43 protein-coding genes and 1 riboswitch (2 of these 44 only partly in view) are annotated in these 57,671 nt (G+C 53.3%); of the genes, 12 read left to right on the top strand and 31 right to left on the bottom strand.

All coding sequences use genetic code 11. The features are described 5' to 3' along the window. The 20 genes from EYC87_RS06280 to EYC87_RS06185 form a co-directional block, all read right to left on the bottom strand. A protein-coding gene (locus EYC87_RS06280) for a TonB-dependent receptor (protein WP_279252138.1) crosses the window boundary here: on the bottom strand, window positions 1–1,837 show its 5' portion. The gene continues 806 nt to the left of window position 1, outside the view; only the first 1,837 of its 2,643 coding nucleotides appear in the window; it begins with the start codon at window positions 1,835–1,837; its stop codon lies off the left edge, out of view. 237 nt (window positions 1,838–2,074) lie between these two features. Beyond that, window positions 2,075–4,105, bottom strand: coding sequence for an ASKHA domain-containing protein (locus tag EYC87_RS06275; RefSeq protein ID WP_279252137.1), 2,031 nt, complete (start codon window positions 4,103–4,105; stop codon window positions 2,075–2,077). A 36-nt stretch (window positions 4,106–4,141) separates the two neighbouring features. Next, on the bottom strand, window positions 4,142–5,047 hold the full coding sequence (locus tag EYC87_RS06270; protein ID WP_279252136.1) for a dihydropteroate synthase: 906 nt from the start codon (window positions 5,045–5,047) through the stop codon (window positions 4,142–4,144). Window positions 5,048–5,094: 47 nt separating this feature from the next. Beyond that, a complete protein-coding gene (locus EYC87_RS06265; RefSeq protein WP_279252135.1) occupies window positions 5,095–6,129 on the bottom strand; it encodes a methylenetetrahydrofolate reductase in 1,035 nt (344 codons plus the stop codon). 5 nt (window positions 6,130–6,134) lie between these two features. After that, window positions 6,135–6,596, bottom strand: a complete 462-nt coding sequence (locus tag EYC87_RS06260; RefSeq protein ID WP_279252134.1) for a methylenetetrahydrofolate reductase C-terminal domain-containing protein — start codon at window positions 6,594–6,596, stop codon at window positions 6,135–6,137. A gap of 2 nt (window positions 6,597–6,598) precedes the next feature. After that, window positions 6,599–6,901, bottom strand: coding sequence for a virulence factor (locus tag EYC87_RS06255; RefSeq protein ID WP_279252133.1), 303 nt, complete (start codon window positions 6,899–6,901; stop codon window positions 6,599–6,601). Between the two features lie 12 nt (window positions 6,902–6,913). Next, window positions 6,914–7,576 (bottom strand): DUF1638 domain-containing protein, encoded by a 663-nt coding sequence (locus tag EYC87_RS06250; RefSeq protein ID WP_279252132.1) that lies wholly within the window; start codon window positions 7,574–7,576, stop codon window positions 6,914–6,916. Continuing rightward, window positions 7,569–8,300 carry a corrinoid protein gene (locus EYC87_RS06245; RefSeq protein WP_279252131.1) on the bottom strand — a complete coding sequence of 244 codons (732 nt, stop codon included), beginning with the start codon at window positions 8,298–8,300 and terminating at the stop codon, window positions 7,569–7,571. Before EYC87_RS06245 ends, EYC87_RS06250 begins: the two co-directional genes overlap by 8 nt. Window positions 8,301–8,330: 30 nt before the next feature. After that, window positions 8,331–9,872 (bottom strand): trimethylamine methyltransferase family protein, encoded by a 1,542-nt coding sequence (locus EYC87_RS06240; RefSeq protein ID WP_279252130.1) that lies wholly within the window; start codon window positions 9,870–9,872, stop codon window positions 8,331–8,333. 217 nt (window positions 9,873–10,089) lie between these two features. Beyond that, window positions 10,090–11,286 carry a DUF1214 domain-containing protein gene (locus tag EYC87_RS06235; RefSeq protein ID WP_279252129.1) on the bottom strand — a complete coding sequence of 399 codons (1,197 nt, stop codon included), beginning with the start codon at window positions 11,284–11,286 and terminating at the stop codon, window positions 10,090–10,092. Next, window positions 11,283–12,692, bottom strand: a complete 1,410-nt coding sequence (locus EYC87_RS06230) for a sulfatase family protein (RefSeq protein WP_279252128.1) — start codon at window positions 12,690–12,692, stop codon at window positions 11,283–11,285. The genes EYC87_RS06235 and EYC87_RS06230 overlap by 4 nt, the downstream gene beginning before the upstream one ends. Before the next feature lie 5 nt (window positions 12,693–12,697). Continuing rightward, window positions 12,698–14,362 (bottom strand): sulfatase family protein, encoded by a 1,665-nt coding sequence (locus EYC87_RS06225; protein ID WP_279252127.1) that lies wholly within the window; start codon window positions 14,360–14,362, stop codon window positions 12,698–12,700. Next, window positions 14,359–16,461, bottom strand: coding sequence for a DUF3604 domain-containing protein (locus tag EYC87_RS06220; protein ID WP_279252126.1), 2,103 nt, complete (start codon window positions 16,459–16,461; stop codon window positions 14,359–14,361). Before EYC87_RS06220 ends, EYC87_RS06225 begins: the two co-directional genes overlap by 4 nt. 33 nt (window positions 16,462–16,494) lie before the next feature. Beyond that, window positions 16,495–18,045 (bottom strand): sulfatase family protein, encoded by a 1,551-nt coding sequence (locus tag EYC87_RS06215; protein ID WP_279252125.1) that lies wholly within the window; start codon window positions 18,043–18,045, stop codon window positions 16,495–16,497. A 177-nt stretch (window positions 18,046–18,222) separates the two neighbouring features. Then, the gene (locus EYC87_RS06210; RefSeq protein WP_279252124.1) at window positions 18,223–21,339 is read right to left on the bottom strand and encodes an efflux RND transporter permease subunit; all 3,117 of its coding nucleotides are present in this window, start codon (window positions 21,337–21,339) and stop codon (window positions 18,223–18,225) included. Then, a complete protein-coding gene (locus EYC87_RS06205) occupies window positions 21,332–22,651 on the bottom strand; it encodes an efflux RND transporter periplasmic adaptor subunit (protein ID WP_341474986.1) in 1,320 nt (439 codons plus the stop codon). Before EYC87_RS06205 ends, EYC87_RS06210 begins: the two co-directional genes overlap by 8 nt. Further along, entirely contained in the window at window positions 22,648–24,030 is a 1,383-nt protein-coding gene (locus tag EYC87_RS06200) for a TolC family protein (RefSeq protein WP_279252123.1), read from the bottom strand. Before EYC87_RS06200 ends, EYC87_RS06205 begins: the two co-directional genes overlap by 4 nt. Window positions 24,031–24,161: 131 nt before the next feature. Beyond that, entirely contained in the window at window positions 24,162–24,533 is a 372-nt protein-coding gene (locus EYC87_RS06195; RefSeq protein ID WP_279252122.1) for a hypothetical protein, read from the bottom strand. 162 nt (window positions 24,534–24,695) lie between these two features. Continuing rightward, window positions 24,696–26,540 (bottom strand): TonB-dependent receptor plug domain-containing protein, encoded by a 1,845-nt coding sequence (locus EYC87_RS06190; protein WP_279252121.1) that lies wholly within the window; start codon window positions 26,538–26,540, stop codon window positions 24,696–24,698. A gap of 97 nt (window positions 26,541–26,637) precedes the next feature. Beyond that, a riboswitch (cobalamin riboswitch) is annotated at window positions 26,638–26,800 on the bottom strand. A gap of 36 nt (window positions 26,801–26,836) precedes the next feature. Further along, complete coding sequence (locus EYC87_RS06185) at window positions 26,837–28,186, bottom strand: DUF1254 domain-containing protein (protein ID WP_279252120.1); 1,350 nt, start codon at window positions 28,184–28,186, stop codon at window positions 26,837–26,839. Window positions 28,187–28,341: 155 nt separating this feature from the next. Here EYC87_RS06185 and EYC87_RS06180 point away from each other — a divergent pair, with 155 nt between their 5' ends. Continuing rightward, window positions 28,342–29,814 (top strand): acyl-CoA carboxylase subunit beta, encoded by a 1,473-nt coding sequence (locus EYC87_RS06180; protein WP_279252119.1) that lies wholly within the window; start codon window positions 28,342–28,344, stop codon window positions 29,812–29,814. A 20-nt stretch (window positions 29,815–29,834) separates the two neighbouring features. Here the strand turns inward: EYC87_RS06180 and EYC87_RS06175 are convergent, their stop codons facing one another. Further along, window positions 29,835–30,707: an HpcH/HpaI aldolase/citrate lyase family protein gene (locus EYC87_RS06175; RefSeq protein ID WP_279252118.1), complete on the bottom strand. Its 873-nt coding sequence runs from the start codon at window positions 30,705–30,707 to the stop codon at window positions 29,835–29,837. A gap of 164 nt (window positions 30,708–30,871) precedes the next feature. Here EYC87_RS06175 and EYC87_RS06170 point away from each other — a divergent pair, with 164 nt between their 5' ends. Then, a complete protein-coding gene (locus EYC87_RS06170) occupies window positions 30,872–32,086 on the top strand; it encodes a CaiB/BaiF CoA transferase family protein (RefSeq protein ID WP_279252117.1) in 1,215 nt (404 codons plus the stop codon). A 2-nt stretch (window positions 32,087–32,088) separates the two neighbouring features. Here EYC87_RS06170 and EYC87_RS06165 read toward each other — a convergent pair whose 3' ends face one another. From EYC87_RS06165 to EYC87_RS06155, 3 genes are all read right to left on the bottom strand, one after another. Further along, on the bottom strand, window positions 32,089–34,128 hold the full coding sequence (locus tag EYC87_RS06165) for an AarF/UbiB family protein (RefSeq protein WP_279252116.1): 2,040 nt from the start codon (window positions 34,126–34,128) through the stop codon (window positions 32,089–32,091). Between the two features lie 136 nt (window positions 34,129–34,264). Beyond that, window positions 34,265–34,564 (bottom strand): YciI family protein, encoded by a 300-nt coding sequence (locus EYC87_RS06160; RefSeq protein ID WP_279252115.1) that lies wholly within the window; start codon window positions 34,562–34,564, stop codon window positions 34,265–34,267. Between the two features lie 56 nt (window positions 34,565–34,620). Next, a complete protein-coding gene (locus EYC87_RS06155) occupies window positions 34,621–35,532 on the bottom strand; it encodes a LysR family transcriptional regulator (protein WP_279252114.1) in 912 nt (303 codons plus the stop codon). A gap of 112 nt (window positions 35,533–35,644) precedes the next feature. Between EYC87_RS06155 and EYC87_RS06150 the strand changes: the two genes are divergently transcribed. The 4 genes from EYC87_RS06150 (at window position 35,645) to EYC87_RS06135 (ending at window position 41,530) form a co-directional block, all read left to right on the top strand. Then, window positions 35,645–36,868 (top strand): acyl-CoA dehydrogenase family protein, encoded by a 1,224-nt coding sequence (locus tag EYC87_RS06150; RefSeq protein WP_279252113.1) that lies wholly within the window; start codon window positions 35,645–35,647, stop codon window positions 36,866–36,868. A 7-nt stretch (window positions 36,869–36,875) separates the two neighbouring features. Further along, window positions 36,876–37,655: an SDR family NAD(P)-dependent oxidoreductase gene (locus tag EYC87_RS06145; protein ID WP_279252112.1), complete on the top strand. Its 780-nt coding sequence runs from the start codon at window positions 36,876–36,878 to the stop codon at window positions 37,653–37,655. 293 nt (window positions 37,656–37,948) lie between these two features. Next, window positions 37,949–38,926, top strand: a complete 978-nt coding sequence (locus tag EYC87_RS06140; RefSeq protein WP_279252111.1) for an FHA domain-containing protein — start codon at window positions 37,949–37,951, stop codon at window positions 38,924–38,926. A gap of 93 nt (window positions 38,927–39,019) precedes the next feature. Then, window positions 39,020–41,530, top strand: coding sequence for a fatty acid cis/trans isomerase (locus EYC87_RS06135; RefSeq protein WP_279252110.1), 2,511 nt, complete (start codon window positions 39,020–39,022; stop codon window positions 41,528–41,530). Here the strand turns inward: EYC87_RS06135 and sohB are convergent, their stop codons facing one another. After that, on the bottom strand, window positions 41,531–42,589 hold the full coding sequence (gene sohB / locus EYC87_RS06130) for a protease SohB (RefSeq protein ID WP_279252109.1): 1,059 nt from the start codon (window positions 42,587–42,589) through the stop codon (window positions 41,531–41,533). Between the two features lie 14 nt (window positions 42,590–42,603). Continuing rightward, window positions 42,604–43,416, bottom strand: a complete 813-nt coding sequence (gene nudC, locus EYC87_RS06125; RefSeq protein WP_279252108.1) for an NAD(+) diphosphatase — start codon at window positions 43,414–43,416, stop codon at window positions 42,604–42,606. 158 nt (window positions 43,417–43,574) lie between these two features. Between nudC and nhaB the strand changes: the two genes are divergently transcribed. Continuing rightward, entirely contained in the window at window positions 43,575–45,080 is a 1,506-nt protein-coding gene (gene nhaB / locus EYC87_RS06120) for a sodium/proton antiporter NhaB (protein WP_279252107.1), read from the top strand. Window positions 45,081–45,105: 25 nt separating this feature from the next. Here the strand turns inward: nhaB and dnaQ are convergent, their stop codons facing one another. The 3 genes from dnaQ to EYC87_RS06105 are packed head-to-tail and all read right to left on the bottom strand — an operon-like array spanning window position 45,106 to window position 47,109. Continuing rightward, entirely contained in the window at window positions 45,106–45,840 is a 735-nt protein-coding gene (dnaQ, locus tag EYC87_RS06115) for a DNA polymerase III subunit epsilon (protein ID WP_279252106.1), read from the bottom strand. A 22-nt stretch (window positions 45,841–45,862) separates the two neighbouring features. Continuing rightward, complete coding sequence (gene rnhA, locus EYC87_RS06110) at window positions 45,863–46,297, bottom strand: ribonuclease HI (RefSeq protein ID WP_007227792.1); 435 nt, start codon at window positions 46,295–46,297, stop codon at window positions 45,863–45,865. Further along, complete coding sequence (locus EYC87_RS06105) at window positions 46,294–47,109, bottom strand: class I SAM-dependent methyltransferase (RefSeq protein ID WP_279252105.1); 816 nt, start codon at window positions 47,107–47,109, stop codon at window positions 46,294–46,296. The genes rnhA and EYC87_RS06105 overlap by 4 nt, the downstream gene beginning before the upstream one ends. 72 nt (window positions 47,110–47,181) lie before the next feature. On the opposite strand from EYC87_RS06105, the gene gloB reads away from it, so the two are divergent. The 5 genes from gloB to EYC87_RS06080 all read left to right on the top strand — a co-directional run bounded on the left by gloB (window position 47,182) and on the right by EYC87_RS06080 (window position 52,316). Continuing rightward, on the top strand, window positions 47,182–47,955 hold the full coding sequence (gene gloB / locus EYC87_RS06100; RefSeq protein ID WP_279252104.1) for a hydroxyacylglutathione hydrolase: 774 nt from the start codon (window positions 47,182–47,184) through the stop codon (window positions 47,953–47,955). A gap of 192 nt (window positions 47,956–48,147) precedes the next feature. Next, the gene (locus tag EYC87_RS06095) at window positions 48,148–49,404 is read left to right on the top strand and encodes a LysM peptidoglycan-binding domain-containing protein (protein ID WP_279252103.1); all 1,257 of its coding nucleotides are present in this window, start codon (window positions 48,148–48,150) and stop codon (window positions 49,402–49,404) included. A 6-nt stretch (window positions 49,405–49,410) separates the two neighbouring features. Beyond that, window positions 49,411–50,526: a methyltransferase gene (locus EYC87_RS06090; protein ID WP_279252102.1), complete on the top strand. Its 1,116-nt coding sequence runs from the start codon at window positions 49,411–49,413 to the stop codon at window positions 50,524–50,526. Between the two features lie 102 nt (window positions 50,527–50,628). After that, window positions 50,629–51,222, top strand: coding sequence for a hypothetical protein (locus EYC87_RS06085; RefSeq protein ID WP_279252101.1), 594 nt, complete (start codon window positions 50,629–50,631; stop codon window positions 51,220–51,222). Between the two features lie 227 nt (window positions 51,223–51,449). Beyond that, window positions 51,450–52,316 carry a TIGR03619 family F420-dependent LLM class oxidoreductase gene (locus EYC87_RS06080; protein ID WP_279252100.1) on the top strand — a complete coding sequence of 289 codons (867 nt, stop codon included), beginning with the start codon at window positions 51,450–51,452 and terminating at the stop codon, window positions 52,314–52,316. Here the strand turns inward: EYC87_RS06080 and EYC87_RS06075 are convergent. Continuing rightward, window positions 52,313–55,660 carry a UvrD-helicase domain-containing protein gene (locus EYC87_RS06075; protein ID WP_279252099.1) on the bottom strand — a complete coding sequence of 1,116 codons (3,348 nt, stop codon included), beginning with the start codon at window positions 55,658–55,660 and terminating at the stop codon, window positions 52,313–52,315. The two genes, EYC87_RS06080 and EYC87_RS06075, sit on opposite strands and share 4 nt — an antisense overlap. Continuing rightward, on the bottom strand, window positions 55,657–57,671 hold the 3' portion of the coding sequence (locus EYC87_RS06070) for a PD-(D/E)XK nuclease family protein (RefSeq protein ID WP_279252098.1). It continues 679 nt past the right edge of the window; the window shows 2,015 of its 2,694 coding nt (coding positions 680–2,694); its start codon lies off the right edge, out of view; it ends in the stop codon at window positions 55,657–55,659. Before EYC87_RS06070 ends, EYC87_RS06075 begins: the two co-directional genes overlap by 4 nt.

The following is a 57,671-nucleotide window of genomic DNA, read 5'->3' as shown; positions in this document are numbered from 1 at the left end:
CGTTTATTGAGTTGACGATGCGATCGTAATTAGGATCGTCCGCAGCGGGTAAATTGTCGTTACTGTAAACGGGTTTGTCCCCGTGAAGAGTACTGCAAGCGCCTGGGTTACCTATCCAGGTAAATTGGCCGTCTCCATCATAAAGGTCGTTGATATCAGTACCGAAAGAATTGGAATCGGTGCCACTCATGCCGCAGAAAGAGGAGTTGGCGCTGCCTTCAAAATCAACCTCATAATCGTACCAACGCAAACCACCGGTAATCGCAAAATGGTCGCCCAAGTCCATCGTCAACTCACCAAAAACACCCAGCTGTTCGTCAGTACGCCGGATATCGTTGCGGAAAATGACGCCCTGCGGGAACGGTCCGGTATCTGATCGGTAGCCCGGAGAAGGAAATGTCTTATTGTCCACAAAGCCAAAGCCATCTCCGCTTCCTGCTCCCCAAGCGTCGACATACTCTGAATTATAATAAGTGAAGTCGTTGCGCTCGGTGAACTCCATGTCACTGTAGAAAACGCCGCCTGTTGCACGCAAGGGACCATCGCCATTGGTGGTAAAGCGTATCTCATGAGTCATTATCTCGCTGGTCGAGACAGAACCGACTGCGAGTGAAGGTGCATAACACGTGCCCGTCGGGACATTCCCGGGGGAGTAGGTGGTATAAGATACGTAATAGTCACAGACGTAATAGGGAATATACTGGCCGATATACAGGTAATCCGTGTAATCGATATTCTGCTCGCTTTCACGGTCGGTATAAGCACCGGTATAAATCAGGTCCAGGGCACCCATTCGCCCTTCTAAGGTCCAGTTAACGTTGTAGAAATCGTCTTTGATTTCTTCAGGTTGGAACCGCTGGATTTCAAAATCGCCCAGCTCCGGGTCTACATAAAAGGTACCGTCGCTCTCAATGGATTGATCCATATAACCAACACGCAAGCTCCAGTCTTCAGAAATATCCCAAAGACCGCTTAGACGGAATCCGGCGTAGGTAGTATCGTTGAAATCTTCCTCCACCAGCGTGCCATTATCCAGGGTGTTAAATTTGACGTTGCTCAGGTCGGCACCTGCCTGGAAGCCGCCACGGAAATCGGCAACCGGCACTCCATTACTGCGCACTGTGCCAGCTGGCCGGAACCGAGCGCTTTGCTCTGTAGAACGCGTACCATAAACGTTATCGATATAGCCGCCCATGTTATCCACATAGACCGTGCCACGAATAGCGAAGGAGTCACCCACTGGAAGGTTCAAAGTGGCATTGACGTTATTGCTCATCTCGCCGTCTTTGGTGTAAGAAACACCGGCCTTAACATTACCGGAAACACCGTCCATATTAGGTTTGTTAGTGATTAATCGTACGGTACCCGCCTGCGAACTGGCGCCAAACAGTGTTCCCTGGGGACCGGCGAGTACTTCAACCCGATTAATATCAGCCACGTACACATCGAGGTTCCTGCCTGGTTGCGACATGGGTTGCTCGTCGAGGTACATTGCCACGTTAGGCACCAAGCCCGCGACACCTGCAGTAGTCAGGTTGGGCGTGGTCGAGGCGACACCTCGAATGTAAATGGTGTTCTGGCCTGGGCCGGCACCACCTGCTGTCACTCCGGGCAACTGAGTAAGGTAATTAGCGAAGTTTGCTATGCCAAAATCATCCAATGAGTCTTCAGTGATTGCAGAAACAGCAACCGCGATGTCCTGTGTGCTCTCGGTGCGCTTGGTTGCGGTGACGATCACTTCTTCTAGTTGCGCCATGGCCAGACTCGACTGACCGGCAACCACCCCTGCTGTAACCACTGAAAATACAGCCCTGCTCAAGGTCTTCTTATGGAACATATGTCTTACCTCAGGTTTCTTTGAATTATTTATTGATAAAACCGTGGCTCACTGTTTTTGCAGTGACCTGATAGCAACAGCAACGCTGCTATCCTTAAACTCTTCTCTACTTTACCAGACTTCAATTAAAAGCCAATTAAAAGGACAAATGTATTAATATCTTTTATTTATCAATTAATGGCATTGATAATCTGCCAGCTCACTTCATTTTAACCGTAACATTCGCAGCCAGCCGGGTTAATCGGCCCCTGAACCGGCCTGGGAACGTCGGCGCCGGCGTCGGCTAGACCCGGCGTTTGGCTGTGCTTGTTTTTGTGCTGGTGGCGCCACTTCGGCATACAAATTAGGAAACGGATCGCTTTTGTGAGGAAAAGCCATAGCCTCAATAAAATACTGCTGAAATTTAGCCTCTACGGCGGTTTCAATCTTCTCGATATCGCCCACCACAGCCTCAATGACCCCCCTGGACTCTCTGTTGAGTAGCGCGATCCGCGCTCCTGTTCCGGCTGCATTGCCCGCCGACGAGACCTGATTCAATGCACAATCTGGAATAAGCCCTAGTACCATGGCATGTTTGACATCGATCTGGCTGCCAAAAGCACCCGCTAGCCGGATACGCTGTATAGATTGTGTTTCGATTTTGTCCATTAATAGCTTAATACCAGCGTAGAGGGCCGCCTTGGCCAATTGAATCTGCCGGATATCATTCTGGCTCACGCTGATTTCCGACTCTCCCTGATGCAATACGTAGGACCAGGTACGATCATTCTCTATGATGCGCGTGCTTCGGTTGCGCAAACTGCCGTCAACCACCCCGTCAGCACTAATGATTCCGGCAAGGAACATCTCCGCCACCACCTCGATGATGCCCGAGCCACAAATGCCGGTGATACCAATTTGCCCTGATTGCTCGGCAAATTCAGGGTCGTCGGACCAGAGTTCGCAGCCAATGACCTTGAACCTGGGTTCCAGCGTCTGTGCGTCAATTCGAACACGTTCAATGGCACCGGCAGCGGCGCGCTGTCCACAGCTGATCTGAGCACCTTCGAAAGCCGGCCCGGTAGGACTGGAACAGGCTAACAGCCGGTTACTGTTGCCCAATACGATCTCTGCATTAGTACCCACATCGACTAGCAAGGTCATCTCGTCTTGCAGTTGAGGTTCTTCCGAGAGGATGACCCCTGCGGTGTCTGCCCCCACGTGCCCGGCAATACAGGGCAACATGTACACCCGGCCACCAGGGTGCATGACCAGATCGAGATCACGAGCAAGGAGGTTCAGCGCAGCATCAGTGGCCAGCGCAAAAGGCGCCCCACCTAATTCGACTGGACTAATCCCTAACAAAAGATGGTGCATGATCGGATTTGCCACGATGGCAATTTCCAGCACGTCATCTGTACTGGCTGCGATATCTGAGCTGACCTGGGCAATGAGTTGATTGAGTGCCTGGCGAATGACCTGGGTCATCTCCTGCTCTTTGCCCGGATGCATCATCACATAGGAAACCCGACTCATCAGATCTTCACCGAATCGAATCTGCGGGTTCATCAGGCTGCCGCTGGCGAGAACCTCACCACTCACCAGGTCACATAAATGAGCAGCAACTGTCGTCGACCCCACATCGATTGCCACACCATAGGCCTGGTCATGAAAGCCCGGCCATAAGGCCATGATCTGCTCACCGCGATACACAGCTACAGTCACCGACCAGTTGCCCTTGCGCAGCAATGGCTGCAAGGTGGGCAGCAGTAGGGGGTCGCAACCCAGTCCGGTCAGTTGCCATTCCCGCTCAAGAGCTTCCAATAAACGTTCGAAATCGCCCCGGGGGTCGTGCATGTCCGCTTCCTCGACCTGCACATGATACATATGAATAGTGGGGTCCAGGCGAATATCCCGGTGCTCGGCATCCTTGCGGACAACCTGGCGGTGAACCTGGCTCTCGGGTGGCACGTCAATGACAACGTCCCCGAGCAGGCGAGTATGGCAACTCAGTCGCCTGGAATCCTGCAGTGGTTTTTTGCGTTCACCGTAGCGTTTCTCGACTTGGGTAAATGCCGACAAATGTTCTGCCTGGGAAACAATTTCGTGCTTTGGGAAAGAACCTTCAGTACAGGTCACCTGGCAGCGACCGCAGAGCCCGCGCCCGCCGCACACGGAGTCAATATCTACGCCGAGTAAGCGCGCCGCCTCCAAAAGTGGGGTGCCTACATCAAAGCTACCGCGACGACCCGATGGCGTAAATACCACCTTCACCTGTTCTGCTGTCAAAGGAACACCTTTGCTTTCGCTTTCATACCGGACGACTCAAGCCCTGCGTCGTCGGCGACCGCGACCACCACGCGCGCCCTGGTCCGCACCGTCTGCAGCAGGCTCGCGATAAGCCCGAATCCAGTTAGTACAATCCGGGTCATGCCCCATCATCACATCGGCACCACGCACAGCCTGCATGACTTCCGCATGCAAGGGGCTGGTAATCGCTGAGGTCATCCCTGCGGCAATGGCCATATTGAGGAAAGAGCTATTAATACCATTACGATTCGGCAAGCCAAAGCTCACATTAGACGCGCCGCAGGTCGTGTTCACCTTCAGCTCTTCTCTCAATCGCCGCAACAGATGCATCACCTGCTTGCCCGAGCCATTGATTGCCCCGATAGGCATTACCAGCGGATCCACCACAACATCACTGTAATGAATGCCATAGTCCGCAGCCCGTTCAATAATTTTTTTCGCCACTTCGAAACGCTCGTTGGGGTCTTCAGAGATACCCGTCTCATCGTTGGAAATGGCCACTACGGCGGCGCCGTATTTGGCCACCAGAGGCAGCACACGTTCAAGCACTTCGTCTTCGCCAGTAACAGAGTTGACCAGCGCCTTGCCCTGGTAAACTGCCAGTCCTGCCTCCAACGCCTCGACAATGGACGAGTCGATAGAAATGGGAGTGTCAGTGATCGACTGGACCAGCTGTATGGCCTCGGCCAAAATTGCGGGCTCATCCGCCAACGGTATTCCCGCGTTCACATCCAGCATATGGGCGCCCGCTTCGACCTGAGCCAGGGCATCGGCCTCTACTCGACTGTAATCCCCGACTTTCATCTCCTCGGCAAGAATTTTTCGTCCGGTAGGGTTGATACGTTCACCAATAATGACAAACGGCTCATCGAAACCGATTTTGACTTCCTTACTGGCTGAACTGATCACGGTTGTTGTCATACGTCTCTCCACTGCGTTGCCGGTGCCGAATCCGGATGCGACTTTGGTTATTTTTTTGAGTCTGCTATCTGCCCAACCTGGCCGAATGTATCCCGATAAATCCCGGGTTCCCAGGGGCGTCTGTCGCCAAGCACACCGGTTTTTTCGACGATTTCAGAGACCCGGTGTTCTTGCCGGTAGGCCATGATGTGCACGCCGGCAACACCCTCGATTTCACGTACCTGGTTAATCATGTCAATACACACATTAGTCCCTTCCTGAGCCTGATTCTCGGCGCCTTTCAAACGCTTGATCACAGCATCGGGGATATGAACCCCGGCTACATTGGAGCGAATCCACTCAGCAGATTTCGCCGAAGCCAATGGCCCAACACCGGGCAGGATGAACACTTTTTCATGGAGCCCCATATCCCTCACCCGGGACATATATTCTTTGAACATCTCAATATCGAAACAGTACTGGCCCTGAACAAACTGGGCACCAGCGGCCACCTTTTTAGCCAGTCGCAGCGGTCTGAAATCATAGGGCGGTGCAAAAGGGTTTATTGCGGCACCCAGAAATACCTGAGGAGGATAAGTCAGCTTTCTGCCGCTGAGGAACTGGGACTCATCGCGCATCCCGCGAAGCATTTCCAAAGAGGTCATACAATCCATATCAAAGACAGGCTTTGCCTCCGGATGATCGCCGGATTGCACCCCGTCGCCAGTCAAGCAAAGAATATTAGATACCCCCATAGCCGAGCCACCCAAAACATCGCCCTGTATTGCGATTCGGTTTTTGTCACGGCAGGAGACCTGCATCACGGTTGAGTAGCCACGGCGCGTCAACAATGCGCACATGCTGACGCTGGACATATGACAATGTGCGCCGGAGCCATCGGTAGCGTTGATTGCATCAACGTAACCATCAAACGCACTGGCCCGATCATAAACTTCCAATGGATCGGCGGAGTCAGGAGGAGCAATTTCAGTCGTAACGGCAAAAACGCCTGCGCGCAGCACGCGCTCCAATCGTCCCGGAGAAACGTGCCCGGGGAGAATCGGCAGGTTTTCTCCCGCCGCAGGCTCATCTTCAAATCGCATTATGCTTATCCAGCTCGCTGATCAATTGTTTGGCGCGCCTCGCGCAACCACGCTGAGCTACCCTGCAAACTTGCATCGACCGGGCCCTGAATAATTTGGATAGCCTGCTCTCCATCTGCCATGCGCTGACTGCCCTCCCACGCAGTTACCCAAATACAGGTCATATCGGGCTTTATTTCACAGCTACCATCCTCGCGAACACCGCCACAGGGACCATTGCGCAGTGTCTTGGGGCAGTTCATGGGACAGGTCATACCGGTAGAGCCCAACGTACACTGACCGCAAGACTTTGAATCAAACAGAAAGCCCTTCACGGGCTTTTCAATCACTGAAATCCAGCGCTCGGCGCGCGTATACCCTACTTTTACAAACACAGGATGCAGGGCAACTAAAGCTTTCTCCATTGCTGAATAAAGGGTATGAAGCAGACTGGAATGACGGGCCGACCACAGGCGCACACGGTACATCGTTATCTCACCCTGTAACCCACGTCAGCGATCATTTTCGACAGCACGTCATCGCTATAATCCGACTCTATGCTGTCAGCGACATTTTTGGCTATGTCTTCGAGACTACCCACACCGGCGTGCGGGGTGGATCGCCTGCACCAGTCCTCCATGTAAGCGTCGCTGTCGGCTTTGCCAGCGCGCATGGCAGCCTTGTCTATTGCCTTTTGAAAGCGCTCACTGAGCTCTACTGTCGCACGCTTACGGCGGTGCTTGATGATGACCTGGGCGGGCACATCGCGCCAACAAACAATCACTTTTTCCATCGTTAAATCCACTCACGCATATGCAATCACCTGGGACCGAAGGCCTTTTTCAAGGTCTCCGTAGCCACAGTGGCGGTGCTGGAACTCCAGACCCAGGCGTTCTGCCGCATCTCGCGCCGCCGCTAATATCAGCTCATCGCGGCGCTGGGAGAGGTAAACAACACGCTCGTAGTTGCCGAAATAGTCCTGGTGCAGCTCAGGGTATAAATCCAGCTTAAGGCCCCGAATAACCAGTCGCTCAAAGTGCTGTGCGAGAAAATCGGTGAGATAAAATGTGCCAGCGCACTCATCGGCCATCTGGTTAAACTGAGCCTCACCCGCATAAAAGGAGTAACAATGCGCGCCAGCGAGACGCTCTATGCCCTCTTCCTCCAACACCGCATCAATAGCACCACCGGTGCCGCAATCGGCATAAGCGACAAAGATGTTGTCGTATTGCGGCCTGTAGCGTTGAATCTGTTCGCGCAACTCTCCCGGTATCTGTCGCGGCCTGTTATGAAGACCCGCGTCCAGACACTGTATCTTGATGTGGCTCCAACCATTCATCGCTTTTAGCTGCTGAATTTCATGGGACAAGGCCCCACAGGCAATGACAAGAATCGGAGCTGGTGCATCCGTTGAGTCCACGGCTCTATCGGGTTGGGCCCGTTGATCTGTGGGGACTGTATCAGCCACCGGCAGCGGCCCTTCGCTCGGCGATCAGCCGCACTGCAGTAGTGGCCGCTTCCGCCGCATCTCGACAATAAGCATCAGCACCTACAGCCTTACCAAATTCCTCGTTGAGCGGCGCGCCCCCTACCAGGACAATGTACTTGTCACGCAGCCCCTGCTCTACCATGGCATCAATGACCACTTTCATATACGGCATGGTCGTGGTCAGTAACGCGGACATACCCAGAATATCGGGCTTGTGCCGCTCAAGCGCACTGAAGTACTCCTCGACCGAGTTGTTAATTCCTATATCGAATACGTCCAAACCAGCGCCTTCCATCATCATGGCAACCAGGTTCTTGCCGATGTCATGGATATCACCTTTCACCGTGCCGATGACCATCGTGCCGGCTGACTCAGCACCTGTTTCCGCCAACAGCGGTCGCAGTATCGCCATGCCACCCTTCATCGCATTAGCTGCGAGCAGTACTTCGGGAACAAACAAAATGCCGTCGCGGAAATCGATACCAACAATGGCCATACCCGCGACCAGTGCCTCTGACAACACTTTGTCCGCAGGCCAGCCGCGTGCAAGCAGTATTTCTGTGCCCTCTATGATTTCTTCTTTAAGACCGTCGTAGAGATCATCGTGCATCTGCTCAACAAGTTCATCATCGGCAAGCTCCGACAGGACAACATCTTCCTCGTCATCATCCCATTCATTCTGATCATTCACATCATCAGTCATCAACCCTACACCTCTGCCTAAGCCAGTTAACTAGTAGTCTTTATCGGGGAAAGCCGCTTTACGACGTGTCATGAAGTCCAGGAGTGCCTCATCAATCGCGGGATCGAGCTCCGGCGCCTGATAGTCATTAAGCGCTTTCTTCCACAGCACATTGGCACGTTGAGCACAGTCCAGCTCGCCTTCTGCCGACCATTGTTCAAAGCTGTTATTGTCGGCGACCGTTGAGCGGTAAAATGCATCCTCGAAGTTAGCCTGAGTGTGCGCTGAACCCAGGAAATGTGCGCCGGGTCCGACTTCGCGCAGAGCATCCATAGCCTGACCGTTTTCTGACATGTCCATGCCTTTGAGCAACACCTCGATCATACTGGCCTGATCGCAATCCATGACAAATTTCTCGTAGCCCATGGATAGGCCACCCTCCAGCCAACCGGCGGTATGCAGCATGAAATTGACACCGGCCAGCGCGGCCGTTTGCAGCGTATTGGCAGACTCATAGGCCGCCTGGGCATCAGCAGTCTTTGACGCGCACAGACCGCCGCCGCTGCGAAAAGGCACGCCCAATCGGCGTGCCAGGGCCGCCGCGGCATACAAAATGAGACTGGGTTCCGGCGTACCAAAGGTAGGCGCCCCGTTTTGCATGGAAACAGCGCTTGCAAAGGTACCGAAAATCACCGGCGCCCCGGGCTTCACCAGTTGGACAAAGGCCATGCCCGCCATTGCCTCGGCCAGTATTTGAGTGGCGGTGCCTGCGGTTGTAACCGGGGACATTGCGCCTGCAAGGATGAACGGCGATATCACAGTGGCCTGATTGTTACGAGCATAGACTTTGGCTGCACCCAACATCGTGGCGTCAAACGTGAGAGGAGAATTGGCGTTAATCAAGCTGGTGCAAACCGTGTTCTGCTGGATGAACTCCTCACCAAATACCACCTTTGCCATGTCCACAGTGTCCTGGGCGCGGTCGGGGTGGGTTACCGACCCCATAAAGGGCTTATCGCTGTATTTGATGTGACTGTAGACCATATCGAGATGGCGCTTGTTCACCGGAACATCTACCGGCTCACAGACCGTACCGCCGGAGTGATGCATACTGGGCGCCATATAGGCGAGCTTCACAAAATTCTGGAAGTCTTTGAGCGTGGCGTAACGCCGCCCTTCGTCCAAATCGCGCACGAAGGGTGAACCATAAGCAGGCACTAAAACCGTGCGCTTGCCGCCAATAATGACGTTACGAGCAGGGTTACGAGCATGCTGAACGAACTCGGAGGGAGCCGAAGCCTGAATGATTGAACGGCACATTCCACGAGGAAATCGAACTCGCTCGCCGTCTACATCCGCACCGGCATCCTTCAAAATCGAAAGCGCTTCCGGGTCATCGCGAAACTCGATACCAATTTCTTCCAGCACCGTATCAGCGTTATATTCGATGAGCTCAAGGCTTTCCTCGTTGAGCACATCAAAGTACGGGATATTTCGGTCGATGAATGCGGTAGTCTGCACCTGCGCCTGCTGTCGGGCAGCGCGTTTGGCGTCCCTACCTCGGGACTTTCTTCGTCCGGCTCGCTCGCTCATTGATTCGCTTCCATTTCGGGCGCCGGAGTGCCCGATCAATTACTGGTATCTGCGGGATATTGGAACAAATTACATAGCCGCGCATTCTAAGCTACGACACGGTAATGTTTATTTACGACAAGCCAAAAAACCTTCGATGTAGTGCGTGTTCGGTATCGAGCTTGCACGATACGCGATCCTAAGGCTTTCCCCGGTAGCGGCTTTTTTAGCTCCAATGTCAGCGAGCGTTCACCAGGTCGGCGAATTTTAGCAGCCTCAACTCCGGCTTCGAGCTCCCCTGCGACAACTGATAGCGAATCGCCAGCAAGCCCTCTCGATTGCCGGCAGCATCTAGCCAGTTGCCTGAGGATGGCTTTTGATGGGAAACAACCACTCTATAGCGGCCATTTTCTGTCGTGATTTGGTGATTATTCAAACCCACCTGCCTGTGCCTGTCATCAAAGGACTGCATCCAGCGATTTTGTAAGGAAACACTCCAGTAATCGACATCGGGCACCTCACCCTCTATTACCAACGCCTCGTCATCCTCAAGGTAAAACCAGCTGCCAAAATATTCGTTATCGAAGGTGGGATAGAACACGCCGCCAAACTCGGGACTGTACGACTTGGGTGGATCAATCCTGTTGGGTGCCGCCGACAGCATCTCACCCAGCGCAATTGCACCACTGAGTGTATCGTTGAAAAACGAGGTAGCCTTGCGCAAAGACATGGCGAGTTGCACGTCATTGGCTGGCCTGTATTGGGGCGCATCAAGATTGCGAATATTGAACGTGGCCTGCAACTTACCCTCCCTGTGGTGATAGTACTGACGCACCATTATCATGTGCGCATCGTCGTCCAGTTTAAGCCAGTTCTCGCCTGCATTCTCTGGCGGATTACTGGCGAGCAGAATAGTAAAATCCCCCTCTGCATCAAAAGACATAGCTTCGTTGGAGATATTGGCTGCTGCCCGGTTCCAGCCATTGAGCTGGCTGCCATAAATCATGAAACCCAGGTATTGGGCCTCGCCCCTATTGCCTGAAATTTCGTAACGATAGTCTGGAGACAGTTCTGCGGTGTGATAGATGGCATCCGGACTGTCACCTAAAAACTTGCGATAGCCATCCATCCAATCAGTAAATTCAGGCTGGGCAGCGCTGCCTTTGGCCAATTTCATCTCTAGTGAGGCTGATGCTAACTGTGCCAGATATTGCAAGCCATCTAATCTTTCTGCCTCGTCGGGGGCGGCTGCAAACACGCTCTCTCCGGCCGCCTCCAGGCTCGCAGTAAACTCTCGCCAGGCCTGGGCCGAGTCACTGTCTCCCGCCCACTGCGCTGGCGGTATGCTAATAACCTTTCGTGACTGAACACTACCTAGTAGATAGGCTCCTACCACGAGCACCAGCAGGATAAATCCAAACATTACATTCTTCACTGACGGAAGTACCTCCACGACAAACGGATCATTATAAGAACAAGCAGTAGCCCAATCACAGCGGCGCCCAGCAGTTGATAAAAATACGGCGGAAACCAACGCCAATTCGAGCTGAGCTCTCCGGGCATTGATTGCAGGCGAGCATGCAGCGCTTGATACGCGCCTGCGCCCCCCTCCCCCAAACGATCCAGATCCAGTGGATATTTTTCATGGGGATCAGACTGCATATCGAAAAAGTCGCCCTTATCATAAAGCTTCCAACGGCGATCAAAGGCGTAGCGTGCGGGCGCGGCTGTCGGCCAGAAGGGTTCGTAATGGATGAAGATGCTGTCTCGCTGCCGCACCTTTTGCCCAGTGAGTGTCGGGACCAGGCTCACGCCATCACCGGGATAATCAACAGGGAGGCCTGCCCTGGCCAGTTCAGCGAGCGTAGGCAGGACGTCATTCAAGTTAACCAGGCTATCGCTCTTCAGGCCAGCGACGAGTCTGCCAGGGCCCCAAGCGACAAAGGGTACCCGTGATCCGGTATCGATAGTTTTCCCTTTTGCACCACGCACGTTGACACCATGCTGACGGCTGACAATGTCACGTCCTGTGCCATTGTCGCCAATAAAGAGAATCACGGTTCGATTTGCCAGGCCCTCTGCTTCGACTCTGCTGCGCACCTTGCCCACCAACTTGTCCATGTAAGTCATCATCGCGGCAAACTTTTCCTGATCACTGGCCGCTTCATTGCGCATATCAGGTGTCGTTACCCAGGGGTCGTGTGCCAGCACCATGGGGTAGTAAATAAAGAAAGGCTCAGCTTTGTGCTGGCTAATGTAATTCAACACGTAGTCATTAAATACGTCAGGACCAAAGGTTGAGGAATCGTGCTGTATTACTAGCCCGTTGTGACTGAGCTCGGGTGCCCAGAATCGCGAGCCAGCTTCCTCATTAACCATCTGCCACAGGAGAAACTCATCAAAGCCTGCCGCCACCGGCAAGGAACCCTGAATATTTTCAAATCGATTGTTGTAAAGCTGCCATTTGCCTGCGACCACAGTGTTGTAACCAGCATCTTTGAGGAGGTGCGCAAACGTGATTTCCCCGGGATCCAGGTAACCGAAGTGCTTGTAGTTACGAAAGTTGTATTGCCCCGTCATGATTTTAACCCGCGAAGGCGTGCACAGCGGCTGTGCATGGGCGTACTCGAATCGCACGCCGTCTCGCGCAAGTTTATCAATATGCGGTGTTAAATATGATTCACCACCATAGGCGCTGATTGTTTCGGCACCCACATCGTCAGCGAGTATAAGAATAATATTAGGCCGAACTGCGTCACTGGCCCCTGCTAAAGTCGCGGTGAGCAGCCAGAGCAAGACTGCTGTTGCTGCGAAAAATCGACGCTGCGCGGGAATGTTCATGGTTATTATTTCACCCTGGTTTCCGAACTTGCCTGCCAGCCATAACGCACGGCTTTGACTCGCACCTTGGCACCGGCAGGTATCACCACAGGCTGGTGGTATAGCAGCCAATTATCGCCGTCATTCAGGCTATAACCAATTGAGCTCCCCGAGGTTGTCGTTTCGACGGTCATAATATTATTGTTGATAGCGATAGACGGTGCACTTGTGACAGGCCGCTTTCCGGCTGGCTGGAACTGCTCTACCAAGCGGATTTCAGCTTGTCCTTCTCGGTCCCCTATTTGTGCAAGTTGATCGACGAGAATTTTACGTAGGCGTTGTAATTCATCCGCGTAAGCCGGGTCGCCCACCAGATTGGTGAGCTCGTGGGGGTCAGTCTTGATGTCAAACAGTCGTTCCTCCCCTACCGACTCAAACCAGCGCGCCTGGTCTGCGTTCAGTCGCCCCGCGTTATAGAGCTGACGCATTTCGCGCACCATAGCAATGTTATCTCTGAATTTGAGCGAGTGGCCCATAGCCAACTCGGGGTTCCAGCTGCGAATGTATCTGAAACTTTCATCCCGCACGCTGCGCTGACGATCGGGAATTTCGTCAATGCGGTCCCGGGATGACAGAACGTGGGTCCTCGCATTTACTGTACGGTCGAGAAAATTCTGCCCATGCAAGTAGTCAGGTGCCTCGACACCGGCAAGGCTGAGTATAGTGGGTGCAAGATCGACGAAGCTGAGCAGACGTTCATCCAGCTCGCCCTGGCGCAGATGACCCGGACGCCATCTATCGGGCCAGCGAATAATCATTGGCACGCGGGTACCCGCGTCATGCAGTTCGCGTTTTGCTCTGGGCAAACCATCGCCATGGTCAGTGGTCCATATAACGATCGTATTATCAGCGACCCCATCGGCCTCTAATTGCGTCAGTATTTTTCCTACCCTGCGATCCATCAGCGCAATGTTGTTGTAGTGCCTGCTCATGTCCTCACGGACCGCCGGGGTGTCAGGGTAATATGGCGGAACCTTCACCTGTTCCGGTGAGACAACTTCAGGCATTTCTCCATCCATTCGCCACCAGCGCATACCCTGCATAACGAGATGAATAAAACTGTTGGGCATGTTCCCCAGCGGCGTGAACACTCCACTCTCATGGGTTTCCATAAAATTGATCAACCCAAAGAACGGTTGACCTGCGGCACGATCTCTCCAGTCCATCGCTTCGCTGGCCTCAGCATCCCAGATCGTAAATGGACCGCTATAGGCATTCGCGTGGCTGAATTGGTAGTCAAGTTTGAAGTCGGTATAAGTGTAGTAACCAGCAGCGCGCAGTAGCTCTGGATAAGCTTTTACGCCGTCTGGCGGCACCGCATAATAGCCACCTTCAGGGCGACTGCTGGTGCGCATATGTTGCGTACCGGTTGCCACCTGGTGCATCCCCAGTATGTGCGCCGCCCTGCTGGGTGCGCATACGCCGGCGGTGGTAAACATGTTGGGGTAGCGCACGCCCTGGGCTGCCAATGCGTCAAGATTGGGAGTCACCGCTATGGCATCGCCAAAGGCACCGACCCGTGCACTCATGTCCTCGGCCATCAGCAACAGAATGTTCGGACGTAATTGCACGGCAGCCGAAACGCTGTTGGTGCAAACAAGAATGAGCAGTCCTTGCAGCAAGAATTTCACTGCGGGTACTCCACAAATATCGGTGATGTCCACGCTCGTGGCTCAGCGGGAGCAGTGCAGTTATTGTCCCTCGTAGCCCTAACGCCGATGCAATAGTTGCGTTTCACGCATTGTCCCGATTCAGTGTACTCGCAGGCAAAGGGATCGCCGCCTATTAAAGGCTCGGCTGCCTGGATAACCCTGGCATAATAAATAGCAGCGCGGCCCTGCTCAGCGTAAAGATTGTCTTCAAACTCGGCGACGCAGGCCGCTCCGCTAGAGGGGCAGTCGAACGTTCTCCACGGGTCTTCTACTAGCGGGGCAATTTTTTCGTCTGGCCTTACCTGCGGACGAATTTTCACGACTTCAATGCGGCTCAAGGTCTTACGCTTTTCGCCTCCAGGGCGATAACACTCACCACCGCACAAAGACTGCACACGGTCCTTACCCAAAGCTGCTATTGCATAATCCGGGCAACCAGAAACTTGCTCGAATGCGCCCAGGGCTTTGACTCGGAATCGCGGACTTACTGGCATCGTTACTTCGCTACCCATCGGAACTTCTCCCGCAGGACCGTTGATCAAGTCAAACCATACCAGCATCCGATCTCCGGAGGTGGCGTAGACATTACGCGTATCCAGTGCTTGCCAGATAGCGTCGCGGTCTCTGCCATCAGTGTGAGCTGCTATCAACCCACCCGTATAATAAAACGCACCGCTTTCCCTATCGGCCCTGAACCTGAAGTCCGCTTCTCGGCCAACGCTCTTGCTGTCGGTATACAACACCCGGTTCGTTTCTTTGTAACTACTGCCTGGGCGACCCTGATGGCCATCGCTAGAACCAATCATGCCCATTCTCGCCCGCTTAGGCTCACCCTGTGCGTCAAAGCCCAGAGCCAAGCTGTATTGAGCAGACATTCTGGGCACATAAGCGGCGCTGGGCTGAAAGCTGTTCTGTAGTTGTCCGCAGCCCTCCCAGTCGTCGAGGACGGTATCTTTGATCGTTTTGCGTCCTGCCAGCGGGCCTTTTTTCAAATACGCTTTCATCATACTTTCGACGGAGTCATCACACATAGCAGACTCTGGCTCGCTACACCGACTGCGAGTGATTTTTTCGGCCTGTCTGCAGCATGGCGTAAAGTCCGCGGTTGCAAGCGGGCAGGAAACGCCGCCATCGCTTGCAATGGAAATTCGGTCGAAGTCGACAAACAACTCGGAATTACCATGACCAGAAAAGACTTCCACCAATTTTTGGTAGCGCTCTTCGTATTCGTCCAATTGACTCCTGAAATCTGCCGTTAGCGGGTTAACGTTACCCCAGGCCAAACCATGAGGAATGACAATACTATCGAAGCCCCACTCATCGAGTTTGCGGTAAAGGCTGGTCGGTGTCAGAGCGATGTCTCGACAGGAATCCGGTAATTGATGCGCCGGCACACCGTCAGGGCAAACAGGCACCGAGCTGCCCTCGTTGGAGTACCAGCCAAAATCAGAGGCTACATCCAGGTCTTCGAGAAGGCTCATCAAACCGATGACAACGCTTGGGGCCTTGCTGATGTCGTATATAGCCTTGGAAGCGATGGGGCGCGTAGGAGTCTGGCCCTCTTCCCAGGTTCGGATTACCACATTTTTATGACCATAGTGACTGGGAACGTCGTCGCTATTGCCATTAGACCACTCCCAGCCGACAAAGGACACCATATCCGGGTTCGCAGGGTCACCAGCATTATCATTACAAGCCTGAATAGTTTTTACCGTATCGGCCCATACCCTTGGAGTGAGGCTCTCAGCGTGATCATTGATGCTCCAAAAATCCAGCGCCGAGCAGTAGCGAGCAAAATCGCAAGCGTCTGCGGGAGTCACTCGTCCTGTGCCCTTCAGCAGTTTTGTATTGAATATATAGGCGTCCAGCGAATAATTGCTGTGGTTATGCAGATCACCAAACAAAATCCGTGGCTCTGCCTTCTCTCGGGTAATCAACGGTTCTGAAATTACCCTGGGACCTGCATTGGGAACCTCGGATTGCCATGGCCCTCCAAACCAACCACTGCCGATCGCGTGAAACCAAAGCAGCGCGATTGCCAGAGCTAGTACAATGGCCAATAAAAGCCTCTTGATCATACCCATGTCTCTTACGTATTGATGTTGTTATTGTTATTGCAGCAACATCTCCGCAGCCCTGATCAAATACGAGTGATACCAGGGTGCTTCAGGTTCTTCAGCCGGCACCGCATAATCCTTGCGCAATTTTTTCAATCGCTTTTTCAATTCCTCGGTCAGTACCGCGTATTGCGGTTCACCGTAAAGATTGACCAGGTCGGACGGATCGTTTTCAAGGTCAAACAATTCCCACTCACTATCCTGATAGTAATGAATCAGTTTGTAACGCCCGGTATTAATACCATAGTGACGAGCGACTCCGTGAAAGCCGGGGTTTTCATAAAAGTGATAGTAAAGATCCCGCTCCCAGGTTAAGTCGGGGACTTCTAAAAGTGGGCGTAGACTGATGCCATGCATCGGCGAGTGAGCAGAAACTCCTGCCATCTCAAGTATTGTTGGTGCGAAGTCAATGTTTTGCACCATGGCCTCGCTGGTGATTCCAGGGTTTATGACGCCAGGCCATTGCATTAAAAGAGGAGTTCTGGAGGAAACTTCATCCATCCAGCGCTTATCGAACCAACCGTTTTCTCCCAGGAAAAAACCCTGATCAGAGGTGTAGATAACGATGGTATTGTCGCTTAGCCCCAATTTTTCCAGGTGGTCGAGTAAGCGACCAATTTCCCTGTCCATGCTCTTAACCGAGGCCAGGTAGGTCTTGATGTAGCGTTGGTATTTCCAACGGACAACATCCTCGGGGCTCAGGTCGCTGGTTTCAAAAACAGCATTGCCCTGCGCAAAAGCATCCAGCCACAGGCGTTCCTGATCAGCAGTCATGTTGCGCGCCTTACTGAGCTTGACATCCTTCTCTGTCATGTTCTCGGCAATACTCATACGTGCCTGCTGACGAGCCTGCACCTCACCGTTCATGGAACGAAAAAGTGTTGCCGGCTCTGCGACCTTTTCGTTGTCATCCCAGGAAGCCAATTCCGGGGGAGCTGGCATCCAATCTCTGTGAGGTGTTTTGTGGCTATAAAAAAGAAAAAATGGAGCGTCATCCAGCACTGCATCGTCCAGCCATTTGATCGCGCGATCTGTGACCAGCTCCGATACATAACCAACCGACTCCTGTTTACCGGAGGCGCTACGAAAAACAGGGTTGTAGTAGGAACCCTGCTCAAAGTTATTGTGGATCACCTCCCAGTGGTCAAAGCCCACGGGATCACTGTAAAGGTGCCATTTTCCAATCACCGCGGTCTGGTAGCCCGCCCCTTGCAATAAACGAGGAAAGGTCTGCTGGTTACCGTCGAACGCACCAGACCATTCATTGCTATAAAAACCATTGCCGTGACTGTGCTTGCCTGTAAGCATTGTGGCTCTGCTGGGCCCGCAGATTGCGTTGCCCACATAAGCTCGATCAAAACGAATGCCGTTGTCAGCTATGCGGTCAATGTTGGGCGTTTGCATGAGGCTGTCATCGTAAGCGCTGACTGCCTTCGTCGCGTGATCATCAGACATAATAAACAGGATGTTAGGTCGCTCTGACGCGAGCCCGATCATAGGCAGAGCCAGAAGCCAGGCGGCAACACCGCAACGACATCTAGGCATGCTTGCCATGCTCACTAAGCCCTCTGGTCTCGCAGATCAACGCCGCCCTTTCATCTCGATCATTCCACCAACGCATGACGATAGCCTTCTGGATGAAATCCATTGTGATGACTAATCATACCTGTTGCGTCACTTTCGTCAGCCTTTTTTTGACAAAATCAGGACCGGAGTACGGTGCTAGCTTTCCGGCAACTTGCCGCGACCACGCCAAAGAAAGAAAAATACGGGCAGCACAAGCAGCGTCAGTACAACGGCACTCACCATTCCACCGACCATAGGCGCAGCAATGCGGCTCATGACTTCAGAGCCAGTTCCAGCGCCATAAAGAATGGGCAATAATCCTACTATCGTTGCAGCAGCCGTCATCATGACCGGGCGTACGCGAAGGCCTGCACCATCAATGACCGCATTGGCAAGTTCGGACCGGTTGGGTTCTGGTGACTCGATGAGCAACTTATCGTAAGCCTGATTGAGATAGACCATCATGATCACACTGGTCTCAATCGCAACACCTGCCAAAGCAATAAAACCAACTCCTACAGCAATCGAAAAATTAAAGCCTTCCCAGTAAATCAGCCAGACACTGCCAACCAGCGCGAATGGCAATGTGCCCATCAAAATGGCGACCTCTGCGACAATACGGAAATTGATGTACAGCAACAGTGCGATGATGGCCAGAATAACGGGCACCAGATAAAACAACTTCTCCTTCGCTCGCTCCATGTACTCGTACTGACCTGACCAGACGATGGAGTAGCCTGTGGGGAGGTCCAGTTGCTCTTTTACCGTTTTACGGGCTTCGCTCACATAGGTCCCAATGTCAACGTCATCGATATCGACAAAAACCCAGCCGTTAATGCGTGCATTTTCGCTTTTGATGCCCGGTGGTCCATCCTCAATTTTAATTTGTGCCACATCGCCCAGTGAAATTCGCTGTCCAGCGGCGGTGATGACAGGTAATTGGCTCAGTTGTTCGGGTGAATCCCGGTAAGATTGCGGATATCTGATGTTGATTGGGTAGCGCTCAAGTCCCTCGACTGTCTGTGATACGTTCATCCCACCTACGGCGGTAGCCACGACTTGTTGCACATCGGCGATGTTAAGGCCAAACCTTGCAGCTCGCTCTCGATCTATGTCGACTTTTATGTAGCGACCACCAGCGACTCGCTCTGAGTAGACCGAGGCAGTGCCCGGTACATCCTTAAGTAGTATCTCTAATTGCTGACCAATTTCCTGAATAACACGCAGCTCGGGGCCTGCAATCTTCATACCTACAGGCGTTTTAATGCCGGTAGCGAGCATATCGATTCGGGTTTTTATAGGCATAACCCACGCATTAGTCACCCCTGGCAATTGAATTAGCGCATCTAACTCATGCTTCAGGCCTTCCGTACTCATGCCCTCACGCCATTGCTCCCGCGGCTTTAACTGGATGAAGGTTTCGATCATGGTGAGCGGAGCTGGATCGGTCGCGGTATCTGCTCGGCCAATTTTTCCAAACACGCTCTCAACCTCTGGCACAGTGGCTATCAACTTATCGGTATGTTGCAGAATTCGACGAGCCTCACCGATTGAGATACCCGGATAGGTAGTGGGCATATACATGAGGTCACCTTCGTCTAACGGGGGGATGAACTCACTCCCAATATTGACTAGCGGCCAAGCTGTAGTGGCCAATACCGTTGCGGCTAAAAACAGAACGGCTCTAGGGAAACGCAGTGTTTTTTTAAGCACAGGTATATAGCCGGCTATAAGCGCACGGTTTAAGGGATTCTTATCCTCTGGTAGCACATTGCCGCGAATAAAATATCCCATCAATACCGGTATCAAGGTAATAGATAGCGCCGCCGCTGCCGCCATTGCATAGGTCTTGGTATAGGCCAGGGGCGTGAACATTCTCCCCTCTTGCGCCTCGAGAGCGAATACGGGCACAAAACTCACGGTGATGATGAGCAGACTGAAAAACAGTGCCGGGCCCACTTCCGATGCTGACGCTGCGACGACATGCCAACGATTCTCATCAGTCAGCGGGGTCTTTTCCATTTGCTTGTGCATATTTTCTATCATCACAATTGCACCGTCGATCATCGCCCCTATCGCTATGGCAACACCGCCCAGAGACATTATATTGGCATTAACACCCTGCAGGTGCATGATGATGAAGGCCGTAAGAATGCCTATTGGCAGACTGATAATGGCTACCAGCGATGACCTCACATGAAACAGAAAAATCATACACACCAGTGCCACTACTACGAATTCCTCAAGCAGCTTCTGCCAGAGATTCTTCACTGCTCTCTCAATCAAACCAGAGCGATCGTAGACTGTAACGATCTCCACACCGTCAGGCAGACTTTGCTTTAACTCCTCCATCTTTGCCTTAACGTTATTGATGGTGTTTTGAGCGTTTTCGCCATACCGCATTACCACGATACCGCCAACAGCCTCACCCTCTCCATTAAGCTCGGCAATACCCCGGCGCATCTGCGGACCGATACCAATCTCAGCAACGTCTTTCAAGCGCAGGGGCGTGCCATTCTGGTTAACGCCCAGTGGAATATTCCCCAGATCCTGTTGGTTTTGAATGTAACCGGTAGCGCGTACCATGTATTCCGCTTCTGCCATTTCGATGACAGATGCTCCAATCTCCTGATTGCCTCGCTTAATGGCCGTTTGGATATGACTCAAGGGGATATCGAAAGCGCGCAGTTTTTCTGGATTAACCCTGACCTGGTATTGTTTGACCATGCCGCCCACCACCGACACTTCAGACACACCAGGGACGGTCTGAAGTTCGTACTTGAGGAACCAGTCCTGCAAGCTGCGCAATTCGCTGATGTCGTGCTGCCCGGTCCTGTCAACTAGCGCATAAAGATAAACCCAGCCTACGCCAGTCGCGTCGGGTCCAAGTTGTGGACGAGCAGCAGCTGGCAACGAGGGGGCAACCTGACTCAAGTATTCAAGCACGCGGGACCTGGCCCAATAGAGATCAGTATCTTCGTCAAAAATCACATACACATAAGAGTCACCAAAAAACGAATAGCCCCTTACTGTTACGGCACCTGGCACTGACAGCATGGCGGTGGTCAATGGATACGTGACCTGATCTTCCACGACCTGAGGCGCCTGCCCAGGAAAGTTGGTTTTGATGATGACCTGAACGTCCGACAAATCCGGAATTGCATCTACAGGTGTATTACGAAGCGAGAACAACCCTGCGATGACTAAAACAAAAGCTGCGAGCAGCACGAAAAGTCGATTGAGTACAGACCAGCGAATAATGGCTTTAATCATGGTGCTTCGCTCCAGAGCCTGCCCCTTCGATCGTGGGTCTCAGACGCTTATGCATGTCGTGCATACTATGGTCAACGGCATCTGCTGCCTCCATTCTGAGAAAGTCAGACGTTTTGCTTGATTCCGAGTCCAGCAAAAATTGCGCGGAAGTGACGACGCGTTCACCGTTCCTCAGTCCTTCTATAATCTCGGCATTGTTCTCATCCACACGCCCAGTCTTGACGCTTACTGATTTGAATCGGCCCTTGCCCAACGCCAGGACGACGCGATTCTGATCGCCAGTGCGAATCAATGCCTCCCTGGGAACGACCAGCGCGTCAGCCTTGCTGTCAGCCTGAAAGACCACTTGGGCAAACATGTTAGGCAGTAACACCCCATCTGCATTATCAAAGCGCAGTCTGACCCTTAGTGTTCTGGTCTTTTCGTCCAGCGATGGATAAATGTAGTCAACCTCGCCATGCCATTCCCTGCCCGGCAGATACTCCAACGACATATGAACAGGCATGCCAATGCTCACCAAAGCAGCTTGCCGCTCGAAGACCTCTGCCTCAACCCACACCTGATCCAGCGCGCCTATGGACATCAAAGTGGTCCCTGGCTGAACATAAAAACCCTCTCTGATGTTAAGGTTATCGACGACACCTGCCTGTGGCGCATAAAAGGTTATGGTTTGCTGAACCTGGCGTGACGTTTTGAGTTCACTCACCAGCTCCGTGGAAATCTGCAGCGATTCAAGCCTGTCTTCTGCGGCACGGAGAAGACGTTCATTATTACGATTCAGCACCAGCAGGTACTCCTCCTGAGCGTTCACCAGCTCAGGCGAATAAAGCTCATACAAGGGCTGTCCCCGGGTTACTGGGTCGCCAGAAGCTTTCACATGTAGTTTTTCGATCCAGCCCTCCACCCGTGGGTGAATGTGGATCAGCCGTTCCTCATCGTACTGGACATACCCAACCGTTCTAATGCGGGTTTGCAGGGGTTTCATTACCGCGCTTGCAGTCCGAACCCCAAGATTATTGATAATTTCAGGGGCTACTCGAATCGTCCCAGCACCCGCCTCCGAAGCGTCGCTGTTAGCCGGGTAAACCGGAACAAGGTCCATGCCCATAGGAGATTTTCCCGGCTTGTCGCGCCTGAAATTGGCATCCATGGGAGCCACCCAATACAGCGGCTTTTTCTCTGTTGAAGCTACCTTGTCGATGCTTTCAGACACAGCGTCATTTATCGACAAGCTTGTCAGGTAATGGCTTAGTACGCCGGCCAACAGCATGCCCAACACAAATACGGATAAGGGGATTTTGAACTTATTCATGTGCGCTCTCCAGCAGGCTTGAATCGTGCCTCTGCAAAAAAGTAATTGAGCTGTGCGATTGTTTTCAAACGATCGACATCGATATTGAATGCATCGATACGGGCATTGAGTTCGGCAATATGTGACCTTACAACTTCTGCGAAGTCACCTTCCTCATTGGTGTAAGCCGTTAGCGAGGCGTCTGCCTGATCTTGTATCTCCTTGAGCAGTCGAGTCTGGTATAGCGCTCGCCTATCCTCAAGTCGCAATAACCGTGAGCGTTGAGTCTCGAAAGACGAGACCATGGATCTAAGTAGAAGCGCTCGCTCTGTTCTAATCGCTTCTGTCATCGCTGCTGCAGACTGTACCTGCTGGTCTTGTCGATTGGAGGTAAAGAGCGGCACGTCGAAAGAGAACCCAACCGAAAAGAAATCCGACCTGGCAACGCCGTAAGGATCATCGTCGCGGTAACCATAGCTGGCGTTAAGCTTCCATTGTGGCTTGTACTTTTGCTCAGCGATTTTGATACCGGTAGCACTGGCATCAATTTTCAGGTCAAGGCTCACAATCGCTGGATGAGAAATGAGATTAGATGCGATCTCGCGGAGATCAGGCTTGTGGTGCGTGTTAAGCAAGGCTGGCCTGCCCAACGTGATCTCAGGTAGCTGTTCAGGTATTACAAAGTTTTCCGTCGCCAAATTGTGCCATTCACCCGATGCCGCGGTGGGCGCCGCCATCAACCACTCACCTAATTTAGCCAATGACATCTCCAGGCGCTCATGCAATACACTCAAGCGATCCTCGATACGGGTGAGCTCTAACTGAGCCCGCACGAGGTCGGTCTGTCGGGTCTTGCCCACGGCGGTGGCATAGCTCGATTCAGCCACATCGACCAACTGTTCGAATAAAGCCCGATCGTCCTCGATCAAATCGATAGTGTGTTTAGCTTGATAGGCATCCAGCCAAAGATGGCTAACACTCACAGCGACTCGTGCTTTTCGGTTCTGCCGCTGCAACGGTTGTTGCGTGCCCATAACCGCCAACTGGCGTTGTTTTAGGCCCAGCGTCTCGCCGCGGGATAAGGTTTGAGTCACTCCAACCTTAAACTGGGTCATCGCCTCCTGGTCAAAGTCGAAGCTGTCAGTGGGTAAATTGGCGAACCCAAGGTTGACCATCGGATCTGGCATAGCACCCGCAGCAGTGCTTTGAGCATGTAATGCCTGTTCTCGATGCACGCTGCCTTGCAACCAGGGATCATTGTCCTGTGCAAGCTGTATGGCGTCGTTAATGGACATGCCGCCATGTGAAGCCAGTGGCAACAGCATGAGCCCCAGACCGCAAATAATTCTCGCTACGGCTGTTAACCGAATTCCCGGATACTGATTTATTATCCACTCCATCGAACTCTCTCCTGGGTGGTAAAACGATTTTCACGCACAGCGCACAGCGACTGCTGTTCGACTGGCAAGTACTTTACGTTTTGAGGAATGCAGGTGACGTCAGGCTAAAAAAAAGACGTACCTGTCCTGTGTTAGCTCGTTATGGGGGGCTTAAACAGGGTAGAGGGAGAGAAATGAGGAATGGGCGGCTTCAATGCTGCTTTGTTCGGTGCATTAGGTACCAACCCTGCAACGACAAAAGCAGGTGGCAATGCGACGACAGAGAGACAATCGAGCATGGAGCACATGCCATCGCCACAACAAATGGATGCGGCTTCCACATCAGCTGGGCTCATGTTGTGTCCAGTGTGGTCGTGATGCTCCATCTCCACGGCGGGCATGCTGTGGGTAGATGTCTCCATCATAGCGCAGTCGTTACTCGCAGCGGTCACTGACTGCAGTAGTAAAGCTCCCACCAAAAAAGACAGGGCAAGACTATTTGCATTTTTTAGTCGCTTGATCATTATTGTGCTGACTTTAGCATCTCGAGTCTTCGCCAACGCGGCCGATGATTATTTAACCTTCTCTGAGTATATTTGACTTTTGACGTGTCAGCTAGTGAAAAAATACAGGCTAAAAGGTGACATTTGCCACCTCCGCCTGACTCGAAATTTAAGGCAACAGGGCTAAAATTTGTAGCGCAGACCGACATAACCGGCCGCCCCGCTAGTGTTGAAGCCGCCCACCTCTTCATATTTTTCGTCAGTCAAGTTCTCCACCCGACCGTACAAATGCAGAGCATTGACTACCCGCCAATCAGCGCTGAAATCAAGCGTTTCGTAATCATCCAGAGCTGCGCCGCTAGTACTAACCGCGTCGTAAGCGCCGCGTAGATTAACGCCCAACATCAAACGGTCAGAGGCCGTCTGCCACGTCACACCCAGATTAAACATTTGCTCAGGACGACGGGCGCGTTGCTCACCCTCAGAATTATTAGTTTCGTTGTAGGTGTAATTGCTATTGAGGCTGAAACCAGCTCCCAGAGGAGCAATGGCTACCAGTTCAACACCCTTGGAATCCGATGTACCGTTTTCTTGCAAGTAGCCCGAGAAAAACTCAAGATCATAAAAAATCTCATTGTCGATTTCCTGGTCGAAATAGGTCGCCTCCAGGTAGAGGCCATTGTCCAACGCCCAGGTCAGGCCAATATCGTAGCCACCACTTTCCTCCTCCTCAAGATCAACCAGGCTGGCCGGCGGATAACCGCTATCATTGGATGCAATTTCAAACAGACTGGGAGGGCGAAAGCCGGTGCCGTAGGCTGCTTTCAGTTTCATCTCGCCAGCGCCGACCGTAAACAGGTAGGCTCCACTCAAGCGATACGTGGTGTGCGTACCGAAGTCTTCATTGTCATCGTAGCGCACGCCAGCGGTGACAAAGACATTCTCCAGGTGGTTGCCCTGATATTCAAAATAATAGCCGTCCTGGTCGCGCTCATGAGCGTTGTAGCCATCATCGAAGGAATCCGTGCGCAGATCTACACCGTAGACCAGTCTCACTGATTCAGAGGCGCCCCAGGAGCCTAAATAGCTGGTGCGCTCCACCTCACCCTCGCCTCCAAACGCGGGCAAGCCCTCGGTGTAGAACTGACTGTCAGTTTCCGACTTGGTATATGCCAGGTTATGCGTCAGGCTACCTTGTTGGAAATCAGCGCTTGCCCGCCAGGCCTGTTGCTCGTAATCGTTACTACAATCATTAGAGAGCAGGAAATCGGCGTCATAACAATCATCGTACTCGCCCTCCCCATCTACGTCTCGAGCAACGATCTCAAACCGTAAGTCCTCGGTCGCATTCCAGCCTAGTCGCCCGTGAAAGGTAGTATTGTCATAGCCATCATTATCTCTGCTGATATCTCCGGTTGTCGCATTAAATCCTTCCGTAGTGTAATCGGCAGCATTGGCAGAAAAATCTACCGTGCCATTGCCGCCAGCGACATTGGCGGAGAACCGCTGGGTGTCGAAACGACCGCCCTCTGCTTCTATCGATCCAGCAAGCCCCTCTCTGGTAGAGTCGGTCTGAATATTGATAACGCCGCCAGCATCGGCACCATACATCAGGCCCTGGGGACCGCGCAGAATTTCAACGCGACTGATGCCGGCACTCATCAAGTGCTCGAACTTGGGGCTTATCTGAATACCCGAGGGATCCGAGATATCAATACCGTCAATATACGCACGGGTACGATAGCCTTCTTCGCCGCGAATGCGCACAGTTGAAGGCGCACCCATACCACCAGTATTGGTCACAGTGACCCCCGGTTGGGTGCGCAGTACGTCGTATAGAGAGGCGTAACCGCGAAACTGAATTTCACTGGCAGCCAGGACCGAAACGGACGTTCCTATTTCACGCAGCGGCATGGGAACCCGCGACGAGACGACAATAATCTCTTCCAGTTTGTTGTTAGTTTGGGCAGCAACGCTGCCAGTAGCAAATGCCAACGCAAGTGCGAGTGAAGGGGTAAGCTTGTTCAATTTAAGTTCCTCAATTGCCTGTATTTGGGCGACTGAGGGAGGGAATCCAGGAGACACAGCAAAAGTGCTGGGCAACCATGTATGAAGCCCTCCGCTCCATCGTTGCTCAGTTCTGGCTGGTTTCGGGCTCTCAGCTAAAGCTGTTGACCGTTGCGGGGGCAGCGGAGGAGTATGCCTGGCATCACCTCACTTCCCATTTAACCTGTTTTACTTAAGCAATGCGCAAAAGCGTCACAGGCACCTGAACCGGGGACGGACTTTATGGAAGTTCCCTAGTACTGTCAATCTCATAGGTGTTAATTGACTCTTTCCACGGGAGGCAAGCGCCAGTTTCCCTGAAGAAAGCTCTGGTCGGGCAGATAAATTCTCATCGTCAGCGTAAATGGCCCCGAGGGAACAGGCAGCCAATTCGCTCCGGCACCTTCAGGAGCATTGTGCTGGATCGCAATATCCAAAGATCCATCCGGATTGTAGGCCAGCTGATCCCTATCCCCCAACGCATATCGATCAATGGAGTTTTCTACCAGAAACCCCTGCTCGTCATAAACGGTAATTGACCAGAACGCCTGAGACGGAGGGGTTCCCCCCGCCGGAAAATGCAAATTATACGCTTGCGAGCCTGTCAGCGCCTGTCCACTCTCATCGACGTTAGTATTGGGATATACCGCCTCCTCGGGAGGCAGGGCGCCCAGGCCCACCATGGCCACACCCGTTCGCACGCCATAGTGCGTGCCGTAAACTCCTATAAGATTGCGCCTAACCGACCAACCGTTCTCAGTTGCGGGCTGCTTCTCGAGCTGACGAATAACGCCCTGATGAGTGAAGTGCTTCGCCTTGTCGAGCAACCAGCCAGACCACGGACCCACGCTAAATGGCTCTCCTGGAACCAGGCCGATATCAGCAATGGTAGCCAGCATCTCACTATCTGCAGGCGCCGGTGACTGAGTGGTCAACAATGTTGCAAACAGCGAAAAGAACTCCACGCCGGTCATGTCTGCAATTTCCTGATAAGGATCCTTGCCGGCATCGGAAGCAGCAATGTCCTGAATTTTGTGAGGTATAGACACACCACTTCCCCACTGCTGCAATTGTGTTAGTGCGAATTGCTCCTGTAAACGCGCGACATTTTGAACGTCACTGGGACCGTTGGTTTGAATTCGGCCAATCAACCACACCATTTTCGTGGGCGACTTGATTGTAATCAGCCCTCGCGGCACCTCACCCTCCCAATTCGGACCGGTGATTAAATAACTGCCCGCCGCTGTGCCATAGCTGCGCTTGCCCACAGTGGCGAACACATTGGTCCATGCATCCATTAACGGCATAACATAGTAACGTCCCTGGGTGTCGGGCACAGTCAAGACCACAGCGTCTTCGCTCAAGTCCAGCCAGGCAATGCTATACAGTGTGTCGTTATTGGGACGCACGACGTGACGGAATGTGTGGTCGGGAAATCTACGCCCATGGGTGAACCCATTGTGATGGCTATCGGCGACAAGCGCTTTTCGCGTGAGCTCCATAACAACCAGCGGATAACCGTAAATATAAGCCTGTGCCGCTGCTTTGGCCTGTTGCAATGCGTCGTAAGCCGCAACCAAAGCCAGAACGATGCCAACGACGACAGCTGCTTTGGTCCTGCCCTTCATAGCACTCGCGCCTTACGCGCTCCAAGCATGAGTGACATTAAAGATATTTGCTCTGGAGTAGACATAATTGGCCTTGGGCATGTTAATAATGTTGCTTCAGTGTCCTACATGCCTGCAATTGAATAAAGTGGACACCGACGTTGCGGAGAAGAAAGATGACTGACAGTCGAAAACTTTGGGAAAACTTACTGGACGAGTTGCAACACCGGCAGACGAGCGCCGAGGCAATGGGCGGTGCCGAAAAACTCGAAAAGCAGCGCGCGAGGGGTCGCTTGTCCGCGCGAGAACGAATCCATCGCTTGTTTGACCCCGGCACCTTCATGGAAATTGGCGCGTTGGCTGGCAGCAATCATCCCGGTGGCCATCCTGCCTTGGCCGGTGACGGAATTGTCGGCGGCACCGGGCTCGTTCACGGCCACAGCGTGGTAACACTGGCAGAAGATTTTACCGTGAAAGGTGGGTCAATAGGTCACGCCAACGCCGCAAAGCGCACCCGCCTCGTACGATTGGCACTGGAACAACGCCTGCCGTTAGTGATCATTCTCGATGGCGCTGGTGAGCGCGCGGGCAATACCGAAGAACGCTACCCCAATACCCCTAATGATCTGCAGCTGGTTGCCGATCTTAAGGGTCAGGTTCCGGTAGTCAGCATGGTGATGGGGTCATCAGCCGGCCATGGCGCGCTGACCGGTATGTTCGCAGACTTTATTGTAATGCTTGAAAATGCAGCCCTATTTACTGCTGGCCCACCCCTGGTAAAGGCATCACTGGGACTTACCGCTACACCTGAGGAACTGGGAGGTGCTCAAATGCATGCCACCCAAAGTGGCGTAGTCCATAACCTGGCGGCCTCTGAAGATGAGGCTTTTTCGCAGGTGCGCTACTACCTGTCACTCATGCCACAACGCAGGGGCGAGCAAGCCCGACGCAACACTGAATCAATCGCCGCCCAACCCGAGGTTAGGGAAGATATGTTGGATTTGCTGCCGCCCTATGGCAACCAGACCTACGACATGCGCAAGGTAGTGAAATCGCTGGCAGACGCCACGTCCGTTTTTGAACTGCAAGCTGGCTTTGGCGGCTCGATACTTTGTGCGTTGGCTAGAATCGGTGGCGTCCCAGTGATGATTGTAGCCAATCAGCCAATGTTGCTGGCGGGTGCTATTAATCGACAAGCTGCAGAGAAAGCAACCCATTTCATCGATGTGGCTAACGATTTCGACTTGCCTTTAATCATGCTTTTGGATAATCCAGGCGTCATGCCGGGGCCACAGTCAGAGAGCGAGGGTATACTCAAAGCTGCCGGCCAGATGTTTGCCGCCCAGCGTCGCTACAGTGGGCAAAAAGTGGTGGCGACCTTGCGCAAAGCCTTCGGCTTCGGGTCTTCGGTTATGGGTATGAACCCCTGGGATAAACAAGCAATCAGCCTCGCGCTGCCTTGTGTTTCGCTCGGTGGCGTTCCCGCCATTGGCGGAGCTGCCGCCGCAAAAGCCAGCGCTGAGGAGGCAGGCCAGTTACAGGAGCTACAGTCTGCCGCCTGGGTTCCTGCAGACGCCATGGCTTTTGACAAGGTGGTAGACCCGCGACTCCTGCGCAATGAAATCATCAATGTCCTGCATCGAGATTGAGCAACCCCGGTTGCGAGACGCTAAGACTGGGAGCGAATAGCAGCTGCCAGCGCCAGGCAACGTTTAGCCTCTTCTACGTGCAGGGCTTCAACGAGCTTGCCGTTAATCACAACAACACCTTTGCCTTCTTTTTCTGCCAGCTCGAAACCTGAAATTATTTCGGTTGCGGCGGCCTGCTCTTCCGCACTGGGTGCAAAAACTTCATTGGCAATTGCCAATTGCCGGGGGTGAATAAGGCTCTTACCGTCGAACCCAAGGTCCCTGCCCTGTAGGCAGGAAAACCGCAACGCCTGCTCATCTTCAAGGTCCAGCTGCACGCCATCAATCACCTCAAGGCCATTCGCCCTTGCGGCATAAACACACAAGTTTAAAGCCGCAATAAAACCAAGCCGATCCGGGGTGTGTCGCACCCGCGTCTCTTTTGCGAGATCTGAGGTGCCCAGCACCAACCCCCGCAGCCGGGGATGGGCTGAAGCAATTTCTGCGATGCTGAGAATGCAGCGTGGCGTTTCCGCCATCAACCAGATTCCAATATCCCGGTGACAACCCGCAGCATCTATCTGGACGATGGCATCGCAAACTTCAGTAGCGCTGGAAATTTTAGGTATAAGGATGCCGTCAGGTGCGGTACCAGATTTGGCGAGGCTAAGAAAATCGTCTATCGCCCAGGGTGAATCCAGCGAGTTTGTGCGCACGATAATCTCTCTGTAGCCATAGCCACCCGCTTCCAATGAATCCACGACCTGGCTTCTAGCCTGTTGTTTAGACTCTGGCGAAACTGAGTCCTCCAGGTCCAGAATCAGGCAATCGGCAGCCAGGGTGCGGGCTTTATCCAGCGCCCGTCCATTGGAACCGGGCATGTAGAGCATGGAACGTCGAGGTCGAACTGGCATATCTATTTCCACTATTTTTTGTCAGCGCATACCATATCAGGCAAACGTCGAGACTCAAGGGCTGAGCTTGTATGATCACTATTGCAGGCGGATTTGGCAGATTGCGCCCTGTGGCTGATGAGTCAGCTTAATTAGAATCAACAAAAATGACCCGGGACTTCGCTATGGATATAAATCTGGATACCGCAACAAGTGGCCCCCTGAAGGGGATACGCGTTCTCGATATCACATCAATGATTACCGGACCGCTTTGTAGTCAGATGCTGGGCGACCTTGGCGCAGACGTTATCAAAATCGAACCCACACACGGCGAGGTATCGCGTTGGATGATGCCCCCGGAAAAAGGTGGCCTGACTGGCTTTTACTGCCAAATGAATCGCAACAAACGCAGTCTCGCGCTGAATTTACAGTCAGAGGAAGGCGTCGAGATCCTCACCCGACTGGCCAAGGACGCTGACGTTGTGGTGGAAAATTTCCGCGCCGGGGTTGCCGACCGGCTTGGGATTGGTTATGAAGCTCTCAGGTCGATTAATAACAGACTGATATACGCCGCAATTTCAGGGTTTGGTCCGTCGGGCCCTTACTCCGATCGCCCCGCTTATGACCCGATCGCCCAGGGTCTGGTGGGAATGATGCATATTCAGGGAAAACCCTTCGGCGGAAAACCACAGCTCATCCAGTCAGCGATCGTCGACAAAACAACAGCAACTACCGCCTCAGGCGTGGTTCTCGCTGCGCTGTACGCGAGGGACAGCATCAACGGAACAGGTAAAGGCCAGCGAGTCGATATTCCAATGATAGATGCCTATGCCGCCAACTCGCTGCCTGACATGCTGCCGGTAGACAGCTTTCAACCCACAGACATGCCCGACGCAGAGCCCCTGGCGGTACTGCGCACATTCGCCACCCATGATGGTCATATAGTCGGGATGGCATTACAGGACAATCATTTCAAGGGTCTCTGCGAGGCGCTTGAGTGTCCAGACTTGTTGCAGCGAGAGGGCATGCGGAATGTGGGCGAACGTATTGCCGAATTTGGCCCCTGGTTGGATGCCATCGAAATAGAGATTGCCAAATGGCGCACCGATGAGCTGCTCGCGCGCTTCGATGCTAAGGGAGTGCCCTTCGGCAAGGTAAAAACTATTCGCGAATTTGCCGAGGACCCTCAAGCCCAGCACAACCGCACGATATTTGATGCCGAGCACCCGGAGCTTGGAACCCTGCGTTATGTGCGTTATCCCGGGCATTTATCAGAGACTCCCGCCAGCCTTACCCGACATCCACCAAGGCTAGGTGAGCATAGCGCAGAAATATTAGCTGAGGCCGGTTACGGCGAAACGGAAATACGTAGCTTACGGGACGCCGGGGTAATCGCTTGAGATCAACCGGGCAGTGGCGCAAGCACATCGCCACCGGGTGCCCTTCTGCGCAGACCCGCGGGTAAATCCCTGGCCACCTGACGCAGCAGTCGCTTGCGATAACCAGTGGCCTGGCGATAGGCCTCCAGTGAGGGCCAGCGGCACGTTACGAGGAAAGCATCCTGGGCTAGCACCAGTCGTGATACGTCCTTGTAAATACCGAGATAAGACCCCAACATTGCAGCCATTGAACGACTCAGGTGCATGTATTCGCTATTGATCACTATCCCCTGGCGATTCATGATCGCTCCCAAGCCCATTGCCAGTTCTAACCGTCGCTTAAGGCCTTCGCCACCCTCTTGGTAAAGCACTGCAAGAAAATCCATGCCAAGAGGTTTCAATGTTGAATCGGCCAGCGCACCTTCGATCAGTACAAATATTTCTTTACGTTGACTCTGTAGCTTTTCCGGTTCGGTTCCCAGTGCGATCATGGCGTCGGCTATTGCCATCGCGTCAGCGGCAAATATCGCCTGTAAGTAACGCAGCGCCGGGCGCCAAATGTCACTGACGTCGACGCTGTTCCCCCAATCGATAAAATGCAGCTGTTGATTTTCCCCCACCATGAGATTGCCCGGGTGAAGGTCACCGTGAAACTCCTGATATACGAACAAATGTGACAACACGGTGTGCAGGAATGCGCGACCTACTTTACGCCTGGCTTTCAGTGCTTTGCGCTTACCCATTCCCCGAAATGCTGTTGTCAAACTGCTTGCTGGGTCGACATACTCCATTTCAATTATGCGCCGCGTGGTCTGGTAGACTTCTGGCACGTGCCAGCCGCCGGTGTAACTTGCCCTTGCAGCAAAGCGCGCCTGCACCCTGGCTTCTGCCTCAAAGTCCAGTTCCGCGCGAAACCCTTCTACAAACACATCGACCTGATCCAGCCAAGACGAAAGAAAAGGTGATAGTTTGGAGTGCGGAGCCCAGTACTGACTGCTGAGTATCGCCAGTTTGATCACAGTCTTCCCAATCAGAAACTCGCGTTCAAGATTATGCCGGCCTACTTTAACGACGACTGTCTTGAGTTCCTCGCGACCACGACGATTCCGCACCGGTTTCTCGGCCACGTAAACTGTCGCAATGGAGCCCGATTTAAGGGGTTTTGATGCATCAAAATCGTAATATCGTTTGCCCGGCAGCACCCCAAAACTTTCAACAAATGCCTGCTCTACCTCCGCTGGTGTCATTGGTTCTACGTCTTCCTGAAAGACCTCAAGGGCCTGGCTGATTTCGTCGGGCAGAAAATCAGAACCAGAGGCGGCTACCTGCGCCATTTTGATAAAAAACGGACCAAATTCGCGCACCATTTGGGCCACTATCGATGCCTGGGTCTTAAAATCTTCAGGGTCGGTGTCAAAGAACTCGCGAATGTAAGCCAGCGCACCAATCTGACGGCGGAAGATATCCAGGTCAGATTTGAGAATATCGGTCTGGCTAACAATGTCCTGCAGGTGTGCACTATTAGCGTCGCGAAGGTGTTTGAGCTGATTGATCACTTCGACCAGCAGTGGTTCATACGCACTGACCACGATGCGAGCTACGTCCAGGCTGATTTCACCCAGACCTTTAAGCTCCGGCTCACTCATCAACTCATTGAAGAAAGACCAGAAGTCTTCAGTTAATTGCTCGGGAATGGGTATCACCGCGCGCGCCGTTAACTGATCCATAAGAAAGCGCAACAGGCTCTCCGTGCTCTCCTCGTTAGGCAGGATATTATCCTCGCGCAGGCGGCGGGTAAGGTCAGTGAGTTGGGCTGTGAGCGGATGATCTTGCAGGGCGAAAAACAGTGCGTCCAGCGCTGCCCGAAGCTCTTCTTCGGTGACGTCTGCCCTGCGATTAATCAGACTGGCCAGAGGCCGAATAGCGACATAGATTTTGGCCATTCCGGAAGCATATTTCCCTGTAGAGCGAAGCACTTTAGTGGTCTGTTCCCGCAGCACTGGAAGCCATTCCTCCAGATCAATGCTGGTTTGTTCGTCCCTCGCGGGGTCGGATATCGGCAAAACGGGGTCCCTGCCGGGTTAGACGGCAATCGTGAATGTCAGGGGAAAGGTTCGTAAAGCTGGACTACAACGCTATTTGCGAACGCAAGTGCATTGTCTATTATCAGTAGCCCCTGAACAAGGGGCTAGCTGAAGTTCAGGGCAGGACTTTCTTGAAAGGTTTTACCTTGATTTTTTCGGTGACTCCACCAACGGTATAAGGATCCTCCTCAGCCCAGGCTTGTGCACTCTCTAATGAATCAAAGTCGGCCACGATCAGACTACCGGTGAAACCCGCCGTCCCCGGGTCATCGGCATCTACGGCAGGATGGGGTCCCGCAACAAGCAAACGTCCCTGATCCGCCAGTGCTTGCAGGCGCTCGAGATGGGCGGAGCGATTGGCTTTTCGCCCGGCGAGGCTATCAGCGACGTCCTGGGTAATGATGGCATACCACATAACTTTGTATCCTTAGGCTGTGACTTTAAGGTAAATGATCGCGGCTATTATGCGCTCTAGCCCTGGCCTTTTGACAGCCCCTCAGCGAACTGCTGCGCCAGCATCTTGCGCATCCAACCATTTGCCGGGTCTTCCGCGGCGCTGCGATGCCAATAGAGGTTGAGAACCAGGGACTCCACCTGAAATGGAGTTTCTACGACATGCAGCTCAGGATGATCGATGACCGAGCCTGGGGCCGTCCATAACAAGTCACTTTGCGCGGTAATCGCGGCTGCGACCGCATACTGCTGCACACGAACAACGACCTTGCGCCGATGGCCAATAGCGTGGAGCGCCAGATCAACCTGCCCCCTGCCCCGTGGCCTTGCAGAGACATGCACGTGTTTTGCCGCCAGATATTGATCGAGGTCCAGATCAACTTGAGCAAGCGGGTGCGCCTTGGCCATAGCAACACGGTATAAAAGACTACCCAGGTGCAGTTGCCCCAACTCCCGGGCATTGACCTGGGGTGCATCCAGTAAAAGGTCCAGATCTCCCGATTTCAGCTGCGCCACTGCGGAGACTCGATCAAGGTAATAAGCTTCTATGGTGACGCCCGGTGCCAGCTGTGCCAGGGCATTATGTAGCCCCGGCAACACCATGTTCTGGGCCACGTCACTCATACCCAAGCGAAATGTCATTTCCGCTGATCCCGGGTCGAAGCGCTGGCCGCTCAGTGTTGTCTTTTGCAACAGCCCCAGCGCTTTTTGAACGTCGACGCTTATCGCTTCGGCAACCGGTGTCGGCTGCATACCTCTAGGGCTGCGGACAAAAAGCTGATCATCGAAGCTTTGTCTCAGCCGGCTGAGCGCATTCGATACTGCTGGCTGGGTCAGGTGCAGCGCTTGCGCTACTCGGGTAACACTGCGTTCACGATAGAGTGCGTCGAATACAACGAACAGGTTCAGATCAACCTTATCAAGCCTCATGGCGCTCCTTATTATTGATTTTGTGAATAATTATTCATCATATAAATAAATAACAGTGATTTACATCAAAGACTTATGATGGGCCATCAAGCTTTTTTAAAAGGAGACCGAAATGTACCAATTCAGCGAGCACTCGCAAGAGTTCCAGGCCCGTCTGCAAACTTTTATGGACGAGCATATCTTTCCCAATGAGGACCAATATGCCCAGCACCTGCATCACACTGATAACCGCTGGGCTCCGATCCCCTTGATGGATGAGCTGAAAACCAAAGCCCGAGAGGCCGGACTGTGGAACCTCTTCGTTCCCCCGGGGCTCGCCCAGTTCGCCGACCATGACGGCATGTCCAATCTTGATTACGCTCCGCTGGCTGAAATGATGGGACGGGTTTTGTGGTCTCCCGAGGTATTTAATTGCAACGCTCCTGATACCGGCAACATGGAAGTGCTAATGAAGTATGGGACCGAGGCGCAGCAAGAGCAGTGGCTGACCCCGCTGCTAGCGGGAGAACTGCGCTCGTCCTATGCGATGACAGAGCCCCAGGTAGCTTCATCGGATGCCACCAATGTTGAACTTCGCATAGAACGCGACGGTGACGAATGGGTGCTCAATGGTCGCAAGTGGTTCATCACCAATGCCATGTATGAGCGCACCAAAATATTCATCGTAATGGGTAAGTCAGACCCTGAGAACGAAAACCGGCACAAACAACAAAGCCAGGTATTGGTGCCCAAGAGCACCCCCGGGCTGGAATTGATCAGGCCGCTGACGACACTGGGTTACGACGATGCCCCCCTGGGTCATGCAGAGCTGCTGTTCACTGACGTCAGGGTGCCACTTGAAAACATACTTTTGGGTGAAGGCCGTGGATTTGAAATCGCCCAGGGGCGACTGGGACCGGGCCGCATCCACCACTGTATGCGCCTGATTGGCATTGCCCAGCGCTCATTGGAACTCGCTTGTGTCCGCGCTGAGGCTCGAACAACCTTTGGCCGTGCCCTGTCGCAACATCAATCGGTTCGAGAGGAGATCTCGCGATGCTTTTCCGAAATTGAAATGGCCAGGCTTCTGGTCCTCAAAACTTGTGCGCGCATGGATGAGCTTGGCGCCAAAGGTGCAATGGACTTGATCGCTGCATCCAAGACCAGTGTCCCAATCATGATGCAGCAGGTGATTGACCGTTGCATGCAAATACACGGCGCAGGTGGCCTAACCGAAGACTACTGCATGGCGGAGGGATTCAATTATGCCCGTTGGTGCAGGCAAGCGGACGGTCCCGACCAGGTGCATCAAATGGCGCTGGGTAAAATGATCATCAAACGCTATAGCAATGGGTGATGGGCTGATGTCAAAGACACTTGAGCAACGTTTCGGCCTGCAAGGGAAAACAGCGTTAGTGACCGGCGCCTCTAGCGGCCTGGGCGCCCATTTTGCAAGGGTGCTGGCTTTAGCCGGAGCATCTGTAGCAGTTGCTGCCCGACGCAACGATAAGCTTGTAAACCTGGTTCAGGAAATCGAGGACGCCGGTGGTCGCGCCTTTGCAGTGACTCTGGACGTCACGGCTGGCCACAGCGTCACCGCTGCCATAGCAAGTATTGAGGACACGCTGGGGCCGATAGACATTCTGGTAAACAACGCTGGCGTATCCGGATCCCGCCACAGTCTCAAGGAAGACGAGACGAACTGGGATTTTGTCATGGACACCAACCTCAAAGGCGCATGGCGCGTCGCGCAAGCCGTCGCCAAACGCAGCGTCGAACTATCACAACCCTGTAGCATCATTAACATCGCATCGATTCTGGGGCTGCGTGTAGGGATTGGGCTCAGCACCTACTCAGTATCTAAAGCCGCAGTAGTGCAACTAACCAAAGCGCTTGCATCAGAGCTTGCCCGCAAGTACGTTCGGGTAAATGCGATTTGCCCCGGCTATTTTGCCACCGAGATGAATTCAGACTACCTGCTGTCCAGCAGCGGACAGGAATACCTGGCCAGCACCACCGCCGGACGAATGGGGGAGCTGGATGAATTAACGGGGCCGCTGTTGCTACTGGCATCGGAGGCAGGAAGCTTTATGAACGGCACAGCGATTCCGGTTGATGGCGGCCACTTAGTGGGTTCACTGTAGTTTTTCGCCATTGCCCAACCGCAGCGATTTGCAGGGTAAGGATGCAGTGGCAGTGCAGTAGACAAAAAAAGAGCGGCCATCCCTGGCCGCTAATTCCGCGTGATGTGCACTCTCATGCACGACATCAGTATTGCTCCGGCGGGCCCCATTCGCCATTACAAACAATTACGGACACTGGTTGCGCATCTTAGGGATTTCCTTTATTTTCCTAGCTAAGTGATTGAAGACGTGACCTTTTTATTCAATTAGTCACCATGACGGCGACTTTTTTCCACGGATGTTTGAACATTAGCATGGCGCAGATACGCGACACTGAAAATCAGACCATCATTCCCTTACGTTCACACCACACCTTCGGCCGCTCCGGCGATCGGACAGACACCTTAGTCAGTAGTCCCATAACCTCCCGAATTCACCTTGCTCTTGAATGGGACGGTCAGCGCTGGAACGCTCGAGATCTCAGTAAAAACGGTACCTGGCTGGGAACGACAAGACTGTTAGCCAATGAAAACACCCCGCTTCAGGCCGGCGACATGCTTCACCTCGGGTCTCCGGACATGCCGCCGTTAAAACTCATAGATGACTCCGCGCCGTTTTCTGCTCTTCTTGGCGCTGGTCATGCGCCGTCCTTAACTCTGCAGTCTTTTGTCTTTTTACCGGACCAACAGACGCCTGAAGCGGTGGTGAGCTATTCTTACCAGCAACGCTCCTGGGTCGTTCGCTCCATGGACCAAGACACTTCTGCACAATCATCTGACATCCTTCATCACGGGGACCGGCTTTCATACGGTGATATGGAATGGCAAGTATTTCTCGCGGAAACACAGCAAAGCACTGAAATCAGCCAAACGCCCGAAAACAGCATTGAAGACATTGAATTTGTTTTCGATTTAAGCCAGGACGAAGAAAATACCGCCCTGCATCTGAAATTAACGAATCGCGAGCTGAGCCTTGGAGAGCGTTCACATCACTATCTGCTGCTACATCTAGCACGCCAGCGAGCGATGGAGGCGGCCAACGGCTTTGATGGAAAGTCGCAGGGATGGATAGACAACGACCAGGTTAAAAAAGACCTGGGTATGGATATGCCTCACATCAACATCATGATTTTTCGAGCTCGCAAGCAGATCGCAGAAAGCATGGATGATAGTTTTGATTCTGAGCTACTGGTAGAACGCGGTAAAGGGCGTATGCGTTTCGGTGGATCCCAGTTCCAAATATTCAAGGGTGAAAAGCTTGCATTCGCCCTGCCCCCGCCTGATGCACCTTAGGTCATGAATGTGACCGAAACTTGACCACATTAACACTACGTCATTTGAGCACAGGCTTTGCTAACATCAGAAAAAACCTAAATCGAGCTCCGCATGAACGCTAAAGTTTTTTTTCGAACGGGACTGTTCCTGTTTGCAGTTTTGTTAATCACTACTCTTGTCAACGTCACCTTCGACGACACCGACCCTTGTGCTAATCCGAACGCAGACATCACCGCTGCCATTCTTGCCGATGCTGACGGTGACCAGGACGCTCTCGCCAACAGGGCCATTCTCATGCGTGGCAAGTGCCCGCAAGAAGAACTTATCGAAGTAGAGGAGGAGGAAGAAGAGGAACAAGTTCAACCACCATCAATGCAGCCGGTGCTGGCTTCCGCGCAAGTGATAACAGAAGTCACCACACCACCTGTAACCGTATCTACGAACACGGCAAAAGAGATCATCGACCATCGATGTATTGTCTGTCACGGCTGCTATGACGCCCCCTGCCAGCTCAAGCTCGAAGCCCACGCAGGCCTTGCGCGAGGCGCCAGCAAAGACGTCGTTTATGATGGCGGCCGGCTGCGCGCGGGCAACCTCACCCGCTTATTCGATGATGCACTCAGCGAGCAACGCTGGCGTGACAAGGGTTTCTATTCGGTACTGGATAAAGAGCAGCCTGAGCGTGGTGTGATGTATCAACTACTGCAACTGAAACAGGACCACCCGCTGCCTGCACAAGGTTCTGTTCCCGAAACATTCGACTTCTCTCTTTACCGGGACCAACAATGCCCGAAGCAAGAGGAGTTTGATGCCTATGCAAAGAAGAATCCGCTGTGGGGGATGCCCTATGGACTGCCTGGACTCAATAAAGACCAGCACGCCACCCTCAGTCACTGGTTGAAGCAAGGTGCTCCACAACCCGATGCTTCAGGCTTGTCCAGCAACAGCCAGACACTGCTGCAACGGTGGGAAACACTGCTCAATGGCAATAGTCTGCGAGAACAATTAGTCGGCCGCTATTTGTACGAACACCTGTTTCTGGCCAGCCTCTACTTCGAACAAGACAACCCACGAAGCTGGTTCCGTATCGTTCGCTCGCACACGGGCCCGGGCAAGCCACTAGCCCTGATTGCAACCCGACGACCTTTTGATGACCCGGAGGTGGACAGGGTTTATTACCGCATTCAGCGCATGCCCGACACCAAACTGGCTAAGACCCATATGCCCTACAGGATGGACCAGCAGAGAATGGACTGGGTACGAGACCTGTTCGTCAAACCAGACTATGAGGTCAAGCAGCTGCCGAGCTATGCTCCAGCAGTGGCTTCAAACCCGTTCAAGTCATTTCAGGCACTGCCAGTAGACTCCCGCTACCGTTTCCTGCTGGAAGAGTCCCGCTTTACCATCATGAACTTTATCAAGGGCCCGGTCTGCCGAGGCCAAATTGCCTTAAACGTGATCGACGATCACTTTTGGGTCATGTTCGCCAACCCCAATCATCAGGATGTCGATCTCGATGCCCAGTTCCTGGCGCAGGAAACCGATAACTTGCGTCTGCCAACACCCGCCACTGGGACCATCATGGATATCGTACGCTGGCGCAGTTATGCCAGATCCAATGCGCGATACCAGCAAGCACGATCCAAACTCATTGGCGAACTACTCGCTGAGGGCCAGAACCTGACGCTTGATTCTCTTTGGGACGGTGACGGTAACAACCGCAATGCGTCCCTGACAATTTTCAGACACTTCGATACGGCTTCCGTTGTCACGGGAATGGTGGGCAATGTTCCAAAGACCGCCTGGGTAATCGACTATCCTCTGCTGGAGAGAATTCATTACCTGTTAGTTGCAGGTTTTGATGTTTATGGCGCCGCCGCTCACCAGCTTGAGTCGCGTCTTTATATGGACTTTCTGCGCATGGAGGGAGAATTTAACTTCCTGATGTTTATGCCTGAACAACAGCGCATGGAAATCCACGACCATTGGTACCGGGATGCACGCAAAGGCTACAGAACTAATTTTATTAAGCTCAATACAATGGCGGCAGAAACAACAGACATCAATTATTCGACGGACGATCCCAAGTCAGAATTACTCGAAAAGATGCGTCAGCGTATCTATGGAGCGACCGCTGACCGCTTCGACTACCACCGCGGAGCTGCCTCCCCAAGCGTTGTAGCAGCTCTGGAATCTCTTGAGAACAGTATCGGCAGACATAACGGACTGCTGCCTAATGTCAGCTTCATCAACGTAATCGGCGATTCCAGCGATGAGTTTTACACCGTGTTGCGCAACACTGCACATTTGAACATTGCCGGACCTTTTCAGGAAGAAAAACGGCGCGCGCCCGACGAGGATAACCTGACCATCGTCAGAGGCTTTATCGGCGCCTATCCGAATTACTTCTTTCAAGTAAACGAAGGTGATATCGCCCGCTTCGCCGCGGACATAGAGGCAATGAAAGGCGCAGAAGATTACCTCAGGCTAAGCGAGCGTTATGGCGTGCGCCGCAATGCGCCGTGGTTCTGGCGAATTACAGACAAAGTGCACGCTCGATCACAATGGTTAACGCCTATCGAGTACGGTATTTTTGATCTTAGTCGTTATCAGGCTTATTGACTAAAGCGGCGGGCGCCCCTGCCCCCGCTGCCAAATCTTCAAAAATGCGCTCTCCAGGGCCCCCTCTGCGGCCAGGCCCATTTTTTCCTGCCAGTTTTTCTTCAGCACGAAGCGTACGTCAAAAACATCCCACTCTTTAAGGTGCTCCTGAACAATGGCGTCTGAGGTCTTCAATTCATCAACCAGACCCTCAGCGACCGCCTGCTTGCCATACCAGACTTCCCCTGTCGCTACTTTGGCAATATCCAACTGCGGCCTGTTAGTGCTCACAAAATCCTTGAACAGCTCATGCGTTTTTTCCAATTCCTCAGAGAACTTTTCTCTACCCTTGTCTGTGTTCTCACCGAACATGGTTACCGTGCGCTTGTACTCACCGGCGGTGAACAACTCAAAATCGATATCGTTCTTCTTCAGCAAACGATGAAAGTTCGGCAGCTGGGCAAGCACACCGATAGACCCTATGACGGCAAAAGGCGCCGCCACGATACGATCTGCAACACACGCCATCATATAACCGCCACTGGCCGCTACTTTGTCTACCGCAATGGTCAGTGGCACACCCGCATCACGAACACGCTGCAACTGACTAGCGGCCAGCCCGTAGCTATGAACCATCCCTCCTGGACTTTCAACTTTTACCAGCACCTCGTCGCCATCCTCTACCTGATTGAGAACCGCGGTTATTTCCTCACGCAGATTATCAGCCGCACTGGCTTTGATATCGCCCTCAAACCCCAGGACATAGAGTCGCTTGCGTTGCTCCGGTGCTTCATCCTGATGCTTACGGGCTTTTTTAGCGGCCTTTGCGTCTTTCTTCGCCTGTTTCTTACGAGCCTTGCGCTCCAATTTCTGTATTTCGGGGTCTGCTACAACATGCTGGAGCTGCTCATTGAGCTGATCGTATTTTTCATTGAGGTCACGAATTTCAATGTGCCCCTCATGCTGCTCAGCCTTGTTGCGCTGTCCCACCGAGACCAGCCCTGCGACCAGGATAAGAATAGCCCCCACCAAGGTGGCGGCCTGGGCGAGAAACAATCCGTATTCGTATAAAAATTCCAAGTGCTACTCCGGGTTCAGGATAAAGAATTAATGTGTTGTTTGATCAGCTGACCTGCCACCGAGCTTGGAGGCGGTATCATTGGCAAATCGGATGGGTGGAACCATTGGGCATCAGCAATTTCAGTGGGTTCGCAGACGATATCACCGCTTTCGTAGTCGGCAAAAAAGCCCAGCATTAACTGATTGGGAAAAGGCCAGGACTGGGATTGAACGTATCGGAGATTACCCACTGTCACGCCAACCTCTTCGTGAACTTCACGAACCAGTGTTTCCTCCGGCGTCTCCCCTGCCTCTATAAAACCTGCCAGAGTGCTATACATCGCGCTCGGGTGATTAACATTACGGGCCAGCAACATCTCTTCACCGCGGGTTACCAGCACAATAATGCATGGGTTTATACGCGGGTAATTGGTGGTACCGCAGGGAGCGCAGCGCATGGCCCGATCCTGCGGATGTAGTTGCATCCTGTCGCCACAGCGTCCACAAAACTGATGGTCCCTTTCCCAGTCCAGTAGTTGCGCCGCCCTGCCGGCCAGTGAGAACAAGCGCTCGTCTACCCGGCCCAGTATCTGCCACAAGCTGCCCAACTGATATTCCATTGGGTCAAGATCGTGCTTTTCTTCTATTTCAAGCGCAAAACAGGGCTGTTCTTGCCAGTAGCCCATAAAGTGACGCTTGCGTTCGACCCATCCATCGCGCTGAACAATGTCTTCGTCCAGCAAGCACATTTGGGGGGAGCGCATATAGCTCACTAATTTGCCGCCCTGGAATACAACATAGACTGCCGGGGAAGCATTAGTAGGAACTCTGTGATCGGGTCTGAACATGGCATTTCGAGGCTTGAAAACGACCGGCTATAGTATGCGCCGCGCGGCATCAACTCAAGTGCGGCATCCGCTTAATAAAATGCTGCGAAAGCAAGGAAACTGCTCACAAATTGTCGTAGAATGCTGTTTTATTTTATCTGGCTGACCTTCCTGACATCATGAGCGACTCTACCGTAAAAGCCTTTTGGCAAAACTTCCTGGGTTCGTCCCCCGTCTGGTACAAGCAAACGATCATTGTGTTTCTGCTAATGAACCCGATCTTGCTAATGCTTGCAGGCCCCTTCATTACGGGTTGGGCGTTAATAGGAGAGTTTATTTTCACCCTGGCTCTCGCCCTGCGCTGCTATCCATTGCAACCCGGCGGTCTGCTCGCCATACAGGCAGTGTTACTGGGAATGACATCCCCGGAGATGGTGTTTAAGGAAACCCTCGCGAATTTTGAGGTTATTTTGCTGCTGATGTTCATGGTTGCCGGCATTTATTTCATGAAAGAGATGCTGCTATATGTCTTCACCAAAATACTGTTAAAGGTGAAGTCCAAGGTTTTACTGTCTCTGCTGTTTTCCCTGGTCGCAGCCGTACTATCTGCTTTTTTAGACGCTTTAACGGTCACTGCAGTCCTAATCAGCGTTGGCGTTGGTTTCTACTCGGTTTATCACAAAGTGGCATCAGGCAAGGGCTTGGGTCATGCGGATCATGATCCGTCCCAGGATGATGCGGTGCAGGAGCACAATCGCGAGGATTTGGAAAACTTCCGCGCATTTCTGCGCAGTCTGCTAATGCATGGTGCGGTTGGAACCGCTCTGGGCGGCGTTTGCACCCTGGTTGGCGAGCCTCAAAACCTGCTAATTGCCACGGTCGCTGACTGGGACTTCATTACCTTTGTAACTGTGATGGCGCCAGTTACGATGCCGGTACTGGTATGTGGCCTCATCACCTGCGTCTTGCTGGAGGTGTCCGGTAAATTCGGTTACGGCGCCAAGTTGCCACCTCGGGTTCGCGAAGTACTTGAAGAGTTTGAAGAAAAAGAGGCCTCTCAGCGCAACTCGCGCACTAACGCGCGACTGGTTGTGCAGGCCGCTGTTGCTGGCATCCTGGTATTAGCACTGGCTATGCACTGGGCCGCGGTGGGCCTGATAGGCTTGATGGTCATTGTATTGCTGACCGCTTTCAACGGCGTTGTGGAGGAACACCAAATTGGCCACGCCTTTGAAGAGGCCCTGCCTTTCACCGCACTGCTGGTCGTGTTTTTCGCCATTGTTGCTGTCATTCATGACCAGCACCTCTTTACGCCGGTCATTGACAGGGTACTGGCTATGGAAGCCGATGTTCGCCCCGCCATGTTCTTCCTGGCCAATGGCGTATTGTCGATGATTAGCGACAACGTGTTTGTCGCCACCGTCTATATCTCTGAAGTTAAAGCTGCCCTCGATGCAGGGGATATCACACGCGCCGAATTTAATCAGTTGGCAATCGCCATTAACACGGGCACCAATCTGCCTAGCGTAGCCACTCCCAATGGACAGGCCGCATTTTTGTTCCTGCTCACTTCTGCCGTTGCTCCACTTATCAGGCTGTCCTATGGACGCATGGTAATTATGGCGTTCCCCTACACGCTGGTACTGGGTTCCGTCGGGTTGCTGTGCGTGAGCTTGTTTATCTAAGCATTGAAGCGACGACCAGAGCTCCTTACAGGGGCTCTTGGCCCGGTATTTCTTTCCACAGCACCTTTCCGCCACTCGCGCTGCTGATTGCCTCCAGCTGGGCCTCATGTGCCGCCAGTTCCTCGGTTGACGCAGCAATGACCGGGAGTGCCGCCCTGCCTGCATCAAGGCGAATGATGCGCTCGCTTCGAGATGACCCACTTTCCGCACCGGAGTCGTTGTCTGAGAGCTGTAGGGCGGTCTGCCCACCCGTCATCAACAGGTAAACATCTGCCAGGATTTCGGAATCCAGCAAAGCTCCGTGTAAATCTCGCTGCGAGTTATCAACACCGTAACGCTGGCAGAGGGCGTCAAGGCTGTTGCGTTGCCCTGGGTGCTTGCCCCGGGCCATGACCAGGGTATCTACAACTTTGCAGCGGTCTTCGAGGCGCGGCGCGTCGGGCTCCAGTCTCTGGATCTCGCTATTGAGAAACCCGAGATCAAAGGGGGCGTTATGAATAACGAGCTCCGAACCTTCTACGAATTCGAGAAACTCCCTAAAAATACGCTCAAAAGACGGCTTATCCTTGAGGAACTCATTAGTAATGCCGTGAACCTCAATCGCCCCCTGATCAATTTCGCGATTGGGATTAATATACTGATGATAATGATGGCCAGTGAGCCGACGAGTGTCTAACTCAACACAACCAATCTCAATGATCCGGTGCCCCTGGGAAACCTCAAGGCCTGTAGTCTCGGTATCGAGTACAATTTGTCTCACGATCTGGGTTTCCTTGTGCGCTTTAGGTTAGCTCGTCAATACCGCGATTAGCCAGTTGATCAGCAATTTCATTCTCACGGTGGCCGCTGTGGCCCTTTACCCAATGCCAATCGACTTGATGACGCTGATTCTGTTCATCAAGCGACTGCCACAGATCAACGTTTTTAACGGGCTTTTTATTTGACGTTTTCCAGCCTTTCTTTTTCCAGCCCGGCAGCCAGCTGGTAATCCCGTTTTTTACATAGATCGAGTCTGTAGTCAGTGCGACCACGCAGGGTTCTTTTAGAGCCTTCAAGCCTTCTATTGCGGCCTGCAACTCCATTCTATTATTGGTTGTCTGGGCTTCTCCACCGTAGAGTGATTTTTCTTTACCCTGAAAACGCAGCAACGCGCCCCAACCGCCTGGACCCGGGTTACCGCGACATGCGCCATCAGTAAATATCTCAATATTTTTCAATGCAGGACTTCCCCGTTGGAGTTGCGACTAATAGCACCGGGGGAACGAGTTGGTGAGTTGGGTGCGGGGCTGGGGGCAACCACAGGTTTGGGCACCGCCAGATCTATCAACTTCTCACCGTGGCGACGCAACATTGAAAGCGGTCTGTTCTGTGCGGCAACCTGTTTGATCGCAGCCTGCATATAAAGCCCGCCCAGCGGCAGCTTATGGTCTACGCACCATTTGTCCAATGATGCGGTCGCTGCCCTGAACCTGGCCTGCCCCGTTGGCGGAACGACATACAAGTGATTCCCTTCTCGCAGTTCAAAGCCCAGCAGGTGAAGCCAATCGCTCAACCGACTGATGCTGACGGGTCTGTGGGCCTGCCAGAACGACCGCTTTGACAGCCCCTTGATCCGGGTAACAAGGCCGCGCAGGCTATGAGGGTTGAAGCCCAATATCAACAGCTGGCCCTGGGGCGTCAGGATACGATGCAGTTCGCGCAACACTTGGTGCGGGTTATCGACAAATTCCAAAGTGTGATGAGCAATTACAACGTCTACGCTATCGCTCTCCAACGGTATTTCACCGGCTTGGCAAATCAGGTTTGTGCCCTCCCCACCCGAATCGCAAGCCATGATACGGTGGTTAATTCGACAGGCGCCAAATAGGGGATCCCCCGATAAAGGGCCTATTTGCAGGATATGGTAGCCAAAAGCGTTGTCGAGCTGGGGCTGCAGGGCCTGCTTTATTTGCTGCAGCAGGTATTGACCTCGGTCGCTGTCATACCAGGTTTCCAGTTCTGCCAAAATATCGTTAAACTGCGCACTCATGGTGCAGGCCCCATCTCATCTGTTGCCGAGTTCCCATGTTACTGTATTTCCGGCCATTTGAAACGGTATCCCATGCTCTGTATTCACCCTATTCCCGCCTTTAACGATAACTACATCTGGTTAATCTGTGTCGATGGAACTGATCAGGCCTATGTCGTGGACCCCGGCGATGCCAAGGTCGTCGAGCAAGCACTGGAAGAGCGGCAGCTGCAGCTTACCGGGATTCTTATCACCCATCATCACTTTGATCACGTTGGTGGTCTGGCTGACCTGAAAGCAAAATACAATCCCGTCGTCTATGGACCGGATAACCCCAGCATTGACGGATTGGACCATATTGTCAGGGCCGATGACGTGATCGACGTCTTGGGAGCGAGCCTTGAGGTATTGGAAGTACCTGGCCATACCCTGGATCACATTGCTTACTTTTTAGCTGGTGATGCGCCCTTGGTATTTTGCGGGGACACGCTGTTCGCCGGCGGCTGCGGCAGGGTTTTTGAGGGGACTCCGGATATGATGCATGCCTCCCTGTGCGCGCTGGCAGAGCTTCCCGCCGAAACACGCATTTATTGTGCCCATGAATACACCCTCGCCAACCTTGCATTCGCCCAGGCAGTGGAACCGAATAATCCCGCTCTGGCCCAACGTGTTGTCGCGGACCAGGCCAGTCGAGCAGCCGGTGAACCCACCGTACCGTCAACTCTCGCCCTTGAACTGGCCACTAATCCCTTCGTGCGTTGTGAAACTCATGAGTTACAAAACTCCCTGCGCCAGCAGGATAAGCTCATCAGCGACCTGCCTGCCTCGGTTTTTGCCACAGTCAGAGGTTGGAAAGACAGTTTCTGAAAATAATACAGTTTTCTATGGCCGGCCTGCTCGTGCTGATTACAATAACTCGCCTAGAATTCACTTTAATTACAAGGGAACAAATCCCACAATAAGTAGTTAATTATCAATATGTTATATCGATTTATTACAGTATTTTATATATCAGTTTTTCTGGCAGCCTGCCAGACAATGTCAGTGCCGGACCGGCCCGTGGCAGAAACTCCGGTTCCCAACCAAAACCAGGAGCAAGAACTTTTCTCCAAGACAGTTACCTCCCCCACGGAGAGTAAAAAGCCACCTAAAGACCTGTGGGTGCGCATACGCAATCAGCTGACCTGGCAGTCCATACACAATGAACAAATTGGGCATGCTCGCGACTCCTACCTGCGCCAACCCAACTATTTGTCGGTGGTTGCTGAACGCGCCGATTTGTACCTCTATTACATTGTAGAGGAGGTCGAGCGCCGGGGACTGCCAATAGAAGTGGCGCTTCTGCCGTTGGTCGAAAGCACTCTTAACCCTTTTGCTACCTCGTCAGAACGAGCCGCAGGCCTTTGGCAAATCATGCCTGCTACTGGTAAGTATCTCGGCCTTGAGCAAAATTGGTGGTATGACGGCCGCAGGGATTTAAGGGATTCGACCCGCATCGCGCTCGATTACCTGGAAGCCTTGTACGCTGAATTTGATAACGATTGGATGCTCGCTCTGGCCGCATACAACTCTGGCAAAGGCAGGGTTGGACGCGCCCGCAAGGCCAACGCCAAGGCGGGATTACCTACGGATTACTGGTCACTGAAACTGCCTCGAGAAACTAGGCATTACGTACCGAGACTCATTGCCCTGAGCCAGATAGTGGCTTTTCCTGAAGCCTTTAACGTTAAGATTCCACCGGTCCCCAACAAACCCGCCTTTATCGTGGCGGCCACGGGGGGCCAAATTGAACTGGCCAGAGCCGCCTCGTTGGCTGAAATTGAACTGCACTCCTTGAGGGCTTTAAACCCGGGCCAGCTGCGCTGGGCAACGTCACCGGATGTCGCCCAGGAGTTGCTGCTACCAGTAGGAACAAAAGCACAGTTTCAGCTCGGGGTTGCCAGCCTTACTGAAGCTGACCGAGTGCGCTGGGAGCACTACAAAATCCGCAGCGGAGACAACCTGATAAACATCGCCAAAAAATTTGATACCGAGGTTGGCCTGTTGCGCGAAGTGAACAATATACGGGGCAGCATGATCCGTGCTGGCGACACTCTCATGATCCCTTATGGTAGCGATTGGGCCAGTAGCCTAGCCATGGTTACCAAGCAAGAGCGGCAGCAACAGAGATACCGCGTTCGTCGGGGCGACTCGCTTTACAGAATTGCCGGGAAGTTTAACGTATCGGTGAACGATATCATTTCATGGAATTCGCTAAACCCCGGCGACTACCTGCAGCCCGGGCAGCGCCTTACGCTTTATGTCAGCGGAGGCTAAGCAGACATGGTTGCCCCTGCGCTCACCCGGCTAAATTGTCCGCAGGGAGAGTTTGAGCTGCAGCGCTACCCAAGTCGCAATCGCGAACCTTTGCGTGCCTGGTGTGCCGCCGATGTATTGCTCTTGGAAGCGACAAAAGCATCCTCGGTAAATACGCTAGTGGTCAACGATGATCATGGGGCGCTATCGCTGCCGCTGAGCGCCAGCGCAATGTGGACTGATTCTGCCCTTGCAGCCGAGGCCCTGGCGCAAAATAGTTCACTCAATGACCTACCCTCACCAAAAGTCATCTGGAGTACTCAGCTTCCCAGGCTTCCTGTTGATCGAATTGTACTGCGTATTCCAAAGCAGCTTCCCTACTTCGAGTTCCAGTTGGCCCAGCTTGCTACTGTGATGCCTGCGGGTACGCAACTGCTTTGCGCCGGCATGGACAAGCATCTATCTCCCCATACAGCGGCGCTGATGGAGCAGCAACTCGGCCCTGTTGAGCGACACCGCGGACGCCAAAAGGCGCGTCTGTTCAGTGCCACGCTGCCTGGCGAAGCCAAGGGTCCAGCGCCATCAGAGGCCAGCTACCACTGCGACCTTATCGATCAAAAGCTGACAGGGCTAGCCAATGTGTTCAGTCGTGAAAAGCTCGATCCGGGCAGTCGCCTGATGCTTGAAACCTTGCGCCGGGCAGAGCCGGTGGCCTCAGTCGCAGACCTTGCATGCGGTAATGGCCTCCTGGGCATTGCTGCGTTGCATTTTAACCTCGCCAGCAGTGTGTTATTTGCCGATGAATCTGCCATGGCGATTGCTTCTGCCCGAGCGAATGCAGCGAGGGCTGCCAGGCACGACAGCGAAGCTGCGTTTCACCTGGGTGACGGGTTGCAAGGAATAGAGCGTAAGTTTGATTTAATAGTATGCAACCCCCCATTTCATCTGGGGCACACCGTAGATGACTTCGCAGGCCGCCGATTACTGCAACAAGCGGCCCATTCATTGCTACCTGGTGGCAGTTTACTGCTGGTCGCTAACAGGCACCTTGATTACGCGCCAAGCCTTCAACGACTATTCAAGCATGCTGAAGTCATGGCCCAGAATGCTAAATTTGTCGTTTGGCGGGCCCGCCACAGTTGATTACCGTTCGCGGCACAGCTATGTTATGCCCCCTGTCCCGCTCGTCGCTATAAAAGCAGCGCGCGTAGTGATAGCCACAATACACCAAAAGGAACACGACCTATGAGTAGCACCATTAACAAATTCCTGGGAGCAGCCTCGTTGGCCTGCGCTGCATTGCTGATGCCACTATCGGCGGTTGCAGAGGAAGCGGCCAACCAAGGCAATGTTCGCGCTATGGCCATGTCCGTGGAAGCCATTGTCACCGACATCGACCTCGAAACCCGCCAGGTGAGCCTCCAAGGGCCCGACGGTAACATCATCACCATGACCGCCTCCGAAAAAGTTGTGAAGCTGGAGGACGTCAGCGTGGGCGACGCACTGCGCGCCACCTATCTAGCCGCTTTGGAGGGTGAACTGCGCGAACCGACTGAGGAAGAATTGGCACAGCCCTATGTGGTAGTTCAGGACGGTGGTGTGGGTGAAGCTGATGGCCAGCCGGTAGCAGGCGCAGCCCGCCTCATTCACGCTGTTTGCACCATCGAGGGCATGAATCGTCTGCTGGGTACCGTCACTATCATGGACTCCAATGGCAAGGTTCATGTCATCGCTGACGTAGAGCCTGAAAAAATGTCCAATGTGACGCTAGGTCAGACTATTGTCATGACATTCAGCGAGGCATTGGCACTTACCCTGGAGCCCGTTGCTGCAGAGTAAGTCAAGCTTCCGCTTGCCGGCCGGATTGATTTTCGGTCGGCATATCCCCCTTTCATCCCCTTAAAACCTCTGCTACTGCGCGCTTTACTCAGTGACTGCACGGCTGTGCCCTGCGACTACCGAGTATGACAATATGGTCGAATTGCAGCTCCGTGCTAGCAGGCAGGGATTTTTCCTGTCTGCCTCGCTACAGTAGGGGCTAATAGCAAATGCAGGGAGAACAAGCAGTGAAGTTTGTGCTATCAACGTCTTTCACCAAAGTAGCCCACCTGACCGAACTGGCGCCAGTGGCTGACACCCATGGCTGGCATGCCATGTCCTTCTCTGATCATGTGGTCAACCCGGAACAGATTAATACGCCTTATCCCTATACGGAAGATGGAAGCAGGCGCTGGCAGGCATTTACCGATTGGCCTGACCCCTGGGTGATGATCGGCGCGCTGGCCGCTATTACCAAAAACCTGCGCTTTACCAACAATGTGTTCGTGTTACCCATGCGCAATCCCTACCTGGTTGCGAAGGCGATTAGCACTGCTGCCATTATTTCCAACAACCGGATTACACCGGCATTCGGCGTCGGCTGGTCTCGGGATGAGTTCGAGCTTATGCAGCAGGACTTTACCACCCGTGGCAAGCGCACCAGCGAGATAATCGAAGTAATGCGCTTGCTGTGGAGCGGTGAAATGGTCAGCTATGAAGGCAAGTACTATCAGTTTGAGCCACTGGAAATGAACCCTGCACCTACAGCGCCAATACCCATCTGGATTGGGGGCATATCGGAACCCGCTATGCAACGGGCGGCAAAAATAGCAGACGGTTGGGTGTCCGACTTGCAGCCTTCATCAGAAATCATCGAATCGATTGAGAAGATACGCGTCTGGCGCAGGGAATATGGACTCAATGGCGAGTTTGACGTTATGGCGACGCCATCTGATGCCTGGAATGTGGAAGGCTACAAACGCCTGGAGGACGCGGGGGTCACCCACATCATGACGATGCCCTGGCCGTTTTATCATGGCGCCAGCGAGTCCCTTGAGCACAAGATAGACAGCATTAAACGTTTTTCTGACGATGTCATTAGCCAGTGCGGCTAGCGGTCGAGCTCTGACAAATGATGCAAACAGGCCATACCGGTGAAGTACAGTGCACAGCGCACCGGTTCGGGACCAATCTCTGACATGGCATCTCGATAAAAGCTCAACTGACTTTTGTAACGGCCAGCTTCAACCTGCAGAAAAGAGGCTGCGCTCACCCCTGCTTCCGGGGTGCTGCTCTTGTAATCGATGATCCAGCGAATACCGGTATCCCTGTCGACGAAAGTCCTGTCAATGACGATGTCGCGAGGTTGACCCGCCTCCTGAATGGTCAACGTCAACTCGCTATGTGCCTGAGCGTGCTGCGCTGACAACATCCAGCGCCCCCCGCTCTCGTCTGCAAGCGTCGACGCAACTGCATGCGAGACCCTGCCAAAGGCTGCCTCCAGTTGCTCTTCCGCGAGGCCCATAGAGGATAGCGAGTGCCTCGCCAGCTCAGCTAATCTCACGGGCAATTCATCAGGCAGAGACGCCAGTAAGCTCAGCTGCTCAAGTACTTCGTGGATGACTGTGCCTACATAGCGATCCAACCAATTGAGCGCTGGATCGGGAATATTGGCTCCTTGTGGACTGTCCTTGGGCATCAAGGGCAAAGTTGCGGGTGACTGCGACAGCCGCAGCAAGCCCCTGCTGATCTTGGACTGTGGCTGCACGCTGGTCATTGGCACATGCACAACTGCCTGGCGCTCAAAAGTCGCCCAAATAGGCGCTAGCAAAGCGCCGTCTCCAGGCGGTTTGAACTCGGGCTCATCCTGAGGCCCAGCATTTTCTCCGCCTCCAAGGCAGGCGCTCAGTGTCAGCTTTTTCACTGCTCGCGTGGCTCCCACGTACAGCAAGCGAGTGGTCTCCAGACGAGACTTTTCCTTGCGCTGCTTTTTCAGGAAATTGTAAAGACCGGGAGTCTTGTCGTCCGAGTGATCATCAGCTGCGAGCATAAAGCCCAACTCTCCCGTTTTGGAATTATGTTCGTCCCACAGCAGGATATCTCGACTATCACCTCGAGTGGCACGCGCCAACGCTGGGATCAACACCCAATCGAACTCCAGCCCCTTGGATTTGTGCAATGTCATGACCTGTAGCCGCGCATCTGGCGCATCGCCGGAGGCGTATAGACGTGATATGCGCAGCTCCAGCCAATCGACATTCAGGCCTTTGCCTTCAGCATCAGCCAGCTGCAATAGACTCAGGAAGCGCTCTGCATCAGCAAGAAAACGCTGCTGGGTAAAACAGGCTGGGCCACCCAAGTGCAGCCAAAGCTGTTCAATCCAGGCGCGCAGGCCCAAACGATCACGCCTTTGCTGCGCCCACAACAGGCATTGGCCAACGTGGAGCAAGCGCTGCTTGCCTTCCGCGGAAAGCCCCGCAGGAAGCTCTCTGTTGCACAGCGCGCCATATACATTCTGCCATCGAGGATCCTGTGCAGAATCTGCCAGACATTTCATATCTGCAAGGCTCAAAGCGCACCAAGGAGCGCGCAACATCGCATACCAGGCAACCCGGTCTCCGGGGTTCACCAGTGCCCGGCAAAGAGTCATCAAATCGACAATGGCCGGGGAACCTGCCAGCGCATCCATCTCCTGCGAGGCGAAGGGAATATCGCGCTGACGCAGCAATTCAAGTATCGATGCCAACTGAGGACGGCTGCGTCCAAGAATGGCTATAGACCCAAGGTTAGGATCAGCTAAGCCCAATGCTACTTGTTCCACCAACCACTGTGCTTCCTGCTCTTTAGCCTGCTCACCCCAGAACCCATTCAGGGACACTGCCAGTTCTGCGCCAGCAGGTTTAACTGCTATTGCGTCGGTAAAGCTGACTCGCCCTCGATAAACATTGTCTTCGGCAGGAAATGCATCACGAAAACTATCGTTAACCCAATCGACGATGCCCTGCTCCGAACGAAAGTTACAGCGCAAAGAAAGGGCCTGGAGAGTCACTCCATTGAAACCCTCCTGACGTGCTTTCAGGAACAACCCCACATTCGCATTGCGAAAGCCGTAAATCGACTGCATTCCATCACCCACAATAAACAGGGTGCGCGGCGCGGCTGGGTTTAGCGCATTGTGCTGGCCCCAACCTCGAGTCAATTTGCTGACCAGATTGTATTGGTTAATCGCAGTATCCTGGAACTCATCGATCAATATATGTTCAATGCTGTAGTCCAGGCGCAGTGCCAATTCTGTGGGTTCATCGTCTTCCCCCAGTGCGTCCAATGCAGACAAAGCCACCTGACTGTGGTCAACCACTGAGCGTCGTTCGAAAACAAGTAACAGACAGGCTGCTAACAGCGGTAATACATGTGAAAGATGCAGCACCATTTGCCAGGCGTCATTATGATTATCCATGCGCGGCAACCAAGCCAGGCCGCCCAGTTCACCTGCCAAGCCTTTCACCTGACCCATGCGCGCAGCCAGATCCGCAAAATGTGCCTTGCGTGCCTTGGCATCATCACCTCCGGTGGGAAAACCGTTCCTAACATTCACTGACTTACGAAAGCTGCCTCCCTGGGTCAGGAACAGCTGACCCATAAAGCGCCAAAGTTCCATATTGTCTGCGCTGGCTGCAGGGAATTCATCAGGAATGCCCTCACCCAGGTTTTCCCGCGCATAACAAAGCAGGTCAAAAATTTCATCTTGCCATGGGTCTAATACAGTGGATAAGTCTTGCAGTCCCTCGGTCACCACAGACTCCACGGTAGCCCTGAGCTTGACCTCCGCCTGTTCTGGAGAGCGCTTAGCACCCATATACAGATGCCACTGATCACGCTTGCCCAACATGGTAACCAGCAGTTCCCTGAGTCGATCCCAGTTGTTATCAAAGTGAAGGAGTAAACTATCCAGGTCCGTCGCCCCGGATCGCGATGTGCCCGCGATAGAGAACAGTTCGGAAACCGCTTCCTTATAGAGTTCGGTAGCATCATCAACCGCCTGGGCCTGACCGCCGAACTGGCTGAGTATCGGGATTTGTCGAGTCAGGCCAGCACAGAAGCTATCAATGGTCTTGATGTTAAGTCGGGAGATATCTCTGGCAAGATGCCATTGCTCTCTGTCACTGCTCTCGAGTGCCGCCAATGCCAAGTCTCTTGTGACCCGCTGGTGTTCGCCCTCCACTGCCACTTTATCTCTGGCCGCCTGCAGGGCCTGCAATACGCGTTCTCGCATCTCGGCAGCCGCTTTCCTGGTGAAGGTAATAGCCAGTACTTGCTCGGGCCGCTTTACTCTTGCGAGCAACGCAAGAAAGCGCTGTATGAGTAATTCTGTTTTGCCTGAACCGGCCGGCGCGGTGACGCAAAAACTGCGAACAACGTCCAGTGCCTCTGCTCTGTCATTGGCGTCCGCTATTGTCACAGCACTTCCTCCGCACTGACATCAACCCGACAAAGCGCCTGCAAACCGCAGTAATTACAGGCCGCAGGTAGAGGGTCGACCTGCGCGTAGCCAGCTAAAAAATCCGTTGCCAGTTTGCCCAGGTTTTGCTGCCACTGTGTCATCAAGGATGACCAATCTTCGCAGTCAGAGTAGCGTTTTACCGCCTTGGCAATATCGCTTTGCACCCCGGCAATGCCCTCAACAGCACCCAGTCCCTGCATCCGGCAATCGCGAGCACGAACCTGGGCAAACGATAAGGCCTGGACGTTTTCAGCCAAGCCATAGAGAGGTAGCTGGGGCTGCGACGGGCGCTCCCCCAACCAATCTGCCAGACTGCTGCGGCCTGACTTGTAGTCGATAACAATGCGAGAACCATCTTCCAATTCGTCTACTCTATCCACTCGCAAGCTTAAAAAAAGCTCGCCGAGCTTAAAATCGATCGGCTCCTCTCTCGCAACGACTTTGAAAGGATTACGTGCAAGCTCCAACTGCACCCACTGTGTTATCAGCTTTTGCAGACGCTGCGATTCAAGGTCCAGGCAGTGCATCCCGACTAGCAGCCGTACTGACTCGGGCACAGCATTTATTGCAGCTGCCGATGCGCTTGCGATTTTTTCGTCAAGCGCCTCTCGCCCCAGTGCGTGCAAGGCTGCACTATCATTTATCTCGCCCCAAAGTACATAAAGGGCGTCGTGAAGAATACTGCCTCGATCAGCAGCGCTAAGCCCGGCGCGATAATCGCCCAGCGGCTCCAGTAACAGCCTTTTACTGGCAAAGGCGCGAAACGGACAGTTGGCCTGCTGTTGCAATATGCCGCTGCCACCGCGGATATGAGACATTTCCGATTTTGAAACCATCGGCGCCTGAGCATTCAGGTTTTGCTCAAGGCTGCTTGCTGACGCCTGCGCTAACCATTGTTCAGGAATCAGCACAGTAGCTTCGATATGTTCCAACGGAAAGGCCCCCAATAGCGGACTGGGAACTTCTGGAGCACCGTCCAGTTGACGGGAGTATGACGCGATAAAACGACCGCAAGCCGCGCGATATTGGTCGGTCAAGGTCGAGGCGTAATTCCACTCACGCTCACTGCTGCTGTGTGGCATATCATGTTTACGCTGCAAAGCCATCGGTATAAATGGGTTCGGCCTGGCGGGGGCTGGCCAGCGATTACCCTGGAGGCCGCAAAACCAGATACTGTCGAATGGCAACCCAGCAGCTTCCAGGGGACCCAGCACCTGTATTCCACTATCGGCCGTTTGCGGCTGGGAGATTCGATTCTGACAACAGCGCTTCAGCATTCCAAGAGCAGCATGAAAATTGACCCTTCCCGCCAGCGAGTCCAGTCCGGAAAATTCCTGCAGCGCTTTGTACCAGGCTTCAACTTGCTGGAATTCCAATGAATCCAGAGGCCCCTCTCCCGGCCAGGCCCACAGCCCAAGGACGTCACAAATACTCTTTACCCAATCAGACGGCCGCTGAGTGAGGCGCTGTAAACGCAGTTCACTGCAGCTGGCCAGCCGTTCACCCATTGCCAGGCCCTGCTCGCCGCCCACCTTGACACTGCGTGACAGAAAACGCAGGCGACCCAAGTTCAGCTGTTCTTCGCCGTCATCAAACAACTGATGTAACAGGCGAACGACTCGGTCAGAGTCCGCTTCATTGCAATCGGTAAATCTCGAATTCACCAGTCCCAATAAATCTGTCATGGGCAAGGTTTCACCGCAAACACTCAATATTCGCAGTGCATCCCGTATGACCGGCGCTCGGTCAAGTGTGATGCCAGTTGAGAAATTAACTGGCAGAGAGTTGTACTTGTCACCCAGGCTGTCGAATTCACGCCGCAGTAGCAATTCCAATGGAGCGCGATCTCCATTCATATCTGCCAGCAAGATGCCCAAACTACAGTCGGGATCATCCTGGTACTCTTGCGCTGCCCAGCGCGCTATCGCACTTAATTCCTGCTGCCGGTCAGCATAACTGCGAGCCTGAA

The organism is Candidatus Seongchinamella marina (assembly GCF_026262685.1).
GTDB lineage: Bacteria > Pseudomonadota > Gammaproteobacteria > Pseudomonadales > Halieaceae > Halioglobus > Halioglobus marinus.
This window is presented reverse-complemented; position numbering and strand designations above follow the sequence as displayed.

What these genes read in the sequence shown, in the direction of transcription:
- EYC87_RS06270 (WP_279252136.1), bottom strand. Translation starts at nt 5,047, where the DNA reads ATGACAACAACCGTGATCAGTTCAGCCAGTAAGGAAGTCAAAATCGGT.
- EYC87_RS06265 (WP_279252135.1), bottom strand. Translation starts at nt 6,129, where the DNA reads ATGCGATTTGAAGATGAGCCTGCGGCGGGAGAAAACCTGCCGATTCTC.
- EYC87_RS06260 (WP_279252134.1), bottom strand. Translation starts at nt 6,596, where the DNA reads ATGTACCGTGTGCGCCTGTGGTCGGCCCGTCATTCCAGTCTGCTTCAT.
- EYC87_RS06255 (WP_279252133.1), bottom strand. Translation starts at nt 6,901, where the DNA reads ATGGAAAAAGTGATTGTTTGTTGGCGCGATGTGCCCGCCCAGGTCATC.
- EYC87_RS06245 (WP_279252131.1), bottom strand. Translation starts at nt 8,300, where the DNA reads ATGACTGATGATGTGAATGATCAGAATGAATGGGATGATGACGAGGAA.
- EYC87_RS06240 (WP_279252130.1), bottom strand. Translation starts at nt 9,872, where the DNA reads ATGAGCGAGCGAGCCGGACGAAGAAAGTCCCGAGGTAGGGACGCCAAA.
- EYC87_RS06230 (WP_279252128.1), bottom strand. Translation starts at nt 12,692, where the DNA reads ATGAACATTCCCGCGCAGCGTCGATTTTTCGCAGCAACAGCAGTCTTG.
- EYC87_RS06220 (WP_279252126.1), bottom strand. Translation starts at nt 16,461, where the DNA reads ATGATCAAGAGGCTTTTATTGGCCATTGTACTAGCTCTGGCAATCGCG.
- EYC87_RS06215 (WP_279252125.1), bottom strand. Translation starts at nt 18,045, where the DNA reads ATGCCTAGATGTCGTTGCGGTGTTGCCGCCTGGCTTCTGGCTCTGCCT.
- EYC87_RS06210 (WP_279252124.1), bottom strand. Translation starts at nt 21,339, where the DNA reads ATGATTAAAGCCATTATTCGCTGGTCTGTACTCAATCGACTTTTCGTG.
- EYC87_RS06205 (WP_341474986.1), bottom strand. Translation starts at nt 22,651, where the DNA reads ATGAATAAGTTCAAAATCCCCTTATCCGTATTTGTGTTGGGCATGCTG.
- EYC87_RS06200 (WP_279252123.1), bottom strand. Translation starts at nt 24,030, where the DNA reads ATGGAGTGGATAATAAATCAGTATCCGGGAATTCGGTTAACAGCCGTA.
- EYC87_RS06195 (WP_279252122.1), bottom strand. Translation starts at nt 24,533, where the DNA reads ATGATCAAGCGACTAAAAAATGCAAATAGTCTTGCCCTGTCTTTTTTG.
- EYC87_RS06185 (WP_279252120.1), bottom strand. Translation starts at nt 28,186, where the DNA reads ATGAAGGGCAGGACCAAAGCAGCTGTCGTCGTTGGCATCGTTCTGGCT.
- EYC87_RS06180 (WP_279252119.1), top strand. Translation starts at nt 28,342, where the DNA reads ATGACTGACAGTCGAAAACTTTGGGAAAACTTACTGGACGAGTTGCAA.
- EYC87_RS06175 (WP_279252118.1), bottom strand. Translation starts at nt 30,707, where the DNA reads ATGCCAGTTCGACCTCGACGTTCCATGCTCTACATGCCCGGTTCCAAT.
- EYC87_RS06170 (WP_279252117.1), top strand. Translation starts at nt 30,872, where the DNA reads ATGGATATAAATCTGGATACCGCAACAAGTGGCCCCCTGAAGGGGATA.
- EYC87_RS06160 (WP_279252115.1), bottom strand. Translation starts at nt 34,564, where the DNA reads ATGTGGTATGCCATCATTACCCAGGACGTCGCTGATAGCCTCGCCGGG.
- EYC87_RS06155 (WP_279252114.1), bottom strand. Translation starts at nt 35,532, where the DNA reads ATGAGGCTTGATAAGGTTGATCTGAACCTGTTCGTTGTATTCGACGCA.
- EYC87_RS06150 (WP_279252113.1), top strand. Translation starts at nt 35,645, where the DNA reads ATGTACCAATTCAGCGAGCACTCGCAAGAGTTCCAGGCCCGTCTGCAA.
- EYC87_RS06145 (WP_279252112.1), top strand. Translation starts at nt 36,876, where the DNA reads ATGTCAAAGACACTTGAGCAACGTTTCGGCCTGCAAGGGAAAACAGCG.
- EYC87_RS06140 (WP_279252111.1), top strand. Translation starts at nt 37,949, where the DNA reads ATGGCGCAGATACGCGACACTGAAAATCAGACCATCATTCCCTTACGT.
- EYC87_RS06135 (WP_279252110.1), top strand. Translation starts at nt 39,020, where the DNA reads ATGAACGCTAAAGTTTTTTTTCGAACGGGACTGTTCCTGTTTGCAGTT.
- nudC (WP_279252108.1), bottom strand. Translation starts at nt 43,416, where the DNA reads ATGTTCAGACCCGATCACAGAGTTCCTACTAATGCTTCCCCGGCAGTC.
- nhaB (WP_279252107.1), top strand. Translation starts at nt 43,575, where the DNA reads ATGAGCGACTCTACCGTAAAAGCCTTTTGGCAAAACTTCCTGGGTTCG.
- EYC87_RS06105 (WP_279252105.1), bottom strand. Translation starts at nt 47,109, where the DNA reads ATGAGTGCGCAGTTTAACGATATTTTGGCAGAACTGGAAACCTGGTAT.
- gloB (WP_279252104.1), top strand. Translation starts at nt 47,182, where the DNA reads ATGCTCTGTATTCACCCTATTCCCGCCTTTAACGATAACTACATCTGG.
- EYC87_RS06090 (WP_279252102.1), top strand. Translation starts at nt 49,411, where the DNA reads ATGGTTGCCCCTGCGCTCACCCGGCTAAATTGTCCGCAGGGAGAGTTT.
- EYC87_RS06085 (WP_279252101.1), top strand. Translation starts at nt 50,629, where the DNA reads ATGAGTAGCACCATTAACAAATTCCTGGGAGCAGCCTCGTTGGCCTGC.